At 54.6% G+C, this 57,671-nt stretch carries 54 protein-coding genes (1 of these 54 running past the window's edge); 16 read left to right on the top strand and 38 right to left on the bottom strand.

The genetic code is table 11. The features are described from left to right. The 7 genes from BEI65_RS17610 to BEI65_RS17580 form a co-directional block, all read right to left on the bottom strand. Positions 1–354, bottom strand: the 5' end (the start) of a protein-coding gene (locus BEI65_RS17610; RefSeq protein ID WP_099064442.1) for an MFS transporter. The gene continues 939 nt to the left of window position 1, outside the view; 354 of the gene's 1,293 nt are visible here — the first part of the coding sequence; its start codon is at positions 352–354; its stop codon lies off the left edge, out of view. Positions 355–718: 364 nt separating this feature from the next. Continuing rightward, a complete protein-coding gene (gene dgoD, locus BEI65_RS17605; protein ID WP_012004518.1) occupies positions 719–1,867 on the bottom strand; it encodes a galactonate dehydratase in 1,149 nt (382 codons plus the stop codon). Beyond that, positions 1,864–2,481 carry a 2-dehydro-3-deoxy-6-phosphogalactonate aldolase gene (locus tag BEI65_RS17600; protein WP_099064441.1) on the bottom strand — a complete coding sequence of 206 codons (618 nt, stop codon included), beginning with the start codon at positions 2,479–2,481 and terminating at the stop codon, positions 1,864–1,866. Before BEI65_RS17600 ends, dgoD begins: the two co-directional genes overlap by 4 nt. Continuing rightward, positions 2,465–3,358: a 2-dehydro-3-deoxygalactonokinase gene (locus tag BEI65_RS17595; protein ID WP_099064440.1), complete on the bottom strand. Its 894-nt coding sequence runs from the start codon at positions 3,356–3,358 to the stop codon at positions 2,465–2,467. Before BEI65_RS17595 ends, BEI65_RS17600 begins: the two co-directional genes overlap by 17 nt. Positions 3,359–3,398: 40 nt before the next feature. After that, positions 3,399–4,097: a FadR/GntR family transcriptional regulator gene (locus BEI65_RS17590; protein ID WP_099064439.1), complete on the bottom strand. Its 699-nt coding sequence runs from the start codon at positions 4,095–4,097 to the stop codon at positions 3,399–3,401. A 243-nt stretch (positions 4,098–4,340) separates the two neighbouring features. Further along, positions 4,341–5,288, bottom strand: coding sequence for a 2-hydroxyacid dehydrogenase (locus BEI65_RS17585; RefSeq protein ID WP_099064438.1), 948 nt, complete (start codon positions 5,286–5,288; stop codon positions 4,341–4,343). Further along, on the bottom strand, positions 5,281–6,597 hold the full coding sequence (locus BEI65_RS17580) for an MFS transporter (protein WP_099064437.1): 1,317 nt from the start codon (positions 6,595–6,597) through the stop codon (positions 5,281–5,283). Before BEI65_RS17580 ends, BEI65_RS17585 begins: the two co-directional genes overlap by 8 nt. 273 nt (positions 6,598–6,870) lie before the next feature. On the opposite strand from BEI65_RS17580, the gene BEI65_RS17575 reads away from it, so the two are divergent. The 3 genes from BEI65_RS17575 to BEI65_RS17565 are packed head-to-tail and all read left to right on the top strand — an operon-like array spanning position 6,871 to position 9,369. Further along, on the top strand, positions 6,871–7,476 hold the full coding sequence (locus BEI65_RS17575) for a transcriptional regulator (RefSeq protein ID WP_099064436.1): 606 nt from the start codon (positions 6,871–6,873) through the stop codon (positions 7,474–7,476). After that, positions 7,473–8,441 (top strand): threonine/serine dehydratase, encoded by a 969-nt coding sequence (locus BEI65_RS17570; protein WP_099064435.1) that lies wholly within the window; start codon positions 7,473–7,475, stop codon positions 8,439–8,441. Before BEI65_RS17575 ends, BEI65_RS17570 begins: the two co-directional genes overlap by 4 nt. Then, entirely contained in the window at positions 8,428–9,369 is a 942-nt protein-coding gene (locus tag BEI65_RS17565) for an ornithine cyclodeaminase family protein (RefSeq protein WP_099064434.1), read from the top strand. Before BEI65_RS17570 ends, BEI65_RS17565 begins: the two co-directional genes overlap by 14 nt. A 45-nt stretch (positions 9,370–9,414) precedes the next feature. Here BEI65_RS17565 and yidA read toward each other — a convergent pair whose 3' ends face one another. The 5 genes from yidA to dnaA form a co-directional block, all read right to left on the bottom strand. After that, on the bottom strand, positions 9,415–10,230 hold the full coding sequence (yidA, locus tag BEI65_RS17560; RefSeq protein ID WP_099064433.1) for a sugar-phosphatase: 816 nt from the start codon (positions 10,228–10,230) through the stop codon (positions 9,415–9,417). Between the two features lie 242 nt (positions 10,231–10,472). Further along, the gene (gene gyrB, locus BEI65_RS17555; protein ID WP_099064432.1) at positions 10,473–12,887 is read right to left on the bottom strand and encodes a DNA topoisomerase (ATP-hydrolyzing) subunit B; all 2,415 of its coding nucleotides are present in this window, start codon (positions 12,885–12,887) and stop codon (positions 10,473–10,475) included. A gap of 18 nt (positions 12,888–12,905) precedes the next feature. Continuing rightward, on the bottom strand, positions 12,906–13,991 hold the full coding sequence (recF, locus tag BEI65_RS17550) for a DNA replication/repair protein RecF (RefSeq protein WP_099064431.1): 1,086 nt from the start codon (positions 13,989–13,991) through the stop codon (positions 12,906–12,908). 45 nt (positions 13,992–14,036) lie between these two features. Then, positions 14,037–15,137: a DNA polymerase III subunit beta gene (gene dnaN / locus BEI65_RS17545; protein ID WP_099064430.1), complete on the bottom strand. Its 1,101-nt coding sequence runs from the start codon at positions 15,135–15,137 to the stop codon at positions 14,037–14,039. A gap of 4 nt (positions 15,138–15,141) precedes the next feature. Continuing rightward, on the bottom strand, positions 15,142–16,533 hold the full coding sequence (gene dnaA, locus BEI65_RS17540; RefSeq protein ID WP_012004506.1) for a chromosomal replication initiator protein DnaA: 1,392 nt from the start codon (positions 16,531–16,533) through the stop codon (positions 15,142–15,144). A 682-nt stretch (positions 16,534–17,215) separates the two neighbouring features. On the opposite strand from dnaA, the gene rpmH reads away from it, so the two are divergent. From rpmH to BEI65_RS17490, 10 genes are all read left to right on the top strand, one after another. Beyond that, positions 17,216–17,356: a 50S ribosomal protein L34 gene (gene rpmH, locus BEI65_RS17535; protein ID WP_003849659.1), complete on the top strand. Its 141-nt coding sequence runs from the start codon at positions 17,216–17,218 to the stop codon at positions 17,354–17,356. Between the two features lie 18 nt (positions 17,357–17,374). Continuing rightward, positions 17,375–17,734 carry a ribonuclease P protein component gene (gene rnpA / locus BEI65_RS17530; protein ID WP_025123954.1) on the top strand — a complete coding sequence of 120 codons (360 nt, stop codon included), beginning with the start codon at positions 17,375–17,377 and terminating at the stop codon, positions 17,732–17,734. After that, positions 17,698–17,955, top strand: coding sequence for a membrane protein insertion efficiency factor YidD (yidD, locus tag BEI65_RS17525; RefSeq protein ID WP_012004505.1), 258 nt, complete (start codon positions 17,698–17,700; stop codon positions 17,953–17,955). Before rnpA ends, yidD begins: the two co-directional genes overlap by 37 nt. 2 nt (positions 17,956–17,957) lie before the next feature. Further along, entirely contained in the window at positions 17,958–19,595 is a 1,638-nt protein-coding gene (gene yidC / locus BEI65_RS17520; protein ID WP_085120151.1) for a membrane protein insertase YidC, read from the top strand. 101 nt (positions 19,596–19,696) lie between these two features. Then, positions 19,697–21,061 carry a tRNA uridine-5-carboxymethylaminomethyl(34) synthesis GTPase MnmE gene (mnmE, locus tag BEI65_RS17515; protein ID WP_099064429.1) on the top strand — a complete coding sequence of 455 codons (1,365 nt, stop codon included), beginning with the start codon at positions 19,697–19,699 and terminating at the stop codon, positions 21,059–21,061. 156 nt (positions 21,062–21,217) lie between these two features. Next, on the top strand, positions 21,218–22,018 hold the full coding sequence (locus BEI65_RS17510) for an MBL fold metallo-hydrolase (protein ID WP_099064428.1): 801 nt from the start codon (positions 21,218–21,220) through the stop codon (positions 22,016–22,018). A gap of 122 nt (positions 22,019–22,140) precedes the next feature. Next, positions 22,141–23,454: a lysine N(6)-hydroxylase/L-ornithine N(5)-oxygenase family protein gene (locus BEI65_RS17505; protein ID WP_099064427.1), complete on the top strand. Its 1,314-nt coding sequence runs from the start codon at positions 22,141–22,143 to the stop codon at positions 23,452–23,454. 96 nt (positions 23,455–23,550) lie between these two features. After that, positions 23,551–24,276, top strand: coding sequence for a 4'-phosphopantetheinyl transferase superfamily protein (locus BEI65_RS17500; RefSeq protein ID WP_099064426.1), 726 nt, complete (start codon positions 23,551–23,553; stop codon positions 24,274–24,276). A gap of 174 nt (positions 24,277–24,450) precedes the next feature. Then, a complete protein-coding gene (locus BEI65_RS17495; protein ID WP_099064425.1) occupies positions 24,451–25,017 on the top strand; it encodes an NADPH-dependent FMN reductase in 567 nt (188 codons plus the stop codon). Between the two features lie 94 nt (positions 25,018–25,111). Then, positions 25,112–26,164, top strand: a complete 1,053-nt coding sequence (locus BEI65_RS17490; protein ID WP_099064424.1) for a hypothetical protein — start codon at positions 25,112–25,114, stop codon at positions 26,162–26,164. A gap of 240 nt (positions 26,165–26,404) precedes the next feature. Here BEI65_RS17490 and BEI65_RS17485 read toward each other — a convergent pair whose 3' ends face one another. Then, positions 26,405–27,742, bottom strand: coding sequence for an NCS2 family permease (locus BEI65_RS17485; protein WP_099064423.1), 1,338 nt, complete (start codon positions 27,740–27,742; stop codon positions 26,405–26,407). A 224-nt stretch (positions 27,743–27,966) separates the two neighbouring features. Here BEI65_RS17485 and yieH point away from each other — a divergent pair, with 224 nt between their 5' ends. Beyond that, positions 27,967–28,632, top strand: coding sequence for a 6-phosphogluconate phosphatase (gene yieH / locus BEI65_RS17480; protein ID WP_099064422.1), 666 nt, complete (start codon positions 27,967–27,969; stop codon positions 28,630–28,632). Here the strand turns inward: yieH and BEI65_RS17475 are convergent. The 23 genes from BEI65_RS17475 to asnC all read right to left on the bottom strand — a co-directional run bounded on the left by BEI65_RS17475 (position 28,625) and on the right by asnC (position 51,353). Further along, complete coding sequence (locus BEI65_RS17475) at positions 28,625–29,365, bottom strand: amino acid ABC transporter permease (protein ID WP_099064421.1); 741 nt, start codon at positions 29,363–29,365, stop codon at positions 28,625–28,627. The two genes, yieH and BEI65_RS17475, sit on opposite strands and share 8 nt — an antisense overlap. A gap of 1 nt (position 29,366) precedes the next feature. Beyond that, the gene (locus BEI65_RS17470; RefSeq protein ID WP_099064420.1) at positions 29,367–30,092 is read right to left on the bottom strand and encodes an amino acid ABC transporter permease; all 726 of its coding nucleotides are present in this window, start codon (positions 30,090–30,092) and stop codon (positions 29,367–29,369) included. A gap of 79 nt (positions 30,093–30,171) precedes the next feature. Continuing rightward, the gene (locus BEI65_RS17465; protein WP_099064419.1) at positions 30,172–31,011 is read right to left on the bottom strand and encodes an ABC transporter substrate-binding protein; all 840 of its coding nucleotides are present in this window, start codon (positions 31,009–31,011) and stop codon (positions 30,172–30,174) included. Positions 31,012–31,179: 168 nt separating this feature from the next. Next, positions 31,180–31,914: a phosphate signaling complex protein PhoU gene (gene phoU, locus BEI65_RS17460; protein ID WP_085120124.1), complete on the bottom strand. Its 735-nt coding sequence runs from the start codon at positions 31,912–31,914 to the stop codon at positions 31,180–31,182. Between the two features lie 11 nt (positions 31,915–31,925). Further along, the gene (gene pstB, locus BEI65_RS17455) at positions 31,926–32,696 is read right to left on the bottom strand and encodes a phosphate ABC transporter ATP-binding protein PstB (protein ID WP_369804765.1); all 771 of its coding nucleotides are present in this window, start codon (positions 32,694–32,696) and stop codon (positions 31,926–31,928) included. A gap of 54 nt (positions 32,697–32,750) precedes the next feature. Then, positions 32,751–33,641 (bottom strand): phosphate ABC transporter permease PstA, encoded by an 891-nt coding sequence (gene pstA, locus BEI65_RS17450; RefSeq protein ID WP_099064418.1) that lies wholly within the window; start codon positions 33,639–33,641, stop codon positions 32,751–32,753. Between the two features lies 1 nt (position 33,642). Beyond that, complete coding sequence (pstC, locus tag BEI65_RS17445; RefSeq protein WP_085120121.1) at positions 33,643–34,599, bottom strand: phosphate ABC transporter permease PstC; 957 nt, start codon at positions 34,597–34,599, stop codon at positions 33,643–33,645. A gap of 92 nt (positions 34,600–34,691) precedes the next feature. Beyond that, the gene (pstS, locus tag BEI65_RS17440) at positions 34,692–35,732 is read right to left on the bottom strand and encodes a phosphate ABC transporter substrate-binding protein PstS (RefSeq protein WP_099064417.1); all 1,041 of its coding nucleotides are present in this window, start codon (positions 35,730–35,732) and stop codon (positions 34,692–34,694) included. Positions 35,733–36,068: 336 nt separating this feature from the next. Further along, positions 36,069–37,898, bottom strand: a complete 1,830-nt coding sequence (glmS, locus tag BEI65_RS17435; RefSeq protein ID WP_099064416.1) for a glutamine--fructose-6-phosphate transaminase (isomerizing) — start codon at positions 37,896–37,898, stop codon at positions 36,069–36,071. 197 nt (positions 37,899–38,095) lie between these two features. Further along, a complete protein-coding gene (gene glmU / locus BEI65_RS17430; RefSeq protein WP_099064415.1) occupies positions 38,096–39,466 on the bottom strand; it encodes a bifunctional UDP-N-acetylglucosamine diphosphorylase/glucosamine-1-phosphate N-acetyltransferase GlmU in 1,371 nt (456 codons plus the stop codon). Positions 39,467–39,762: 296 nt separating this feature from the next. Continuing rightward, positions 39,763–40,182, bottom strand: coding sequence for a F0F1 ATP synthase subunit epsilon (locus BEI65_RS17425; RefSeq protein ID WP_004950490.1), 420 nt, complete (start codon positions 40,180–40,182; stop codon positions 39,763–39,765). Between the two features lie 20 nt (positions 40,183–40,202). After that, positions 40,203–41,585 (bottom strand): F0F1 ATP synthase subunit beta, encoded by a 1,383-nt coding sequence (gene atpD / locus BEI65_RS17420; RefSeq protein ID WP_012004485.1) that lies wholly within the window; start codon positions 41,583–41,585, stop codon positions 40,203–40,205. 32 nt (positions 41,586–41,617) lie between these two features. Next, on the bottom strand, positions 41,618–42,481 hold the full coding sequence (gene atpG, locus BEI65_RS17415) for a F0F1 ATP synthase subunit gamma (RefSeq protein WP_085120116.1): 864 nt from the start codon (positions 42,479–42,481) through the stop codon (positions 41,618–41,620). Positions 42,482–42,539: 58 nt separating this feature from the next. Further along, on the bottom strand, positions 42,540–44,081 hold the full coding sequence (gene atpA, locus BEI65_RS17410; protein WP_085120115.1) for a F0F1 ATP synthase subunit alpha: 1,542 nt from the start codon (positions 44,079–44,081) through the stop codon (positions 42,540–42,542). Positions 44,082–44,093: 12 nt separating this feature from the next. Beyond that, positions 44,094–44,627, bottom strand: coding sequence for a F0F1 ATP synthase subunit delta (gene atpH / locus BEI65_RS17405; RefSeq protein WP_085120114.1), 534 nt, complete (start codon positions 44,625–44,627; stop codon positions 44,094–44,096). A gap of 14 nt (positions 44,628–44,641) precedes the next feature. Further along, on the bottom strand, positions 44,642–45,112 hold the full coding sequence (atpF, locus tag BEI65_RS17400; RefSeq protein ID WP_004950476.1) for a F0F1 ATP synthase subunit B: 471 nt from the start codon (positions 45,110–45,112) through the stop codon (positions 44,642–44,644). A gap of 57 nt (positions 45,113–45,169) precedes the next feature. Beyond that, on the bottom strand, positions 45,170–45,409 hold the full coding sequence (gene atpE, locus BEI65_RS17395; protein ID WP_004093904.1) for a F0F1 ATP synthase subunit C: 240 nt from the start codon (positions 45,407–45,409) through the stop codon (positions 45,170–45,172). 49 nt (positions 45,410–45,458) lie between these two features. Continuing rightward, the gene (gene atpB, locus BEI65_RS17390; protein ID WP_099064414.1) at positions 45,459–46,280 is read right to left on the bottom strand and encodes a F0F1 ATP synthase subunit A; all 822 of its coding nucleotides are present in this window, start codon (positions 46,278–46,280) and stop codon (positions 45,459–45,461) included. A gap of 20 nt (positions 46,281–46,300) precedes the next feature. Next, positions 46,301–46,684, bottom strand: coding sequence for a F0F1 ATP synthase subunit I (gene atpI, locus BEI65_RS17385; protein ID WP_085120112.1), 384 nt, complete (start codon positions 46,682–46,684; stop codon positions 46,301–46,303). A 640-nt stretch (positions 46,685–47,324) separates the two neighbouring features. Beyond that, positions 47,325–47,945 carry a 16S rRNA (guanine(527)-N(7))-methyltransferase RsmG gene (gene rsmG / locus BEI65_RS17380; RefSeq protein WP_099064413.1) on the bottom strand — a complete coding sequence of 207 codons (621 nt, stop codon included), beginning with the start codon at positions 47,943–47,945 and terminating at the stop codon, positions 47,325–47,327. Positions 47,946–48,081: 136 nt separating this feature from the next. After that, complete coding sequence (mnmG, locus tag BEI65_RS17375; protein ID WP_099064412.1) at positions 48,082–49,971, bottom strand: tRNA uridine-5-carboxymethylaminomethyl(34) synthesis enzyme MnmG; 1,890 nt, start codon at positions 49,969–49,971, stop codon at positions 48,082–48,084. A 382-nt stretch (positions 49,972–50,353) separates the two neighbouring features. Further along, entirely contained in the window at positions 50,354–50,794 is a 441-nt protein-coding gene (gene mioC / locus BEI65_RS17370; RefSeq protein ID WP_099064411.1) for an FMN-binding protein MioC, read from the bottom strand. Positions 50,795–50,891: 97 nt separating this feature from the next. After that, complete coding sequence (asnC, locus tag BEI65_RS17365; protein ID WP_004950461.1) at positions 50,892–51,353, bottom strand: transcriptional regulator AsnC; 462 nt, start codon at positions 51,351–51,353, stop codon at positions 50,892–50,894. 155 nt (positions 51,354–51,508) lie between these two features. On the opposite strand from asnC, the gene asnA reads away from it, so the two are divergent. Further along, entirely contained in the window at positions 51,509–52,501 is a 993-nt protein-coding gene (gene asnA / locus BEI65_RS17360) for an aspartate--ammonia ligase (protein ID WP_099064410.1), read from the top strand. A 3-nt stretch (positions 52,502–52,504) separates the two neighbouring features. Here asnA and viaA read toward each other — a convergent pair whose 3' ends face one another. Together viaA and ravA are read right to left on the bottom strand one after the other, a co-directional pair. Next, positions 52,505–53,968 carry an ATPase RavA stimulator ViaA gene (gene viaA / locus BEI65_RS17355; RefSeq protein ID WP_085120108.1) on the bottom strand — a complete coding sequence of 488 codons (1,464 nt, stop codon included), beginning with the start codon at positions 53,966–53,968 and terminating at the stop codon, positions 52,505–52,507. 2 nt (positions 53,969–53,970) lie between these two features. Next, the gene (ravA, locus tag BEI65_RS17350) at positions 53,971–55,479 is read right to left on the bottom strand and encodes an ATPase RavA (RefSeq protein ID WP_099064409.1); all 1,509 of its coding nucleotides are present in this window, start codon (positions 55,477–55,479) and stop codon (positions 53,971–53,973) included. 283 nt (positions 55,480–55,762) lie between these two features. Here ravA and kup point away from each other — a divergent pair, with 283 nt between their 5' ends. Continuing rightward, positions 55,763–57,631 carry a low affinity potassium transporter Kup gene (kup, locus tag BEI65_RS17345; RefSeq protein WP_099064408.1) on the top strand — a complete coding sequence of 623 codons (1,869 nt, stop codon included), beginning with the start codon at positions 55,763–55,765 and terminating at the stop codon, positions 57,629–57,631. The last annotated feature ends 40 nt before the right edge of the window (positions 57,632–57,671 follow it).

Raw genomic sequence — 57,671 nt, 5'->3', positions numbered from 1 at the left:
TTCAAACAGCCCGGTCACTGCACGCAGGCCAATCAGCGATACCAGGCCACTGGCGAACCCCTGCAGCAAGGTGGCGATCGACCAGCCCATGATGGCAATAAAATAGGTCAGCTTTGAGCCGACGCGATCCAGGAACCAACCCCCCGGGATCTGACACAGGGTATAGGTCCAGGCAAAAGCCGAGAAGATATAACCCATCTGCGCCTTGCTGATACCAAACTCTTGTTGAATATGCGCCGAAGCCACCGCCAGATTGGCGCGGTCAACATAGCAAATCACCACGGTGACAAATATCATTAATAACGTTAGATAGCGGCGTTTACTTCTTGGTGTTGAGGTCAATGTTGTATCCATTATCTTTATTCCGTTATTTTTCGGATTTTAATAATAGCGGTGCGATATTGTAGGGTAGCGCCGCCGAGTCGAGTTACTGATAATGATTTAACTATTTTTCAAATGACGTGGAGCAACCATGCGGTCTGACAAAACACCAACCGCGACATCCGCCATGAGAAATCGGAGCGGTTAATATAATGGGGAATAATAAAGTTAATTTCCCGGTCGCTTATTTAATAACTAACTGGCAAGCACAGTCAGTTATTCATCTGGCCCACTTCCACTCTCTGTTTTCAGCCAGGTACCTCGCCTGACGGCGACGTCAAGCGAGACACAGTGAGGTGCCTGTTAAAGATGAATTTAATTATTATTTAATACGCGATTACCACTCAGCCACTGCACCGTCTGGGTAACGCCACACCGGATTACGCCAATCCGTCGCTTGTTTACTGCGCTCGATCACCAGCTCTTCGTTGATCTCTACCCCAAGCCCCGGTTTGGTCAGCGGGTAGAAATGGCCGTCGGTCATTTTGAAATCGTCTTTATTCACCACATAGTCCAGCAGTTCGGCCCCCTGATTGTAGTGAATGCCCATACTCTGCTCCTGGAACACCGCATTACGCGCCACAAAATCCACATGCAGACAGGCAGCCAGCGCAATCGGCCCCAGTGGGCAATGCGGTGCCAGTGCTACATCGTAAGTCTCCGCCATCGCGGCAATCTTAAAGCATTCGGTGATACCACCGGCGTGAGACAAGTCCGGCTGAATAATCGCCAGGCCACCGTCCGCCAGCACCCGTTTGAAATCAAAGCGTGAATACATGCGCTCACCGGCGGCAATCGGGATATGCGTTTGCGCTGCCAGACGTGGATAGTACTCTGCCTGCTCCGCCAGTACCGGCTCCTCAATAAACAACGGACGGTAGGGTTCCAGTTCTTTGATCAGGATTTTCGCCATCGGCGCATCGACGCGGCCATGGAAATCCAGACCAAACTCGATACGGTTGCCAAAGGCTTCGCGGATCTGCGCCACCACCGCCACCGCTGCATCCACCTTACGCGCACTGTCGATGATGCCCATCTCTTCACAGCCGTTGAGTTTAAAGGTGTCGAAGCCGATTTCCGTCAGCTTGTTGATGCCGGCGATCACGTCAGAAGGACGATCTCCGCCCACCCAGCTATAAGCCTTGATTTTGTCGCGTACCAGGCCGCCCAGCAGCTGATAAACCGGTACACCCAGCGCCTTGCCTTTGATATCCCACAAAGCCTGATCAATGCCGGCGATCGCGCTCATCAGGATTGGGCCTCCGCGATAGAAACCGCCACGGTAGAGCGTCTGCCAGATATCGTTAATGCGTGCGGGATCCTGGCCAACCACATATTCTGACAGCTCGTGCACCGCCGCCTCCACGCTGCGCGCCCGTCCTTCAATCACCGGCTCGCCCCAGCCGACGATACCTTCATCGGTTTCAATTTTCAGGAACATCCAGCGCGGCGGTAGCCGGTAGGTGGTCATTTTGGTTATTTTCATTGGGTGGCTTCCTTATAGGCTAAAACGAAAGCGGCAGCCTGCTGAGCGGTGCGCTCCACCGATTGGCCAGCGCGATAGAGATCGCCTCCCAACCCCGCCCCCACACAGCCTGCGGCCAGATACAAAGGCAAGTTTTCCGGCGTGATCCCGCCGACGGCAAAAACGGGGATCTGCGGCGGCAATACCGCTTTCAGCGCCTTGATGTAATCTGGGCCGAAAGAAACCGACGGGAAAATTTTCAGCGCCTGAGCACCGGCCTCCAGAGCGTTGAATGCTTCTGAAGCGGTAGCGCAACCGGCGCAAACCGTCATGCCCAGTTCCACTGCCCGACGGATCACCGCCGGCTGAGTATTGGGCGTTACTACCAGCTTTCCGCCCACCGCCGCCAGTTCATCCACCTGCATCGGTTGCAGCACGGTGCCTGCGCCAATCAGGGCCCGGTCGCCGAATTTTTTCACCGTATCGCCGATACTTTGTTGCCAGCCCGGCGAGTTCATCGGAATTTCGATCGCATCGAACCCCGCGTCCAGCAACGTTTGTACATGCTCACCCGCTTCCTGTGGCGTAATACCGCGCAGAATGGCAATCAGCGGCAGTTCAGTGTTCCAGCTCATGCACAATGCTCCTTATTCCCGATTGGAAAGCCCGATCGCCGTCCAGTAGCTGGTAGCGTATTCCGGCCAGATTCAATGCCTGGGCATAGCGCTCGCCCAACTGCGGATTCCCGATCACCGTTAACGAGGCACTCGACGGCAGCGGGTATTCACGCTGCATCTGCGCGACTTCGTTGCCAATCAGCAACCCGGAAAGCCAGTCACTGACCGAACTTTTCTCCAGTTTGCCGAGCACGTGAGCAGCGCGGGTTTCAAATAAACGGCGCACGATGTGGCTTTCATTCATGCCGGTTTCCAGCCCGCGCGAAAATGCCTGCGGTGACGGTTGCTGCTCGTTCAGCCCCACGCCGATCAACGAATGGCGGAGCAACAGATGATGCAGTTCGCCGGTCATCACCGTGCGGAAATCTGCCAGAATGTCACCCTCCATTCGCACCCATTTACTGTGAGTGCCGGGCATGACATAGAGCGCCGACGGCTGTTCCGCATAGGCACCTATCAACTGGGTTTCTTCACCGCGCATAACGTTGCAATTGTCTTCACGTTCGACACAGATACCCGGAATAATCCAGGCCCGGTAAGGTAAAGCCGGCTCTACCGCCGTTAACTGGTGGGCAACCTCGGTCAGGCGGGTTGGACAAGACAGATAGGGAACCTGCTGCCAGCCGGCATTGCTACCGATCATTCCCGCCATCACCACCGGCAACGGTGCCTCCCAGCGCGCCATCAGCTCGCTGAAAACCTGCTGCGGCGTGCGGTCGCCAAGGCGGGTAACACCGGCCTCTGACTGCAGGCTGTCGACACAGACGCCCTGTTCGTAACGCCAGGCGCGCAGGTTGGTGGAACCCCAGTCAATCGCGATAAAGCTGTCACTCATCAAATAGCCCTCTGAAGACCTCGCCCAGTACGGGGAGCAGTCAAGTAATGTCCTTTAAGCGTTTGGTCGAGCTGGCGATCATCGCCATTGCCGCCTGCTCTGCGGCATCCGCATCCTGATGACGGATAGCGTCATACAATTCCTGATGTTCACGCAGGGTACGCGGCATATTGTCCTCATCCGACATGTAGGTACGCTCAAACACCGCGCGTTGCAGAGAACTGATCGCCACGCTGAGCTGTTGCAGTACCGGGTTATGCACCGCCGCCAGCACCGCTTCGTGGTAGCGAATGTCGGCTTCATTGAAGCGTTCACGCTCCTGATGGTGGGCTATCATGTCGTTCAGCGCCGCCTCTATCACCGCCAGTTCGCTGGAAGTCGCCCGCTCTGCCGCCCAGCGGGCGATGGTAGGCTCCACCAGGTTGCGAACCTCACTCATCGATGCGATCAGACGTGGGTCGTAATCCTGTGCCAGCACCCAGTTAAGGACGTCGGTATCCAGGTAATTCCACTGGTTACGCAGCGTCACAAATGCGCCGCGATAGCGCTTCACTTCCACCAGTCGCTTGGCCATCAGCGCACGTAAGACTTCGCGGATGATATTGCGTGAAGTTTCAAATTCTTCGCACAGCTCAGCCTCTGACGGTAACGCCGCGCCCGGGACATACTTGCCGCCGACGATCTGCTGGCCCATCTCGATGATGATGCGGTCGGTTTTACCGATCTGCTGCTTGTTCATGGTTTCTCCGTGGCATTCGCCATCCTGTGATAACGGATTTACTTTACCCGCGTCTCCCACTGGCGTCCTGCGGTTGCAGCACAATCTTTATGACTTACCTAAGTAACCTTGCCCGCATTGTAGTACCAACAAATAATGTTGTACTACAATCAAGATCACAAAACAGACAATTCATGTGAAGGGGGCCAATAACCTACAGCGATCGTTGAGTGATCATCAGGCAGGAATAAAGAAAGGGTGATGCTAAGCATTGGGGCTTTCCACAACCGGCGTTGGCAAGGGGCGACCGGCAAAATGGGCCGCTATGTTGTCGAACACCAGATCGACCATCAGCCGTCGCGTGCAGTGGGTCGCACTGGCCATATGTGGCGTCAGTACCACATTGTCCCGCCCCATCAACGCGGCAGGCACCTGCGGCTCACATTCAAAGACATCCAGACCGGCACCGGCGATGGTTCCCCGATCAATCGCCGTCACCAATGCCGCTTCATCCACCACCGAACCACGCGCAATATTGATTAAAATGCCGTCGCAACCCAGCGCTGCCAGGACCCTGGCATCCACCAGCGCACGCGTCTGGGCCCCGCCGTTAGTGCAAACCAACAGAAAATCGCAATGATCTGCCAATGCCAGCGGAGTCGCAAAAAAACGCCCGGTGAAGTCGGCAGCTTGTTGGCGGGAATGATAACTGACGGCCATATTGAAGGCCGCCGCCCGCTGAGCGATAGCCCGCCCGATCCGCCCCAGACCAAGAATGCCCAGGCGTGCGCCGCTGACCTTGCGCGTCCATGGATAGCTGCCTTGCAGCCAACCTCCACGCTCGATAAAACGTTGTGCGCCGCCAATCTGTCTGGCCGTCGCCAGCAGCAGTCCAATCGCCAGATCGGCAACGTCATCGGTCAGCACCCCGGGCGTATGGGTTACCCGAACCCCCTTCGCCCTTGCAGCCAGCACATCCACCCGCTCATAACCCACACCAAATACCGCGATCAGTTTTAACTGCGGCAAGGCGGTAATTTGCGCCGCACTGACCGCCGTTTCTCCATCAACCAGCAGTACGGTGAATTCGTCAGCCAGTGATGCCAATGCCAAGGGCGCCAGCTCGCGCATATCCACCAACGGAAAATGTTGACGCAGCCGCACCACCAGACTTTGCGGCAAGGGTGAGGCCTGCAAAATGTTCTCAGCCATTATTGTTCTCCCGCAAAGCCGCCACGCCAGCGCCAGCCAACACAGGCTTGCCGAGCCGCAGGCCTATAATGCCCCCCGCCACTAACGCCGCAGCAATGGCCATCAACGCGATATCATAGCTGCCGGTAACATCTTTAATTCGTCCCATGACCGGCGGAAACACCAGGCCGGCAATATTGGCAACGGCGTTAATCAAGGCAATTGACGCCGCCCCCGCCACACCGGCGATCGATTCGGTAGTTACCGCCCAGAAAATAGGGGTGATCGCCCAGTTCAACGCGACAGTAAGCACCAACATGCCGTAGGCCAACACCAGATTTTGGCAATAAATCGCTGCCAGCAGCAGCAGACCGGCGGCAATCAGCGGCCCGCCCAAATGCAGCGAACGCTCACCGGTCAAATCTGAGTGTCGACCATTGAAATACATGAAAATGCAGGCAAAGAAAAACGGGATGGCGGAAAGGACACTGACGACAAAGGAACTTTGCTGCGTGACGACCCCTTTGACGATCAAAGGCAAAAATAGCGTGATACCTATGGTGCCGAACGCCTGTAACAACCACATAAAGCTCAGCGCCCAAACCCGCCGGTTGGTCAGTGCCTGGCTCCAGCGATGTGATTGTCCCCCCGCAGTCTCCGCCATTTCGCCGGCCATTTTTTTGACCAGCCATTGGCGTTGCGAAGGTGCCAGCCATTTTGCTTGTTGCGGCGCATCATCGAGATAAAAATAGGTCAGGATACCCAATAACACCGCCGGGATACCTTCCAGCAAAAACAGCCAGCGCCATCCGGCTATTTCAAATAAGCCGTGCATATTCAGGATACTGCCGGAAAGCGGCAGGCCAATAACCGAAGCCAAGGCTGCGCCGATGTAAAACATCGACATGGCACGCGCACGGTCGCTGCGCGGATACCAGCAGGAAAGATAATAAATAATTCCTGGGGTAAACCCGGCCTCTGCCACGCCAAGTAAAAAACGCATCACATAGAGCTGCGTCGGCGTTTGTACCAGGCTCATACCGGCAGCGATAATGCCCCAGGTGACCATGATGCGCGCAATCCATATCTTGGCACCGATACGGCTCAATAATATGTTGCTGGGGACTTCAAAAATAATGTAGGAAATATAGAAAATCCCGGCGGCAATACCATACATCTCGGCGCTGAGCGCCAAATCGGCATTCATCTGCAACGCAGCAATGGAAATATTAGATCTGTCTATATATGCAATAAGATAAAGCAGCATAATAAATGGAATAATACGTCGGTTCATCTTTTTGATTGTCGTGGAATAAGTACTGGCATCCATAATCTATCCCCCAGAGCAATACGTTCTTTTTGCGCGATCTGTTTCTGATAAACCACGCATCCAATGGTGTTTCCATCTCGTCAGCCGAACAAACCTGCCAATGAAGATTAAAACCCGGTTGATTACTTAATAGGCTGCCGCGCATTGTAAGCACGAAAAACCATCTTGTAATACAAGATTGATCACAAAAAAACACCGAATCGGGAAGCTTAGTGATTTACAAACTAGAAAATAAATTCTAAATTGGATTTTTAAATCTAAAAAAAGATCACCATGCTGAACCGCTACCACGCCATCGCCGATGCCATTACGTTGTTGTTTGCCCCTTACGCCGAAGTGGCACTTCACGATCTTGCCAGCCAGAAGCTGGTTTACATCAGCAATAACCGATCGCAGCGTGAGCTGGGCGAAGACTCCAACCTGAGCGAACTACAGGACGATCGTGGTTTGCAGGTGATCGGCCCCTATCTGAAGCGCAATTGGGATGGCAGCCAACTGCGCTCTATCAGCGCAGTATTGCGCGATGATAATGGCGACCCTATTGGTCTGATGTGCATCAATCTTGATATCACCGTGCTGGAAAGCGCCAAAGCCGCGCTGGAAGTCTTTCTTGGCGGCAATGCCCTGCAACCGCAGCCGGACGTGCTGTTCCAGGACGACTGGCAGGAGCGCATCAACACCTTTATTCACCAATGGTTGCAACAACGCCAGCAAACGCTCAGCTCGCTTAACGGCGCTGGCCGGCGGGCCATGGTGGAGGCGCTGTATCACCAAGGGGCCTTCAAAGGAAAAAATGCCGCCGGCTACGTCGCCAAAATCCTCGGCATCGGCCGCGCTACCGTCTACAACTATCTGAAAAATATCAAGGAGTCTGTATGAGTCAGCTATTTGACGCGATTGTTACCGCCCATCAGCAATTGCGCCCGCAGGTTCGCGTGACCCCGCTGGAACGCAGCGTGCTGCTGTCACAGCAGTTGGGCTGCGAGCTGTATCTGAAATGCGACCATCTGCAACATACCGGCTCTTTCAAGTTTCGCGGCGCCAGCAACAAACTGCGGCTGCTGAGTGAGTCACAGCGCAGTCGCGGAGTGATCGCTGCCTCGACCGGCAATCACGGCCAGGCCGTCGCGCTGGCAGGAAAATTGATGGGCGTCAGCGTGACGGTGTATGCCCCGGAGACAGCAGCAGCGATCAAACTCGAGACCATCCGTGCGCTGGGTGGCAAGGTCGAGCTGGTACCGGGCGACGCGCTGAATGCCGAACAGGCGGGAGAAAAGGCCGCCGCTGAACAGGGCAAGGTCTATATTTCCCCCTATAACGACCCACAGGTGATTGCCGGCCAGGGTACCTGCGGCATGGAGTTGGTGGAGCAACAAGCGGATTTGGATGCGGTATTCGTCGCCGTGGGCGGCGGGGGTTATATCTCAGGAATTGGCACCGTTTTGCAGCAATTGTCGCCGAAAACCCAGCTTATTGCCTGCTGGCCGGAAAATGCCACCAGCATGTATAGCGCGCTACAGGCCGGTCATATTTACCCGGTAGAAGAGCAGGACACCCTGTCCGATGGTACCGCGGGCGGTGTCGAACCAGGTGCCATCACCTTCCCGCTGTGCCAGCAGGTAATCGATCGCAAAATATTGGTCAGTGAAGCGGAAATCAAACAGGCCATGCGTCAGATAGCCGCCAGCGATCGCTGGATCATCGAAGGCGCCGCCGGGGTGGCCTTGGCCGCCGCCATCAAACTGGCAGCGGAATTCCAGGGAAAAAAAGTGGCGGTGGTGCTGTGCGGGAAAAACATCGTGCTGGAGAAATACCTCAAGGCCATTGCCGATGAAAATCATTAACAAACGGCAGATCCTTGACGTTTTCAATGCAGATGCCGTCACTTTGTTGCTCAAACAGGGTTTTATTGCCTATTCACAGCAACAAGTGCAACAGCCGCCGGTACAGCATTTTCTGTTTGAACAGGCGGCTGGTGACAGCTGCATTAAATCGGCCTGGCTGGAAGGCGACGAGCAATTTGTCGTCAAGGTCTCTTCCGGCTTTTACCGTAATCCGGCGCAAGGGCTGGCCAGTAATCAGGGGCTGATGATGGCCTTCTCGGCGCAAACCGGTGAGCCGCAGGCACTGTTGCTGGACGAAGGTTGGCTAACCGCATTACGCACCGCGCTGGCCGGGCGAATTGCCGCCGAACTCTGCGCTCCGGCGGAGATCCCGGCGATTGGCATCGTCGGTTGCGGCATGCAGGCCCGGTTGCAGTTGCAACAGTTAAAACCCCAGACCGCCTGCCGCGAGGTTTGGGTATGGGGTCGCAACGAAGTCGCTTTGCAAGCCTACCGGTGCGATGCCGAAGCCGAAGGTTTCCGGGTGCAGATCACCCAGGATGCGGCGGAACTGGCAGCGCACTGCCGCTTGATTGTCACCACCACTCCGAGTCGCGAACCCATTCTGCAGGCGGCGGATATCCAGCCCGGTACCCACATCACCGCGGTCGGCGCGGACAGTCACGGCAAGCAAGAGCTGGCAGCCGATCTGGTGGCCAGGGCGGATGTGCTGTTGGTGGATTCTTTGGCACAATGTACCGAGTTTGGTGAGATCGCTACTGCTTACCGGCAGGGTTTGCTTAAATCGACGCCGATCGTCGAACTGGGTACCGCATTGGCTCAGGGGATAAAAGTGCGCAGCGACCCTCAGCAAATCACCCTGGCCGATCTGACCGGGCTGGCGATTCAGGACGTGCAGATTGTGAAGGGCATTTTAGCGCGGTTATAAGCGGCTTAAAGGGGCGCGGCTGCGCCCCTTGGAGGCAAAATACTATCAGGCATTCAGCACAAATTTCTCGATGGCGCGGGCTACACCGTCTTCAGTGTTGGTAGTGGTAACGTACTGTGCTACCGCTTTCAGTTCCGGGATAGCATTGCCCATTGCCACGCCCAACCCGGCATACTCAATCATCGCCGTGTCGTTGGCTTGATCGCCCAACGTCATCACATTTTCACGCGCAATACCGAGATGATCGGCCAGCATTTTCACCCCAGCCCCCTTATCCACTTTCTGATGCAAGATTTCCAGGTAATAAGGCGCGCTTTTCAGGATGGTGTAACGTTCCCGCGTTTCTGCCGGGATGCGAGCGATAGCGCGATCCAACAGCTCCGGTTCGTCGATCATCATCACTTTCGGGAAACGAATCGAAGGATCCATCTCTTCCACGCTGCGGTATTTCAGCGGAATACCGGTCATCTCAGACTCATGTACGGTGTATTTGCCGATATCCTTGTTCGGGGTATACAAAGTGTCAAAATCAAACGCCTGGAAATGGACGCCAAACTCGCGAGCCATCTTCTCGAAGTGCAGGTAATCCTCAAAACCCAGCGTTTCCTGCAGGATGCAGGCGCCGTCTGCCGCCTGTAAAACCAGTGCGCCGTTATAGGTAATACAGAAATCACCGGGGCCCTGAATATCCAACTGACGCAGATAATCCTGCACGCCGACGTAAGGCCGCCCGGTGGCCAGCACCACATGCACCCCTTTGCGGCGTGCCTCGGCGATCGCCTGCTTTACCGCCGGCGTAATCTGGTGCTGCGGGTTGAGCAGCGTGCCGTCCATATCAATCGCAATCAATTCAATAGCCATTAGAGCCTCTCCCAGTGGTTTTCCCCATGCTAACGCGTTTCAGCCCGTAATGTCAGCGCCAAAAACGGCGTAAAAAAATCCGCGCGGGTTGCCCGGCGCGGATTTTCAATGCCCCCATCATACTTCAGGCTGCCTCTTTGTTGGCTGCCTTGACTCACCCCAGTCACTTAGTTATCTAAGCTCCTGGGGATTCGCTCAGTTGCCGCCTTGATGCAACCTGAATTATTTTGGGGAGAAAGGGGTTAGATATCGATGTTTGCCGCTTTCAGGGCATTTTCTTCGATAAAGGCACGACGAGGTTCAACCGCATCACCCATCAGGGTGGTGAACAGTTGGTCAGCAGCAATGGCGTCCTTCACCGTCACGCGCAGCATGCGGCGGCTTTCCGGATCCATGGTGGTTTCCCACAGCTGCTCTGGGTTCATTTCGCCCAGACCTTTATAACGCTGTACTGCCAGACCACGGCGTGACTCTTTCACCAGCCACTCCAACGCCTGCTCGAAGCTTTCAATCGGCTGACGACGCTCACCACGTTCGATGTAGGCATCTTCTTCGATCAGGCCGCGCAGTTTCTCACCCAGCACGCAGATTTTGCGGTATTCACCGCCGTGGATGAATTCGAAGTCCAGCGCGTAGTCGGTGTCCACACCGTGGGTACGAATGCGCAGGATCGGCTCAAACATCTGGCGCTCACGGTTCTCAAAGATCACCGAGTCATAGCTGCTGCCGTGCTGTTCTTTATCGTTCAGCAATTTCACCAGCGAATCAATCCAGGTCTTAACCTTGGCTTGATCGCTCAAATCGCCTTCCAACAACGTCGGCTGGTAGATCAGGTTGTTCAGCAGTGCACGCGGGTAGCGGCGCTCCATGCGACCGATCAGCTTCTGCACGCTGTAGTGCTCGGCAACCAGTTTCTCCAATGGCTCACCGGCAAGCGCAGGGGCGCTGGCGTTGGTGTGCAGGGTGGCACCGTCCATCGCGATGGCGATTTGGTACTGATCCATCGCCTCGTCATCTTTGATGTACTGCTCTTGCTTGCCTTTTTTCACCTTGTACAGCGGCGGCTGGGCAATGAACACGTGACCGCGCTCAATGATTTCCGGCATCTGACGGTAGAAGAAGGTCAACAGCAGCGTACGGATGTGCGAGCCATCGACGTCGGCATCGGTCATGATAATGATGCTGTGATAGCGCAGCTTGTCCGGGTTGTACTCATCGCGGCCAATGCCGCAACCCAGTGCAGTGATCAGTGTCGCGACTTCCTGTGAAGACAGCATCTTGTCGAAGCGCGCCTTCTCAACGTTGAGGATTTTACCTTTCAACGGCAGGATCGCCTGGTTCTTACGGTTACGCCCCTGCTTGGCAGAGCCGCCCGCTGAGTCCCCTTCCACTAGGTACAGTTCAGACAGTGCCGGGTCACGTTCCTGGCAATCCGCCAGTTTGCCCGGCAGGCCGGCCAGATCCAATGCGCCTTTACGACGGGTCATTTCACGCGCTTTACGCGCTGCTTCACGAGCACGTGCCGCATCGATGATTTTGCCGACGACGATTTTCGCATCGCTCGGGTTTTCCATCAGATAATCGACCAGCTTCTCGTTCATCAGCGTTTCAACCGCCGTTTTCACCTCAGAAGAAACCAGCTTGTCTTTGGTCTGAGAAGAGAACTTCGGATCCGGCACTTTCACCGAAACCACAGCAATCAGGCCTTCACGCGCATCGTCACCGGTGGCGCTGATTTTGGCTTTTTTGCTGTAGCCTTCTTTATCCATGTAGCTGTTCAGGGTACGGGTCATCGCGGTACGGAAACCGACCAGGTGGGTACCCCCATCACGCTGTGGGATGTTGTTGGTGAAGCAGTAGATATTTTCCTGGAAACCGTCGTTCCACTGCAACGCCACTTCCACACCGATGTCGTCTTTCATGGTCGAGAAATAAAACACGTTTGGATGGATCGGGGTTTTGTTTTTGTTCAGGTACTCAACAAACGCCTTGATACCGCCTTCATAGTGGAAGTGGTCTTCTTTGTCCGTGCGTTTGTCTTTCAGGCGGATAGACACGCCAGAGTTCAGGAATGAGAGTTCGCGCAGGCGCTTGGCCAGAATATCGTACTCAAATTCGACATTATTGGTGAAGGTTTCATAGCTCGGCCAGAAACGCACCGTGGTGCCGGTCTGATCGGTTTCACCGACCACTTTCAGCGGCGCCTGTGGTTCACCCATGGCGTAGGTTTGCTCGTGCACCTTGCCTTCGCGACGGATCACCAGTTCCAGTTTTTCAGACAGGGCGTTAACAACCGAAACACCCACGCCGTGCAGACCGCCAGAAACCTTGTAGGAGTTGTCATCAAATTTGCCGCCGGCATGCAGCACGGTCATGATCACCTGTGCCGCAGAAACCCCTTCCTCTTCGTGAATACCGGTCGGGATACCACGGCCGTCATCCTGTACCGAAACGGAGTTATCGGCATGGATGGTCACCTGGATGTCACTACAGTGGCCAGCGAGTGCTTCGTCGATAGCGTTGTCCACAACCTCGAATACCATGTGGTGCAGACCGGTGCCATCATCGGTGTCGCCGATATACATGCCCGGGCGCTTACGCACCGCGTCCAGCCCTTTTAATACCTTGATACTTGAGGAGTCATAAGAATTCGACATCAACGTTTCTCGCTCATTTTAGTCCTGTGGTTGAACCTCTATTTTACCTTGTTCCACGCGGAACATCTTGCCCTTTTCACCGGCCATATCGGTCACTTGTTCAGCGCTCACGGCACTGACAAAGACCTGGGCCTGGGTGGCTTTCAGGCGATCGGCCAGTAACCGGCGACGGCCGGTGTCCAGCTCGGAGGCAAAATCATCAATCAGATACAGGCAACGCCGCCCGCTCTGCCGGGTGAGAAACTCACCCTGCGCTAAGCGCAACGCGCACATCAGCAGTTTAAGCTGACCGCGCGATAACAAATCCTCTACCGGCGTGCCGTCGGCACGGATGCGAAAGTCCGCCTTATGCGGCCCCACCGCGGTATAGGTTAACGCCCTGTCACGCTCAAACTGGCGCTCCAGCAGCTCTCCGTAGTCGCTCTCTTTGTCCCAGCCACGCTGGAAAGAGAAACTCAGGGCAAATTCGGGCAAAAACTGCGCGCATGTCGCGGTAATATCCGCGGCAATCGCGTCGCTGTAAGCTGCCCGCCACTCGCTGATACGCTCGGCCAAGGGGATCAGTTCCTGATCCCAGGCGCGGATCTGCGCATAGCGACTGACCTGGCGCAGCGCGGCATTGCGCTGCTTCAGTAACCGTTTCAGGTTGCTCCAGGCGGTGAAAAAACCGGGTTCGTTATGAAAACAGCCCCAGTCCAGGAAGGCGCGCCGGAATTTCGGCCCACCGTTTAGCAGGGTAAAACCTTCGGGGGTAATCAGTTGCATCGGCAATAGCTGCGCCAGTTCAGCCACTTTGTGGCCGTCGCTGCCATCGATGCGTACCTTGCTGTCCCCTTGACGGCTCTTGCTTAATCCTACGGATATTTCACGTTCTGCACCGTCAATACGGCCGTGCAAAATAAACTCCGGCTGGTCGTGGCGGATCACCCGACCGGCCTGCAGGCTGCGAAAAGCCCGCCCGTGCCCGAGGGTGTAAACCGCCTCAAGCACGCTGGTCTTTCCGCTGCCATTGGGCCCCACCAGGAAGTTGAATCCCGGCGCCAGCGCCAAATCTGCATCTTCTATATTGCGAAAATCTTTAATCAGTAAACGCGTCAGAGCCATGCAATCTCTTTACCGATGACGGTGCTGTAATTCAAGGTAATGAGACTACAACCGCATCGGCATGACGACATAAGCCGCTGCCTGGCTGGCACCGTCTTCGATCTGCACGCTGGAAACCGAGTCGGTCAGCAGCAGGCGCACATCTTCACACTTGAGCGCGTTCAATACATCCAGCACGTAACTGACGTTGAAACCAATTTCCATCTCGGTGCCGTCGTAGCTGACATCGAGGATCTCTTCCGCTTCTTCCTGTTCAGGGTTGTTGGCGGTGATCTTGAGCTGGTTTTGGCTGACATACAGCCGCACGCCACGGAACTTTTCGTTCGACAAAATGGCCGCGCGAGCAAATGCCTGCTTGAGCAGATCGCAACCGGCTTCCAGCGTTTTGTCCGGATTCTTCGGCAATACGCGACGATAATCAGGGAAACGACCGTCAACCAGCTTGGAAGTGAAGATAAAGTCGCCGACGTGGGCGCGGATGTTGTTACTGCCGATCTGCAGTTGCAGCAGCGTATCGCCGCCGTCCAGCAGACGCACCAGTTCCATCACCCCTTTACGCGGCACGATCACCGAATGCGACGGCAATTGCTGACCGATCGGCATCGAACACACTGCCAGACGGTGACCATCGGTCGCCACGGTACGCAGCTCTTCACCTTCGGTTTCAAACAGCATGCCGTTTAAGTAGTAACGCACATCCTGGTGAGCCATCGAGAACTGCGTGGCTTCGATCAGGCGCTTCAACGTCGCCTGCGGCAAAGAAAATTCAACTTCACTCTGCCAGTCGTCCAGGTTCGGGAAATCTACCGCGGGCAACGTAGAGAGAGAGAAGCGACTGCGGCCGGAACGCACCAGCATACGCTCGCCTTCCAACGTTACAGTGATCTCGGCCCCTTCAGGCAAGCCACGGCAGATATCAAAGAGTTTACGCGCGGGGACGGTAGTCGCGCCCGCTTCATGGGGTTGGGACAGGGCAACGCGCGCCACCATCTCCATCTCCAGATCGGTACCGGTCAACAGCAGGGAGCCTTCCGTCACCTGCAGCAGCAGGTTACCCAGAATTGGCAGTGTTGGGCGGCCGCCCAGCGGGCTGCTCACCTGTTGCAGCGGTTTTAGCAGATGCTCACGTTCAACGATAAATTTCATAGCGCTAGGAAGATAATGTTCTGATTAAATTGGAGAAATCTTCTTTGATGTCGTGACTTTCTTCACGTAACTGCTCAATCTTCCGGCAGGCGTGCAACACCGTGGTATGGTCGCGGCCACCAAACGCATCGCCGATTTCTGGCAGGCTGTGGTTGGTGAGTTCTTTTGCCAGCGCCATCGCCATTTGGCGCGGACGAGCAACGGAACGCGAACGCCGCTTGGACAACAAATCAGCGATTTTAATTTTATAGTATTCCGCCACCGTCTTTTGAATATTATCGATGGTGACCAGCTTTTCCTGCAGCGCCAGTAGATCACGCAGCGCTTCACGCACGAAATCAATGGTAATGGCACGGCCGGTAAAGTTTGCGTTGGCGATCACGCGGTTCAGCGCCCCTTCGAGCTCACGCACGTTGGAACGCAGGCGCTTGGCGATAAAGAACGCCACTTCGCCCGGCAGACGGATATTGTTCTCATCGGCCTTTTTCATCAGGATCGCTACGCGCGTTTCCAGCTCCGGCGGTTCGATCGCTACCGTCAGCCCCCAACCGAAGCGGGATTTCAGACGATCTTCCACCCCGTTTATCTCTTTCGGATAACGGTCGGAGGTCAGGATAATCTGCTGATTGCCTTCCAACAGGGCGTTAAAGGTATGGAAGAACTCTTCCTGCGAACGCTCTTTATTGGCAAAAAATTGTATGTCATCGATCAGCAGCGCATCGACCGAACGGTAGTAACGCTTAAATTCTTCAATGGCATTGTTCTGCAGGGCTTTGACCATGTCCTGCACAAAGCGTTCCGAGTGCATATAGACCACTTTGGCGTTGGCCTTGCGTGCCATGATGCCGTTGCCCACCGCATGTAACAGGTGAGTTTTACCCAAACCGGTACCGCCATAAAGGAACAACGGGTTATAGGCTCCGCCCGGGTTATCCGCCACCTGGCGGGCCGCCGCGCGCGCCAATTGGTTGGATTTACCCTCTACAAAGTTATCAAAGGTATGCTTTGGGTTAACGTTGGAGCGGTAAGAAAGTTCAGGCTGCGGTGCCGCGTTGTCCCAGCTTGGGCGCGAAGGTGCCGCGACGCGTACTATTGGCGCGCTGGGTGCACTTACGCTGGCAGTAACGGTCTGGCTGATGATTTGGGAGAGCGGTTTGCTACCCACTTCAAAACGCAGTAATGGGGCATCCGTACCGCAGAAATCATTCAACAGGCCATTGATATTGTTTAAGTATTTATCGCGAACCCAATCCAGCACAAAACGATTGGGCGCATAAAGCGCCAGGGTATTGTCACTCAGTTCCGCCTGCAATGGGCGTATCCACATACTAAATTCTGTGGCAGGTAACTCATCCTGCAATCGGGCAAGACACTGCTGCCAAAGCGAAAGTGACACGGCGGACTCCACTCGAACAAGATCAATAAAAGAAAAGAATCAGGCTAATTTTTTATAACTCATGATTTTTGACACATACCCGGCATCGGCTGTTTGCCTGTGGGGGATGCGAACCGCCTTTCACGGTTTATGTCCCTCACGATCCCCGCTTGAGAGATCGCGATCGGAATGACGGATCATAGCGCAATCCGCGCAAGAGATCCTCCCCTTCATCACAGATTAGATCCATTTTATCCACAGGCCCCGGCCTGCGGCGATCTTTTCGCCAGTCTCGTTAAATTGCAGGCAAAATCCCGCGTGGGGAAAGGGATTTTTTACATTGTCAACCGGTTATACCCTGTTATCCACGCAAGATCCTTGCTTTTCCCCCTAAGGATCGCATCGGGATCCTTGCGATTTACCTCCGAGTCCGTATAATCTTCGCCCTACGTGTGTACCTGGTTCCTAAATGGTGTGTCATTAACCAGACAGGATTCTGCGGTGACCACGGGCCAATACCGGATTTTACTCCGAATTGGCAGACAACCAGGTAGGCTAGCGCAATGTGAATTGACTCAGGACTGTACAATTATTACAATCCCGCCTCTTTATATATTGCGATTGAGGCGTCGGTCGTCTTCACGCCGAATAGCCAAACGCGTTTACTGATCAGTAATTATTTTAAGTTTAGGTAGAAATCGCCATGAAACGCACTTTCCAACCGTCCGTATTGAAGCGTAACCGTAGCCACGGTTTCCGTGCTCGTATGGCAACCAAGAATGGTCGTCAAGTTCTGGCCCGCCGTCGTGCGAAAGGCCGTTCTCGTCTGACTGTTTCTAAGTAATAAAAGCTAACCCGCTGAGTGGTTAAGCTCGCTTTTCCCAGGGAGTTACGTTTGTTAACTCCCACTCACTTCACTTTCGTCTTCCAGCAGCCACAACGGGCTGGCACGCCGCAAATCACCATCCTCGGCCGCCTGAACCAGCTGGGGCATCCCCGCATCGGTCTTACCGTCGCCAAAAAACACGTCAAACGCGCGCATGAACGCAACCGGATCAAACGCCTAACCCGCGAAAGCTTCCGTTTACTTCAGCACGAGTTACCGGCGATGGATTTTGTCGTGGTGGCCAAAAAAGGGATAGCGGATTTGGATAACCGCGCGCTGACGGAAGCTTTGGAAAAATTATGGCGTCGCCACTGTCGCCAGGCTCCCGCATCCTGATCGGGCTGGTGCGGGCTTACCAGCTCGTCATCAGTCCGCTGCTTGGGCCTCGTTGTCGCTTCCAGCCGACATGCTCTCATTACGCAATTGAGGCATTAAGCAGGTTTGGCATGATAAAAGGCAGTTGGTTAGCATTGAAACGCGTATTAAAATGCCACCCCTTGAACCCAGGTGGCGATGATCCCGTGCCGCCGAAACCCGACGATAACAGAGAACACTAACGATGGATTCGCAACGCAATCTTCTCCTCATCGCTCTGCTGTTCGTGTCTTTCATGATCTGGCAAGCCTGGCAAACGGACAATGCTCCGCAACCAGTCGCGCAGACCACGCAACAGACTTCGAACACTGCTACCGGTGATGCCGCAAGCTCAGCAGTTCCAGCCAGTGGCCAGGGTAAACTGATTACCGTTAACACTGACGTGCTGTCGCTGACCATCAACACCCGTGGTGGTGATATCGAGCAGGCTAAACTGTTGGCCTACCCGGACACTCTGGGTTCATCGACGCCATTCCAATTGCTGGAAACCACACCGTCATTTGTTTATCAGGCGCAAAGCGGCCTGACCGGCAGAAACGGTCCGGATAACCCGGCAAACGGCGAACGTCCTCTGTTCCAGGCGGCGCAGGACAGCTACACCCTGCCGGAAGGCCAGGAAGAGCTGCGCATTCCGCTGACCTTTACCGGTAAAGACGGTGCCATCTACACCAAGACTTTCGTGCTCAAGCGTAACCATTACGCGGTTGGCGTTGACTACAACGTCGACAACAAAAGCACCACTCCGCTGGAACTGACCCTGTTCGGCCAACTGAAGCAGACCACCGAGCTGCCTAAGCACCGTGACACCGGCAGCAACAACTTCGCCCTGCACACCTTCCGTGGCGCGGCGTACTCTTCCAGCGATGACAAATATCAGAAGTATGCGTTCGATAAGGACGAGAACCTGAGTGTGACCACGCAGGGCGGTTGGGTTGCGATGCTGCAACAATACTTCGCCACCGCCTGGGTACCGGCAACTCAGGGTAGCAATACCTTCTATACCGCCAAGCCTGGCGACAACCTGTCCACCATCGGCTTCAAATCTACTCCGGTAGTAGTGCAGCCTGGTGCGCAGCAACAACTGAACGCGACCCTGTGGGTTGGCCCGGAGCTGCAGGATCAGATGGCCCAACTGGCGCCGCATCTGGACCTGACCGTGGATTACGGTTGGTTGTGGTTCATCTCCCAGCCGCTGTTCAAACTGCTGAAGTTCATCCACGGCTTTATCGGTAACTGGGGCTTCTCAATTATCATCATCACCTTCATCGTGCGTGGCATCATGTACCCGCTGACCAAAGCGCAGTACACCTCGATGGCGAAAATGCGCATGCTGCAGCCTAAACTGCAGGCGATGCGTGAGCGTATCGGTGATGACAAACAGCGCATGAGCCAAGAGATGATGGCGCTGTACAAGTCTGAGAAAGTGAATCCGTTGGGGGGTTGTCTGCCGCTGGTTATCCAGATGCCAATCTTCCTGGCGCTGTACTACATGTTGATGGGCTCGGTTGAGCTGCGCCATGCGCCGTTCGCCCTGTGGATCCATGACCTGTCGGCGCAAGACCCGTACTACATCTTGCCAATCCTGATGGGCGTGACGATGTTCTTCATCCAGAAGATGTCGCCGACCACCGTGACTGACCCGATGCAGCAGAAAATCATGACCTTTATGCCGGTGATCTTCACAGTGTTCTTCCTGTGGTTCCCGTCCGGTCTGGTGCTGTACTACATCGTCAGTAACCTGGTGACCATCATCCAGCAGCAGTTGATTTATCGCGGCCTGGAAAAACGTGGCTTACACAGCCGCGACAAGAAAAAGACCTAAGCGTATTGTAGGGGTTCGGCGCGCTGAACCCTTGCAGCGATAGATAAGAGGCGGTCATTAAGACCGCCTTTTTGCATATTGAATTGTCAGAGAGAGTCACTATGAGCACCACCGATACCATCGTAGCCCAAGCCACTCCGCCGGGACGCGGCGGCGTCGGCATTCTGCGTATTTCCGGCCGTGGCGCCAAAGACGTGGCCCAGGCCCTGCTCGGTAAGCTACCGAAGCCGCGTTACGCCGATTATCTGCCATTCCGTGATGCCGAGGGTGCGACCCTCGATCAGGGCATTGCGCTGTGGTTCCCGGGGCCCAATTCGTTTACCGGCGAAGACGTGCTGGAACTGCAAGGCCACGGCGGCCCGGTGATCCTCGATCTGCTGCTCAAACGCGTACTGGCGCTTCCCGGCATGCGTATCGCGCGGCCCGGCGAGTTTTCCGAACGTGCATTCCTCAATGACAAGCTGGACCTTGCACAGGCCGAGGCGATTGCCGACCTGATCGACGCCAGTTCCGAGCAGGCAGCCCGCTCAGCCATGAACTCGCTGCAGGGGGCTTTTTCCACCCGCATCCACCAGCTTGTGGAAGCACTTACTCACCTGCGGATCTACGTGGAAGCGGCCATCGACTTCCCCGATGAAGAAATCGACTTCCTGTCTGACGGTAAAATCGAAGCGCAGCTCAATGGCGTCATGGCCGATCTGGACAACGTACGCGCAGAAGCACGCCAGGGCAGCCTGTTGCGTGAAGGAATGAAGGTGGTGATCGCCGGGCGGCCAAACGCCGGTAAATCCAGCCTGCTGAACGCGTTAGCTGGCCGAGAGGCAGCCATCGTTACCGATATCGCCGGTACCACCCGCGACGTTTTGCGCGAACATATTCACATCGACGGCATGCCATTGCACATCATCGACACCGCCGGCCTGCGTGAAGCTATCGACGAAGTTGAGCGCATTGGTATCGAACGTGCATGGAACGAGATCGAACAGGCGGATCGCGTGCTGTTTATGGTCGATGGCACCACCACCGCGGCCACCGAACCGGCTGAGATTTGGCCAGAGTTTATGACGCGTCTGCCGCACCGCCTGCCGATCACCGTGGTACGTAATAAAGCCGACATCACTGGTGAAACGCTGGGTATGACCGAAGTAAATGGTCACTCACTTATTCGCCTGTCGGCGCGTACCGGTGAGGGCATCGATCTGCTGCGCGACCACCTGAAGCAGAGCATGGGCTTCACCAGTAATATGGAGGGCGGCTTCCTGGCCCGCCGTCGCCACCTGCAAGCGCTGGAACAAGCGGCCCAGCATCTGGTCGAGGGCAAAGAACAGTTAGTGAGCGCTTACGCGGGGGAGCTGTTGGCCGAGGAATTACGCCTGGCCCAGCAAGCGCTGAGTGAAATCACCGGCGAATTCACCTCCGATGACCTGCTGGGACGCATCTTCTCCAGCTTCTGCATCGGCAAGTAAGCCATCAAATACCACCGATAGCCGGTTTTCTCCGCCAGAGCGGGTAAATTTTTTACCTGCTCTCGGTGATTGATGCCTGAGCGGCCGGTCACAGCACCCTTCAGGGCCAGCGCGATATACTGAGTGACAAAAGATCCCTTCTCAGGAAAGAGCAGCATGGCATTAACCCTCAGGGTGTTACTGGAAAATCGGCGTGCCGCAGGCGTGGACCCATCGCTGCGGGTGAAAGCCGGCCTAAGCCTGTTGATTCAGGATGAAACGGACTCGGTTTTGTTCGATACCGGCCCTGATGACAGTTTCCTGCATAACGCAGAGCTGATGGGCGTCGACCTGTCCGGGCTAACCGCGACGCTGCTGTCACATGGCCATTATGACCACTGCGGTGGCGTCCCCTGGCTAGCCGATAACAGCCGTATCATCTGCCATCCGCACATCGCCAATGAACGCTATTCGGCAGTGAAACTGCTGGGTAAAACCCGGAAAATCAAAAAATTATCGCTGGATATCGATTACTCACGGCATCAAATGGAGTACAGCAGTGAACCACTGCATATCAGCGAACGTTTTATCTGGTCCGGAGAAATCGCGGTTGCCGAGCCAAAGGCCTATGGCGTAATCAGTGGCAAAACGGAGGCGGTGGATTACGTTAGCGACGAGGGTGTGCTGATTTATAAGTCCGATCGTGGGCTGGTTATTATTACCGGCTGTGGGCATCGTGGGATCATTAACATCGTGCGTCATTGCCAAAAGATCACCGGGATCAATAAGATCCATGCGTTGATCGGCGGTTTCCACCTGCGCTGCGCCTCACCGCGCCTGTTATGGCAGGTCAGGCATTTTCTGAGTCAGCAAAAACCGGATAAGATCATGGGATGTCATTGTACCGGCACATGGGGACGGCTGTGGCTGCCGGAGATGATATCGCCGGCGACGGGAGACACTTTCGTTCTGGAATAAAACGCTAACAAGCACATTAGTTTTTACCGCCATCCCCCTGAACAGGGTCCGCTATCTCCCCTGGCTTGCCAAAAATCGCCTAAGCTTATCTCAGCGATTTCTGTCGGGAGAGATAAGAAAAAATGAATGAACCACTGGATTTACTGGGTATCGGCCTTGGCCCTTTCAACCTCAGCCTGGCCGCCCTGGCCTATGAAAGTGGTGCCCTCAATTATACCTTCCTCGATCGAAACGCCAGCTTCCGTTGGCATCCCGGCATGCTATTGCCTTCTGCCTATATGCAGACCTATGTGCTGCAGGATCTGGTCACAGCGGTGACACCCCGCAGCCAATTCTCCTTTATCAATTACCTGGTCGAGCAGAAAAAAATTTATCGTTTTTTGATCACCGAACAGCAAATTATCAGCCGTGAAGAGTTCTCGGACTACCTGAGTTGGGCCTGCGATAGATTAGATGGGCTACAGTTTTCGCAGTCGGTTGAAAGTATTGATTTTGACGATGACCAGCAGTTGTTCGAGGTACGCACCCTCAACCAGACCCTGTGGGCGAAGAATATTTGCCTGGGTACCGGCCATGACCCCTGGTTACCGGCGGAGTTTTACCCGGCGCTGGGAGAGAATTGTCTGCATGCCGCCGAAATAGCCATTCGCAATCCAGATCTGACGGGTAAACGGGTGGCCGTAATTGGGGGGGGTCAAAGCGGTGCAGATATTTTCCTGAACGCGCTGCGCGGTCACTGGGGAGAACCGGCGCAACTGGATTGGATTTCCCGCCGCCCGAACTTCCAACCGCTGGACGAGTCCGCTTTCACCAATGAGTATTTCACCCCGGAATACGTCGATTATTTTTATACGCTGCCGCAGGATATTCGCGAACGCGAAATCAGGACACAGAAACTGCCTGCCGACGGTATCAGCAATCATACGCTGCGCACGCTGTACCGAGAGTTATACATGCGTTTCGATGTCATGCATCAGCCACGCAATGTCCGTCTTTTGCCGCACCGCACGCTGCTGGCAATCGAACCGACGGATAAGGGCTACCAGCTGCGTACCCGCCACGGTTTGGAAAATCGCCAGGAAGGATTTCATGCCGACATCGTTATTTTAGCGACAGGTTACCGCCCTTCGCTCCCATCCTGTCTAAAACCCCTGTTGCCGCGCATTCCCTTTGACGATCAGCAGCATTTGCCGCTGCTGCCGGATTTTAACCTTGAGTGGCAAGGACCTGAACAGAATCGTATTTATGCGGTGAATGCCGGTATACATAGTCACGGCAGCGCCGAGGGTGGGCTCAGCCTGATGGCCTGGCGCTCTGCCCGCATTCTCAATCATCTCCTCGGTAAACCCCATTTTGATTTGACGCCTAACGCATCAATGATCCAATGGTGGAGTGACGCGGCACCGGACAATAATATTGAACAGGAAGATAAATAGGATAAAACGCATACTGTTTTTTAATGATAAATCCGCGACTTATGCTTAATCTAACCCCCCTGCGTTTTCTGCTGCCCCTCTGTCATGGAGTGAATAATGGCGTGTCATTTTGCCCGATGGATCCCCACATCCACCGCACTGGATACCCGGAGACTCTCCGCAGACGTGGTTGCTGCGACCGCTTCTTTTTCCGTTAAACGCCGCCAGCGCTTCCTGCAGGGGCGCATCCTGCTCGCAGAGATGATGTTCTATCTTTATGGGCTGCCGGTATTACCCTCTATCGCCACCACCCCAACCGGCCGCCCCTGTTTCGTCGACAATCACCTGCCCGATTTCAGCCTGGCCTATGCCAGCGATACGGTGGGGGTCTTGCTCAGCCAGGAAGGCAAGGTAGGGCTGGATATTGAAGTCATGCGCGCCCGCGGCGGGCAACATAAAGAGCGGCAGCACCAATACCAAACGCCGGCCGAAAGCGCCTGGATCAGTGCGCAATACGATCGACTGGAGGCAGAAACCCAGCTGTGGAGTATCCGCCAGAGCGTGCTGAAACTTTCCGGCCTGGGTAACAGCGGGCAGTCGACGCTGCTGCTGCATCCTTTTTCCGGCCATCTGCGCTCCAGTATCACCCCGCAGGTCCATGTGATGAGCGATGCCGATGAATACCTGAGTTGGGCTTGTGCGCGTGAACCCAGCCTTGAGCGCTTAATCTGTTGGCAATACGAAGCGGACAAAGGCCTGCAGAAGCACGGCGAAATCTCCCCGCGAACCCCAGCCATCTCCACCCGCTTTGTGAAATTAACCAGTCTGGCGCTCCACCGCTGACATCGGCGATTAATGACGGATCCGTAAGATAAAACTTTCTTTAACGGATAAATTTCTGCATAAAACTGCAAAGTCAGCTAAATATTCAGCAATCATCTATTCTCACTGCCCTTCTTGCCCTACTATCTTCGGGTGTTCTAAGCTGAATCTGTTCATTCGAAAGGGAGAATCACCATGTCAGACCAAGCATTAAAAATCGTCACCCTGCTCGGCAGTTTACGTAAAGGCTCTTACAACGCGATGGTCGCCCGTGCCTTACCCGGCCTTGCCCCACAAGGTGTTACCATCGAAGCACTCCCCTCTATCCGTGATATCCCGCTGTACGATGCCGATATGCAGCAGGGAGAAGGTTTCCCCGCCGCGGTGGAAGCCATTGCCGAACAAATCCGCCAGGCTGACGGCGTGATCATCGTAACCCCGGAATATAACTATTCGGTGCCGGGCGGATTGAAGAACGCCATCGACTGGCTTTCCCGTCTGCCAAATCAACCCTTGGCCGGTAAGCCAGTGGCTATTCAGACCAGCTCAATGGGGCCAATTGGTGGCGCACGCTGCCAGTATCACCTGCGCCAGATCCTGGTGTTCCTCGACGCAATGGTGATGAACAAACCAGAATTTATGGGTGGCGTGATCCAGAACAAAGTGGACGCGCAGACGGAAGAATTGAATGACCAGGGTACGCTGGACTTCCTGACGGGGCAGCTGTCCGCCTTCAGCGATTACATCCGTCGTCTGAAATAAATGTCTTTTTTGACGCCTTCAGCAAAAATTGACTGATGGCGTCATTATCATGAGAAAAAAATCACCAACCCATTAAAAATAAAGTCATTAAATTATGTATTTCTTTATTTTAGCCATATTACTGGCTTTCATCACCAGACCACTACTAGCCACAGAAATGCATTATCCCGCCGGAGAAGAGCCGATCGAGCTGCCGGTACATAGCCCGCTTAGCACCCAGTTACCCCGCACCGCACAGAGCCAGGAAGATAAAAAGATCGCCGCCATGTCGTTGTATCTGACGCTGATGCGTGAAGATGGCCGTAATGTATGGGCACCTTACCAGTTGGCGGCCTCCTCAGCAGAAAAGGGCCAGACCGAATTGGCAGAGCGTTATCTGCAACTGAGCGCCGATCGCGGGTTGTGGTATTACTACAATCTGTTGGAGGACGACGCCTTCAACAACATCCAACACAGCAGCACCTATCAGTCGATTCTGGCGATAACCAAAGCGCGCTATCTGCAACATGCGCATTGGTTCGAAGGCAAAGCCAGCTACGCCATACCGGACGGTCCCCCCCCACCCGGAGGCTGGCCAACGGTGGTGTATCTGCACGCCTATGGCAAAAGCGCCGGTATCACGCCTGAAGAGCGCCTGTTTTTCAGTGAGATCGGCGTCACCTATGTTGAGATCAACGGCACCCAGATGCTGTCAGAAAACTGTTTCCGTTGGTCAAATTACAGTGATGAAAGCACTCAGAGCGCAATTCAGCGGGCTTTGCAGCCGTTAACCAAAGAATTAAAGCTCAACCCTCAACAGGTCTACCTTACCGCTCGCGGGCAGGGAGCACTGCATGCTGCCAATCTGCTGGCCAAGTACCCGCAACTTTATGCCGGAGCGATGCTGATCGCCCCTAATGGCGAGATCAAACAGGCACAGCAGTCGCTGGCAGCCCATAAGCGGCTGGTGGTGGCGTACTACGATCGGCAAAATTTCAGCGATCAGGCGTTGGCAATGCACTTCGCCAATCTGTTCAGTGAGAATAATCAGGTAGAGGCTTTGCATTTTGCCCAGGGTGAGAACCCCGATGGCGGCTGGCAGGCGCGTTTCAAACGGCCTTTGCAGTGGATGTTGCATCAGGTACCCGACGCAACACCGGGCGCCTGATGTGACTACGCGCATTGACTTGCAGGCTATGAGAAAGTTGATTATTAGGGAGAGCGTACCGAAGGGGTCGTAGCAGCTTCAGCTGCCGACCAATTTGCCGGGAGCAAATTGGAACGACTTTCAGTCGGCCCGGAGGGTGGGACACACGGATGTGTCCCATAATGGCCCCTCGGTGCGCTAGGCCCGAGTATCTCAGGCTAAAAGCAAACCCAGGGCCGACGTTTGTCGGCCCTGTTCGCATTAATGACCGTCTACAAAAACAATCTTCAGCACAAACAGTAGCGCGACAACCACCACGCATGGGCTGATTTCACGCCAGCGGCCGGTACCCAACTTCATGACGCAGTAAGAAATAAAGCCGAGTGCGATACCTTCGGTAATCGAGAAGCTGAACGGCATCATCACCGCAGTCACAAACGCCGGTACCGCTTCGGTCAGGTCATCCCACTTAACCCGCGCCAGGCTGGATGTCATCAGCACGCCCACGTAGATCAACGCACCGGCAGCGGCGTAAGCCGGCACCATGCCCGCCAGCGGCGACAGGAAAATCACCAGCAGGAACAGGATCCCGGTCACCACCGCGGTCAGACCGGTACGGCCGCCGACGGAAACCCCGGCAGAGCTTTCAATGTAGGCCGTCACGGAGGAGGTACCGACAAAGGAGCCGGCCACCGAACTGATGCTGTCCACGTACAACGCCTGCTTCATGCGTGGGAACTTGCCCGTTGCATCGGTCAGACCGGCCTTGTCGGTCACGCCAATCAGGGTGCCGGAGGAGTCGAACAGGTTCACCAGCATAAAGGAGAAAATCACCCCCGCCAGGCCAATGTTCAACGCCCCCGCCAGATCAACCTGGCCCACTACCGAGGTAATGTTGGGTGGCATCGAGAACACGCCGCCGTATTTCACATCGCCCAATGCCCAGCCGATCAGGGTGGTCACCACGATGGAAACCAGCACCGCCGCATGGAAGTTACGGGAGGACAGCACGGCAATGATAAAGAAGCCCAGCGCGCCCAGCAGCACATTGTGCGAGGTCAGGCTACCGATGGTCACCAGCGTATCCGGGTTAGCCACCACAATGCCGGCATTTTTCAGCCCCATCATGCCGATAAACAGGCCGATACCGCTGGTGATCCCCACCCGCAAACTCATGGGGATATTGGCAATCATCCAGTAGCGGACGCGGAAAATGGTCAACAGCAATAAACCGACCGCGCCCCAGAAGATGGCCCCCATGCCGATCTGCCATGAAATCCCCATCGCGCCCACCACCACAAAGGCGAAGAACGCATTGAGGCCCATTGCCGGCGCCAGTGCCACCGGCAGGTTCGCCAGCAGGCCCATCAAAATACTGCCAAAAGCGGCAATCAGACAGGTGGTTACAAACACCGCCTGCGTATCCATACCCGCCGCGCCCAAAATTTGCGGGTTAACGAACACGATATACACCATGGTCAAAAAGGTAGTAATACCGGCAATCGTTTCCGTACGCGCCGTAGTGCCATGTTGCTTGAGTTTAAACACACGCCCAAGCAAGCCTTGCTCAACGTCAAGGCCAGTGACTTGTTTGCTCATTATCAGAATTCCGAAGAAGGGAATGGAGAGTCGCTGGCTATCCTATAACAAAAAGTCAGGGTTTTGACGCCGCTCACAGCTTTTTTTCGCCGTCTTTACGGCTAAAACCCCCAACAGATTGTATTTACTGAGATTGATCGGTAAACCGTGATTCTGGGGTCGCAATCCTGCCTGATGCGGTTAAAGTGGCATTATCACCGCATAACCTAAGGACACGGCCCCTGATGAAGCAGATTGACTGTATTTTGTTTGATTGCGACGGCACGCTGGTGGACAGCGAAGTGCTGTGCAGCAAAGCCTACGTGCACATGTTTGCCCACTATGGCATTCACCTTTCGCTGGACGAGGTGTTCAGAAAGTACAAGGGGGTGAAGCTGTACGAGATTATCGAACAGGTTAATGCGGAGCACGGAGTCGCCTTGCCGAAGGAAGAACTGGAGCCGTTATACCGCCAGGAAGTGGCCCGTCTGTTCGACAGCGAATTGCAGCAGATTACCGGTGCGCGTGAACTGCTGGCACAGGTGTCAGTCCCTATGTGTACCGTGTCTAACGGCCCGGTCAGCAAAATGCAGCACTCGCTCGGCCTGACCGACATGCTGCACTATTTTGATGACCGGTTGTTCAGCGGCTATGACATCCAGCGCTGGAAACCGGATCCGGCTATCGTGTTTCACGCCGCCGAAAAAATGCAGGTACCGGTGGAGCGTTGCATCCTGGTGGACGACTCCGCCGCCGGGGCGCAGGCCGGGATCGCTGCGGGTATCCCGGTATTTTACTTCTGTGCCGATCCGCACAATAAACCGATCGACCATCCCCTGGTCACCGCATTCGACAGCCTGGCGCAATTACCTGCGTTGTGGCGTGAACGTGGCTGGCAGTTGACTAACTAGCCGGCAACGGCGGTTTGTTACGCCACCAGCGCCATGAGCGTTTCAACGCCCGGGTCTGCGGGCTAAAGCGGCGATTGACCGCATTGGCCAGCAGATCCAGCGCCAGACAAAAAACGAAGTACACCAGGGCGATAAACAGGAACACCTCCATCGGGTACACCATGCTGCGGTTGTTGACCTGGGTTGCCAGAAAGGTCAGCTCACCGACACCGACGATATAGGCCAGCGAAGTGTCCTTGATCAACGAAATCCACTGGTTGATAAACGAAGGCACCATCATGCGCAGCGCCTGGGGCAATACGATCATCCGCAGCGTCTGCCAGCGGGTTAACCCCAGTGATAAACCCGCTTGCCACTGGCCCGGGCCGATGGCGGCAATTCCCGCCTTCACCGCATGAGCCAGATAGGCCGAGGCGATCAACGCCAATGCGCAAACTACGGTAGTAATTTCCGGAATATCCACGCCAAAAACCATCGGCAGCAGAAAATAGGTCCAGAAAATCAGCATGATCACCGGGATGGCGCGGAAGAAGCCCAGCAGCATGGCCAGTAATCCGGCAGCGACGCCGCTCGACATCGCCAGTGCCACGCCTAACAGCGTGCCGAGAATGGCCGAAGCCACACCGGCCATCAGGCTGATCGCCAACGTCAGCGCGGCGCCCCCCAGCGGTCCGTCCGGCCAGGTGCCCCACAACAGATAGCCCAGGTTGTCGTAAATGACGCTGAAATCCATCTTAATGCCCTCTCAGCGGTTTACGCTGCTGTCGCCACATGCCCCAGCCTTCCAGCAACGCAATAATGGCAATGTACAGCAACGTCGCCACACCAAACGCCTGGAAGGTGCGCAGCGTCTCGGTTTCTACCTGACGCGAAGCATAGGACAGTTCGGCAACGCCGATCGCCATGGTCAGCGAGGAGTTTTTTATCACGTTCATATACTGACCCAGCAGCGGTGGCATGGCGATTTTCAGCGCCTGCGGCAGCACCACATAACGCATGGCCTGCCAGCCGGTTAATCCCAGCGCGTTGGCCGCATATTTTTGCCCGCCGGCGACGCCACGGATACCAGAGCGGATCTCTTCGGCGATAAATGCACTGGAGTACAACGTCAGGCCAAAGAAGCCGGCGAGAAACTCGAACGACGGCCACTCTAGCGGGCCGATTTGATGTGAAGTGTTCAGCCACTGCATGGCGGCAGAAGGCAGGATCTGCCCGGCAGCGAAATACCAGAAGAACAGCTGCACCAGCAATGGCGTATTACGAAACAACGAACTGTACCCCACCGCCAGCCAGCGCAGTCCCCACAGGCGGCTGTCACGCATTGCCGTCAGTAAAAACCCCAACAGCGTGGCGGCCAGGCTCGCGCAGGCGGAAAGCCACAGCGTCAGCAGGAAACCCTGCCATAGCCAGCTCAGATACTGCGGCGCCAGCAGCCAGTCTGAGAGTTGTTGCAGATGCATGCTAAATCCTTGTATTGCAGAATGCGCCAGGGGCGCAGCAAGCTGCGCCCCTCCGTTCACACCTCACAGCCCTCGCGGATCAGGCTTTCGGCTGTTGATCCAGGGGTGCGATGGTGAAATTGCCGCGTGGCTGCGCGGTTTTGGTTTCCGGGCCAAACCAGCGATCGTAGATCTTCACCGCTTCGCCGTCTTTTTCCAGTTTAATCAGCGTGTCATTCACGCTGGCGGTCAGGCGATCTTCGCCTTTGGGAATACCGACCCCCTGGTACTCTTTGGTAATGCTGAACGGCGAGATCTCGAAATCAGCCTTCTGCGCCGCCGGCAGGTTGCCTAGCAGGCCCACCAGTTTGGCATCATCCTGGGTGATCGCCTGAACGTTGCCGTTACGCAGCGCCACGAACGCCAGCGGTGTGTCGTCGTAAGAGATCACTTTGGCCGTCGGATAATGTTCACGCAGGGTAATTTCCTGCACCGTGCCCTTGTCCGCGCCAATGCGCAGTTTTTTGATATCTTCCGGGGTTTTCAGCACGCCTTTATGGGCGATAAATTTCTGGCCGGTGGCGAAGTACGGCACGCTGAAGTTCACTTCCTTGGCGCGCTCGTCAGTAATGGTGAAGTTGGCGGCGATCAAATCGACCTTTTTCGACACCAACAAAGGAATACGGTTGGCAGGATTGGTGGCTCGCAGCTCCACCTTCACACCCAGCGCTTTGCCGATCGCATCGGCCACATCAACGTCATAACCCACCAACTTTTTGCTTTGCGGATCGATATAACCGAACGGAGGATTACTGTCGAACACCGCGATACGCACTACGCCGGCTTTCTTGATGTCGTCGAGTTTGTCCGCATGCGCGGCACCGGTGGCGAGGCTGGTCAGGCTGGCTAACAAAGTTAAGGCCAAAACGCGATGTTTCATGAGTTGCTCCTAAGGGGTTGATGTCCTGCTGGCTGCTACGCTAGCAAGACCCGCTTAGGTCAGGAAATAATATAAAAAGCTATATTTATAACCTTTTTATCTTTAGGGGTTTTAAACAGCATAAAGGCGCAGTTTTCTGCGCCTTTGGAGGGTAACTCGTGGGGAGAATTACTCTTTTTTCTCGTCTTTACCGTCGGACGACAACAGCTTTTCCAGCGCATCGCCGCCAATATGACGGAAGTCCTGACCTTTGACGAAGTAGAAGATAAATTCGCAAATGTTCTGGCAACGATCTCCGATACGCTCGATCGAACGGGCGCAGAACAACGCAGTCAGCACGCTGGGAATGGTGCGCGTGTCTTCCATCATGTAAGTCATCAGCTGACGCACAATGCCTTCATATTCCTGGTCGACCTTTCTGTCTTCGCGGTAAATTCGGATCGCTTCATCCAGATCCATACGCGCGAAAGCGTCCAGCACGTCATGCAGCATCTGCACGGTATGGCGGCCCAGCGACTCCAGGCTCACCAACAGTGGCTGGTGCTGATGCGAGAACTTCTCCAGCGCGGTACGGCAAATCTTATCTGCCACGTCGCCGATACGTTCCAGTTCGGAGATGGTTTTGATGATCGCCATCACCAGGCGCAGGTCACTGGCGGTCGGCTGGCGTTTGGCGATGATCCGCACGCAGGCTTCGTCGATCGCCACTTCCATCATATTGACCTTGGCATCGCCTTCGATCACCCGCTTGGCCAACTCACCGTCCTGGTTATGCATCGCGGTAATGGCGTCGGTCAGTTGCTGTTCCACCAGCCCGCCCATGGTCAACACCTGGGTGCGGATGTGCTCAAGTTCTGCGTTGAACTGGCCGGAAATGTGTTTATTTAAATTCAGGTTATCCATGATGCATCCTATCAACCATAACGGCCAGTGATGTAGTCTTCGGTCTGTTTTTTCTGTGGCGCGGTGAACAGGGTATCAGTATCACTGAACTCGATCAGTTCGCCCAGATACATAAATGCCGTGGAGTCCGAGCAACGCGCCGCCTGCTGCATGTTGTGAGTTACGATCACCACGGTGTAGTCAGACTTCAGCTCGCTGATCAGCTCTTCAATTTTACCGGTGGAAATCGGATCCAGCGCCGAGCAGGGTTCATCCAACAATAATACGTCCGGACGAATGGCAATGCCGCGGGCGATACACAGGCGCTGCTGCTGGCCGCCGGACAGGCTGTAACCGCTCTGGTGCAGCTTGTCCTTGGTTTCGTTCCACAGCGCTGCCTTGGTCAGAGCCCACTGCACGCGCTCATCCATGTCGGCACGCGACAGCTTTTCAAACAGACGCACACCGAAAGCGATGTTGTCGTATATCGACATCGGGAACGGTGTCGGCTTCTGGAACACCATGCCAACCTTGGCACGCAGCAGGGCGATATCCGAGTTGTCGGTCAGAATGTTCTGCCCATCCAGCAGGATGCCGCCTTCGGCACGCTGCTCGGGGTATAGCTGATACATCTTGTTGAAGGTGCGCAGCAGGGTTGATTTGCCGCAGCCGGATGGACCTATAAACGCGGTGACCTTGTTCTTGGCGATATCCAGCGTGATGTTTTTCAGCGCATGGAATTTGCCATAGTAGAAGTTCAGATCGCGTACCTGAATTTTGCTGCTGGAAGCGTCAGTAACCATACTCATCAAGACTTCTCTCTTTTCATCAGCGCCGCCAGGGCCGCGCTCAAAATTTTATGAATGCTTTTGCTTGGCGAAAACCACACGCGCCAAGATATTCAGGACCAATACGCACAGGGTAATCAACAACACCCCTGCCCAGGCCAGTTCTTGCCATTCGGCGAACGGGCTCATGGCGAATTTGAAAATGGTCACCGGCAGGTTGGCGATCGGCTGCATCAGATCGGTGCTCCAGAACTGATTCGACAGCGAGGTAAACAGCAACGGTGCGGTTTCCCCGGCGATACGTGCAATCGCCAGCAGTACGCCGGTGATAATGCCGGAAACAGAGGCCTTCAACGTGATGGCGGAAATCATGCGCCATTTCGGTGTACCCAGCGCGTAAGCCGCCTCACGCAGCGTATCCGGCACCAGTTTCAGCATGTTTTCGGTGGTACGGATCACGATCGGCACCTGCAACAACGCCAGTGCAATGATCCCAGCCCAGCCGGAGAAGTGCTGCATCTTCGCCACCACAATGGTGTACACGAACAGGCCGACGACGATCGACGGTGCCGATAACAGAATGTCGTTAATAAAACGGATAATTTCCGCCAGCCAGGATTTACGGCCGTATTCCGCCAGGTAAATGCCGGCCATGATGCCCAGCGGCGTGCCGAATATCGTCGCCCACATGATCAATAACCCGCTACCGGCGATGGCGTTAGCCAGGCCGCCGCCGGCAGTATTCGGTGGCGGTGTCATTTCGGTGAACAACGCCAGCGACATGCCGTCGATGCCTTTGGTCACCGTGGAGAACAGGATCCACACCAGCCAGAACAAGCCAAATACCATGGTCGCCATCGACATGAACAGCGCCAGTCGGTTTTTCTGACGGCGCCAGGCCTGCATTTTGCGACGGCTTTCCAACAGCGCCAGGTTGTTTTGCATTTCCATAGTCGCCACGTTAGCGTCCCTCCTTCTTGGCCAGACGCATGACCATCAACTTCGACAGCGCCAGGACGATAAAGGTGATAACAAACAGAATCAGACCCAGCTCCATCAACGCTGCGGTGTGCACCCCAGATTCCGCTTCGGCGAATTCGTTGGCCAGCGCAGAGGTGATACTGTTACCCGGCATATACAGCGAGACGCTGTCGAGCTGGTAGGTGTTACCGATGATGAAGGTCACCGCCATGGTTTCCCCCAGCGCACGGCCCAACCCCAACATCACACCGCCAATCACGCCATTCTTGGTAAACGGCAGCACGATACGCCAGATCACTTCCCAGGTGGTGCAGCCGATGCCGTAGGCCGACTCTTTCATCATCACCGGGGTCTGCTCGAACACGTCGCGCATTACGGCAGCGATGTAAGGAATAATCATAATCGCCAGGATCACCCCGGCAGCCAGAATACCAATACCGAATGCCGGGCCAGAGAACAGCTCACCGACAATCGGAATGCCGGACAGCACGTCGCCAACCGGAGTCTGGAAATATTCGGCAAACAGCGGGGCGAACACGAACAGACCCCACATGCCGTAAACGATACTTGGGATTGCCGCCAGCAGCTCAATGGCGATGCCCAGTGGGCGTCGCAGCCAGTTTGGCGCCAGCTCGGTCAGGAACAGCGCAATACCAAAGCTGACGGGCACGGCGATAATCAGTGCAATCAACGAGGTGACCACGGTGCCGTAGATGGGCACCAGCGCACCGAACTGCTCGGCAGGCGCGTCCCACTCTTTGGTCCACAGGAAGGAGAAACCGAATTTCTGGATGCTCGGCCAGGAGGCGAAGATCAGTGAAACAATAATGCCGCCCAGCAACAATAGGGTAATCAGCGCTGCCAGTTTAACCAGCGCGCTGAAGATGACGTCACCATTTTTACTCGGTGCTTTAATGGTCGGCTTGTACTCAGCCATAGATCACTCTCTGTTTTAACCCTGGCAGGCCCAACATAGGTCAGACCCTGAAAAACTGAGTGGGGCGCGTTGGATCCCGCGCCCCTGCGTTGTTAGTACAGCGCTTTACCGGAACTGTCTTTTACGTTGGTTTTCCATGCTGCACGCACCTGCTCGACAACTTCGTTCGGCAGAGTGGCGTAATCCAGGTCATTAGCCTGCTTGGCGCCCGTTTTGTACGCCCAGTCAAAGAACTTCAGGACTTCGGTGCCCTGAGCCGGGTTTTTCTGCTCTTTGTGCACCAGGATGAAGGTGGTAGAGGTGATTGGCCAGGCGTTGTCGCCTTTCTGGTCAGTCAGGTCCTGTGCGAAGGTTTTGCTCCAGTCCACGCCTTTAGCCGCTGCGCTGAAGCTCTCTTCTGTCGGGCTAACCGCTTTGCCATCGGCAGAAATCAGCTTGGTATAAGCCAGGTTGTTCTGCTTGGCGTAAGCGTATTCCACGTAGCCGATAGAGCCTGGCAGACGCTGTACGAAGGCCGCGATACCGTCGTTACCCTTGCCGCCCAGACCGGTTGGCCAGTTAACGGTAGAGCCTGCGCCGATTTTCTCTTTCCACTGCGCGTTGGCTTTGGACAGGTAGCTGGTGAACACGAACGAGGTGCCTGAACCATCAGCACGACGCACAACGGCAATGTTCTGATCCGGCAATTTAACGCCAGGGTTCAGCTTGGTGATCGCCGGGTCGTTCCATTTCTTCACGTTACCCAGATAGATATCGCCCAGAGTTTTACCGTCCAGGGTCAGCTCACCGGATTTGATGCCCGGGATGTTAACTGCCAGCACCACACCACCGATCACGGTAGGGAACTGGAACAGGCCATCAGCCGCCAGTTTTTCGTCAGTCAAAGGTGCATCAGAAGCCCCAAAGTCAACGGTATTGGCGATGATTTGCTTCACGCCACCCGAAGAGCCGATGCCCTGATAGTTAACTTTGTTGCCGGTTTCTTTCTGATAAGAATCTGCCCACTTGGCATAAACCGGAGCGGGGAATGTCGCACCTGCACCGGTCAGGCTAGCAGCAGCGAACGCGGACACGGCGGTCAGGGAGAAAGTCGCTGCCACAATACTGGCGACGGTGGTACGCATCAGTTTCATAATCCCTCCTAATGGGATATTCAAAAATCGACTTCAAGTCGTTTTCATCAGAGTAAGTATTGCTGCAGGAGGGAAAATAGGACAGTTTGGTGACAGTAAAATGTACGAAATATGACAGTTATATTACAACGCGAGCACCGTGATGATTATGTATTTAAAATCAGCCAATTAAAGATAAAAACACTCAGTAATTAATCAATAAAAAAACCCTTTCCATCTCACCTATCCGCTTGAATATGACAACTTTTATCCCTGCTGTCGCACCATTGTCATATTTGCTGCAGCCATGAAAAAAGCCGGCACAGCGGCCGGCTTTTAGAGGTTAACAGCAGCGAGTTACTCTACCGTGACAGACTTCGCCAGGTTGCGCGGCTGGTCAACGTCGGTGCCTTTGATCAGCGCCACGTGGTAGGACAGCAACTGCAACGGCACGGTGTAGAAGATCGGTGCCACGATTTCTTCAACGTGCGGCAACGGGATGATAGTCATGCCTTCGCTGCTGACGAAACCGGCATCCTGATCGGCGAACACATACAGCTGGCCGCCGCGCGCGCGCACTTCTTCAATGTTGGACTTCAGCTTTTCCAACAGTTCGTTGTTCGGCGCCACCACGATCACCGGCATATCGGCATCGATCAACGCCAGCGGGCCATGTTTCAACTCACCGGCCGCATAGGCCTCTGCGTGAATATAGGAGATCTCTTTGAGCTTCAGTGCGCCTTCCATCGCGATCGGGTACTGATCGCCACGGCCGAGGAACAACGCGTGATGCTTGTCGGAGAAGCCTTCCGCCAGCGCTTCAATGCTTTTGTCCAGCGACAGCATCTGTTCGATACGCGCCGGCAACGCCTGCAGGCCGTGTACGATTTCATGCTCAACGCTTTCCGCCATACCTTTCAGTCGGCCCAAACGCGCCACCAGCATCAACAGCACCGCAAGCTGGGTGGTAAAAGCTTTGGTGGAAGCCACACCGATTTCGGTGCCGGCCTTGGTCATCAGCGCCAGATCGGATTCACGCACCAGTGAAGAACCGGCCACGTTACATACAGCCAACGAACCGAGATAACCCAGTTCTTTCGACAGGCGCAGTGCCGCCAGCGTATCGGCGGTCTCACCGGACTGCGACAAGGTAATGATCAGGCTGCCCGGACGTACGGCAGATTTGCGATAGCGGAATTCTGACGCAATCTCCACGTCGCAAGGCACGCCGGCCAGCGATTCGAACCAATAGCGGGCAACCATGCCGGAGTGGTAAGAGGTCCCACAGGCAATGATTTGCACGTGCTGCACCTTCGCCAACAGTTCGTCGGCACGCGGGCCCAGCTCGCTCAGGTTGATTTGGCCGTGGCTGAAACGCCCTTCCAGGGTGTTCTTCAACGCCAGTGGCTGTTCGTAGATCTCTTTTTGCATGTAGTGACGGTAAGCACCTTTGTCACCAGCGTCGTACTGCACCTGGGATTCGATTTCAGGACGCTCAACGGCGTTGCCCTGCTTATCGAAAATGTTGACGGTGCGGCGAGTCATCTCCACCACGTCACCTTCTTCCAGGAAGATAAAGCGACGGGTTACCGGCAACAGCGCCAGTTGATCGGAAGCCAGGAAGTTTTCACCCACGCCACGGCCGATAACCAGCGGGCTGCCGGAACGCGCAGCCACCAGCACGCTGGGATCACGGCTGTCCATCACCACGGTGCCGTATGCGCCACGCAACTGAGGGATCACGCGTTGAACCACTTCCAGCAAGGTACCGCCCTGGCGCTGTTCCCAATGCACCAGGTGAGCAATCACCTCGGTGTCGGTTTCAGAGCTGAAGTGATAACCGCGTTCGATCAGCAGTTCACGCAACGGTTCGTGGTTTTCGATGATGCCGTTATGCACCACTGTAATGTAATCAGAAACATGCGGGTGCGCGTTAGCTTCGGTAGGTTCACCGTGCGTTGCCCAGCGGGTGTGAGCAATACCGGTGCCCCCATGCAATTCATGTTGTTCAGCGGCTTCGGCCAGTTTGTTAACTTTGCCCACGCGGCGTAAACGGCTGACGTTACCTTCGGCATCCACCACCGCCAAACCGGCTGAGTCGTAGCCACGGTATTCAAGACGGCGTAACCCTTCCAACAGAATCTCTGCAATATCACGTTGCGCTACTGCGCCTACAATTCCACACATCAGTTGTATTCCTAATTAAACGCCTTTCGGGGCGCTTTCGATGTCTTGACCTGATTTTGCCGGTTTTTACCGTGCTTCCCCGAGCCTGTAGAGAATGGGGATTATCCTCTTACCGCCTAGCAGCAGCTCAAAATCTATTGAGGACTTTTATGTTTTGTATTGGGCTCGTAAGCGGAGCCCAACGCAAAACACACGAGTTACTTCTTCTTGACCGGGCGCTGCCAACCCTGGATGTGCACCTGCTTGACGCGGCTCAGCACCAGTTCGTCTTCGCCGATATCACGGGTCACAGTAGTACCAGCGGCGATGGTGGAACCTTTGCCAACGGACACTGGTGCCACCAGCTGGGTGTCGGAACCGACAAACACGCCGTCGCCGATAATGGTTTTATGCTTGTTGGCGCCATCATAGTTACAGGTGATGGTACCGGCACCGATATTCACATCGTCGCCAATCTCGGCATCGCCCAGGTAGCTCAGATGACCCGCTTTGGACCCTTTGCCCAAACGCGCCTTTTTCATTTCGACGAAGTTGCCCACATGGGCACCCACTGCCAGTTCAGCACCCGGACGCAAGCGGGCAAAAGGACCCACTGTGCATTCCGCTGCCAGCACGGCATCTTCCAGCACGCTGTACGGACTGATTTCGCAGTCATCACCGATCACACAGTTTTTCAGCACGCAGCCGGCACCGATTTTCACTCGATCCCCCAGCTTAACCGTGCCTTCAATAATCACGTTGGCATCAATAGAGATGTCGCGACCGTGGACAAGTTCCCCGCGCAGGTCAAAACGCGCCGGATCCAGCAGCATAACGCCAGCCAACAGCAATTTTTCAGACTGTTCTGCCTGGTAGATGCGCTCAAGCCGCGACAGTTGCAGGCGGTTATTCACACCTTCCACTTCGCTCAGGCGTGACGGATGCACAGCTTCAATTTTCTTGCCGTCGGCGTGGGCCAGCGCAATGATATCGGTGATGTAGAATTCACCCTGTGCGTTGTCGTTATTCAGCATCCCCAGCCAGCGCTTGAGATCACGCCCATTGGCCACCAGGATACCGGTGTTGATTTCATTAATCTGGCGCTGGGTTTCGCTGGCATCCTTGTGCTCAACAATGCCCACCACCTGGTCGTTCTCACGCACGATACGCCCGTAACCGCTCGGATCAGCCAGCTTCACCGTCAGCAGGCCAATGCCGCCCTGTGGCTTCGCGGCCATCAGACGCTGCAAAGTATCGACAGAAATCAGCGGGACGTCGCCGTACAGCATCAGCACGTCTTCATCATCGGCAAAATGCGGTGCCGCCTGCTGCATGGCATGGCCGGTACCCAATTGCTCGGCCTGCAACACCCAGTTGAGTGCGCCGTCGGTCAGGGTGTTTTTCAGCAGATCGCCGCCATGGCCATACACCAGATGGACGTTTTTCGCGCCCAGTTTCATCGCGGCATCAATGACGTGCTGCACCATCGGCTTGCCAGCCAACGGATGTAATACCTTGGGAAGATCGGAATACATGCGTGTTCCCTTGCCCGCGGCGAGGATCACCACACTCATTGCGCTGTTCGACATAAGCAACCTGATAACTCCATTTTGATAGACGAAAGTAGAACCCTTTAGTGACGATATTACTACATATTTCTCTGCACGAACCCAGTGTAGGCCATGGGGCACTAGGCACACAGCAATTAACACTCACATAACCCGGCAGTGGGCAGAACTGTCGGCGATCGGAGACATTTTCAGCCCCAACGGGGGGTTATACATCACCATACCCGCCGGGCTGAAACGCTTATTTTAAAGCAAAAAAAAAGCGACCCAATAGGCCGCTTTCTTAATTTTGGTTGCGTTATGAACGCGCCAAAATATTACATCGATCTTCTGGTGAGTTCGATAACGCGCAGTTTTGCGATCGCTTTCGCCAGTTCTGCAGATGCCTGAGCATAGTCGACATCGCCATGAGAGCTGCTGATATGCTCTTCAGCTTTACGCTTAGCTTCCAGCGCTCTCGCTTCGTCGAGGTCCGTTCCACGGATAGCAGTGTCAGCCAGCACGGTGACCACGCTCGGTTGTACCTCAAGGATACCGCCGGACAGGTAGATGAACTCTTCTTCACCGTGTTGTTTAACAATACGCACCATGCCAGGCTTGATGGCAGTCAGCAGCGGCGCATGGCCAGGGAAAATCCCCAGTTCGCCTTCGCTACCTGTCACCTGGATCTTTTGCACCAGGCCGGAAAACATGTGTTTTTCCGCGCTGACTACATCCAGATGGTAAGTCATAGCCATATCACCCTCCTCTCAAGACGTTACAGTTTCTTGGCTTTTTCCACTGCTTCTTCAATGGTGCCAACCATGTAGAACGCTTGTTCAGGCAGGTGGTCATAGTCGCCGTCCATAATGCCTTTGAAACCACGAATGGTGTCTTTCAGCGATACGAACTTGCCCGGAGAACCGGTGAAGACTTCTGCCACGAAGAACGGCTGAGACAGGAAGCGTTGGATTTTACGCGCACGGGATACGACCAGTTTGTCTTCTTCAGACAGCTCGTCCATACCCAGGATTGCGATAATATCTTTCAGTTCCTGATAGCGTTGCAGAATAGACTGCACGCCACGCGCTACATCGTAGTGCTCCTGGCCAACTACCAGCGGATCCAGCTGACGGCTGGTGGAATCCAGCGGGTCAACGGCCGGGTAGATACCCAGAGAAGCGATATTACGGCTCAGTACCACAGTTGCATCCAAGTGAGCAAAGGTGGTGGCTGGTGACGGGTCAGTCAAGTCATCCGCAGGGACGTAAACGGCCTGTACGGAGGTGATTGAACCAGTCTTGGTAGAGGTGATACGTTCTTGCAGAACACCCATCTCTTCCGCCAGCGTTGGCTGATAACCTACCGCCGATGGCATACGGCCCAGAAGTGCGGACACTTCGGTACCGGCCAGGGTGTAACGGTAGATGTTATCAACGAACAGCAGAACGTCACGGCCTTCGTCACGGAATTTCTCCGCCATGGTCAGACCGGTCAGAGCAACGCGCAGACGGTTACCCGGTGGCTCGTTCATCTGGCCGTAAACCAGGGATACTTTGTCCAGTACGTTGGAGTCGTTCATTTCGTGGTAGAAGTCGTTACCCTCACGAGTACGCTCACCCACGCCCGCAAACACAGAATAACCGGAGTGCTCGATCGCGATGTTACGGATCAGCTCCATCATGTTTACAGTTTTGCCTACGCCCGCACCACCGAACAGACCGACTTTACCCCCCTTGGCGAACGGGCAGATCAGGTCCATTACCTTGATACCGGTTTCCAGCAGATCCTGGGAGTTGGCCAAATCTTCGTAGCTTGGCGCCGGACGGTGAATCGCCCAACGTTCTTCTTCGCCGATATCGCCCTTCATGTCGATTGGTTCACCCAATACGTTCATGATACGGCCCAGGGTAGCTTTACCTACCGGTACTTCAATCGGGTGGTCCAGGTCAGTCACTTTCAGACCGCGACGCAGACCATCAGAGGTCCCCATTGCGATACAGCGAACCACGCCACCGCCCAACTGTTGCTGAACTTCCAGCACCAGCTTATTGGCACCGTTTTCTACCTCAAGAGCGTTGTACACTTTTGGTACGGCATCCTGAGGGAACTCGACGTCCACTACGGCGCCGATTACCTGGATAATCTTTCCAGTAGCCATCTTGAATCCTCTACGTAATTCGTAAACCTAGCTTAAACCGCGGAGGCTCCCGAAACGATCTCGGTGAGTTCCTGAGTGATGCTGGCCTGACGAGCCTTGTTGTATACCAACTGCAGCTCTTTGATCAGGCTACCGCCGTTATCGGTTGCGGCTTTCATCGCTACCATTCGTGCGGCCTGCTCGCTGGCCAGGTTTTCCACGACGCCCTGATAAACCTGAGATTCCACATAGCGGCGCAGCAAGGTATCAAGCAGCACTTTTGGATCGGGTTCATACAGGTAATCCCAAGATTTTTTCTTCAGCTCACCGTCATCGGCAGGCGGCAACGGCAGCAGCTGAACGATCTGTGGTTCTTGGGACATCGTATTGATAAATTTGTTACTGACAATGTACAGCTTGTCCAAACGACCTTCGTCGTAGGCTTGCAGCATCACTTTCACCGGGCCGATCAGCTCCGACAGGGAAGGGTTATCCCCCATGCCGGTAACCTGGGCAACCACGTTGCCGCCCACGGAACCAAAGAAAGAAGCCGCTTTAGAGCCAATCAGTGCCAAATCAGTTTCGACACCTTTTTCGGACCAGCCTTTCATCTCTGACAACAGCCGCTTGAACAGGTTAATGTTCAAGCCACCACAGAGACCACGGTCAGTAGACACCACCAGATACCCGACGCGCTTAACATCACGCTCATCCAGGTACGGGTGCTTATATTCCAGATTACCTAACGCAAGGTGACCAATCACTTTGCGCATGGTCTCTGCATAAGGACGGCTGGCCGCCATGCGTTCCTGCGATTTACGCATCTTGGAGGCGGCGACCATTTCCATCGCTTTAGTGATCTTTTGCGTGTTTTGCACGCTCGCGATCTTACTACGTATCTCTTTTGCGCCGGCCATGTCTGCTTCTCCTCATTGCCAGACGGCCTGCTGTCTTACAACTGCAGGCCGCTGAGCGTTACCAGGACTGGGTTTTCTTGAAGGTCTCGAGGATGCCTTTCAGCTTGCCCTCGATCTCATCGTTGAAATTGCCAGTTTGGTTGATGTGGTTCAGCAACTCGGCATGCTCGCGGTCTGCGTAAGCAACCAGCGCGGCTTCGAAGCTCACGACTTTCGCGACTTCAACGTCGTTCAGGAAGCCACGTTCTGCGGCAAACAGCACCAGAGACTGTTGTGCGACGGACATCGGCGCATACTGTTTCTGTTTCAGCAGCTCGGTCACTTTCTGACCGTGGCTCAGCTGTTTGCGGGTCGCATCATCCAGATCGGAAGCGAACTGAGAGAACGCAGCCAGTTCACGGTACTGTGCCAGCGCGGTACGAATACCACCGGACAGTTTTTTCATGATCTTGGTTTGCGCTGCACCGCCCACACGGGATACGGAGATACCCGGGTTAACTGCCGGACGAATACCGGAGTTAAACAGGTTGGATTCCAGGAAGATCTGACCATCGGTAATCGAGATTACGTTGGTCGGAACGAACGCGGAAACGTCACCTGCCTGGGTTTCAATGATCGGCAGAGCCGTCAGTGAACCGGTTTGGCCTTTGACTTCACCTTTGGTGAAGGCTTCAACGTAGTCGGCGTTAACACGCGCAGCACGCTCCAGCAAACGGGAGTGGAGGTAGAATACGTCGCCTGGGTAAGCTTCACGACCTGGTGGACGACGAAGCAGCAGGGAGATCTGACGGTATGCAACGGCCTGTTTGGACAGGTCATCATAAACAATCAGCGCATCTTCACCGCGGTCACGGAAGTATTCACCCATCGCACAACCGGCATATGGCGCCAGGTATTGCAGTGCAGCGGACTCGGACGCGGTAGCAACCACAACGATGGTGTTTGCCAGTGCGCCGTGCTCTTCCAGTTTGCGCACCACGTTAGCGATGGTGGACGCTTTCTGGCCGATAGCCACGTAAACACATTTGATGCCGGAATCGCGTTGGTTGATGATCGCATCGATCGCCAGTGCAGTTTTACCTGTCTGACGGTCACCGATCACCAGCTCACGCTGGCCACGGCCGATTGGGATCATGGCGTCAACAGATTTGTAGCCAGTTTGAACCGGCTGATCTACGGACTGACGCTCGATAACACCAGGGGCAATAGCTTCAACCGGGGAGAAACCGTCGTTATCAACCGGGCCTTTACCGTCGATAGGTGCGCCCAGGGTGTTAACTACACGGCCCAGCAGGCCACGGCCAACCGGAACTTCCAGAATACGGCCGGTACATTTTACCTTCATGCCTTCGGCCAGATCCGCGTACGGACCCATAACCACGGCACCTACGGAGTCGCGCTCCAGGTTCAATGCGATTGCGTAACGGTTGCCTGGCAGCGCGATCATTTCGCCCTGCATAACTTCGGCCAGACCGTGTACGCGGATGATCCCGTCACTGACGGAAACAATAGTACCTTCATTGTGAGCTTCGCTCACCACATTGAACTGAGCAATGCGCTGCTTGATCAGTTCGCTGATTTCGGTGGAATTCAGTTGCATGCTCCAGTCCCCTTAAGACTGCAAGACGTCTGCCAGGCGTTCTAGACGACCGCGAACGCTGCCATCAATCACCATATCGCCAGCACGGATAATTACGCCGGCCAGTACAGACTTGTCAATTTTGCAATTCAGCTTAACTTTGCGTGACAGACGTTTTTCCATCGCAGCGACAATATTAGCCTGCTGCTTGTCGCTCAGTGCGCTCGAAGAGAGCACGTCGACTTCGACGGTGGATTCCAGCAAGGCGCGCAGTTCGATGAACTGCTGCAGCACCGCAGGAAGAACCAGTAAACGTCCATTTTCGGCCATTACACGGATAAAGTTCTGGCCATGTTCGTCGAGTTGTTCGCCACATACCGCGATGAACGTTCTGGACAGCGTCTCCGGCGCGACAGCGCCAGCCAGCAGTTCAGAAATCTGTTCATTGCGAGTGACATCAGCAGCAAACGCCAGCATATCCTGCCAGCGATCCAAGCTTTGATGCTCAACGGCAAAGTCAAAAGCTGCTTTGGCGTAGGGGCGAGCTACAGTTACAAATTCAGACATCAGCCCCTCCCTCCTTACAGTTCAGCGACCAGTTTATCTACGATGTCGCTGTTAGCAGCTTCATCCACGGAACGTTCGATGATCTTCTCGGCGCCGGCAATTGCCAGCATCGCGACTTGCTTACGCAACTCTTCACGAGCGCGCTTACGTTCGGCTTCGATCTCAGCCTGAGCCTGCGCCACGATTTTGTTACGTTCCTGCTCGGCTTCCGCTTTCGCTTCATCCATGATCTGAGCTTTGCGTTTGTTTGCTTGCTCGATGATCACCTGAGCTTCTGCTTTAGCAGTTTTCAGCTGGTCGGTCGCATTGGCTTGCGCTAAGTCCAAATCTTTTTTGGCACGTTCTGCAGAAGCGAGACCGTCAGCAATTTCTCCCTGACGCTTCTCGATGGCTGCCATGATCGGCGGCCATACGTACTTCATGCAGAACCAGACAAACAGAACGAACGCGATGGCCTGGCCGAGGATTGTTGCGTTAAGATTCACAGCACAATGCCTCTTTAAAAGTTAATAGTGTGGTTTCAGTGTAGAGAAATTCTCTACTTACGCGACAGCAAACATCACGTACAGACCCAGACCAACAGCGATCATCGGGATGGCGTCAACCAGACCCATAACGATAAAGAACTGTGTACGCAGCAAAGGAATCAGGTCAGGCTGACGTGCAGCGCCTTCCAAGAATTTACCACCCAGGATGCCGATACCGATCGCAGCACCGATTGCCGCTAAACCCATCATCACAGCGGCAGCCATGTACAGCAGATCCATACTCAGGTTTTCCATGACAGTCTCCAGTTTGTTTCAGTTTAAAAGTGTAAGTGTTTTAAGAAAATCAGTGCTCTTCAGATGCCATCGACAGATAGACAATCGTCAGAACCATGAAAATAAAGGCTTGAAGCGTAATGATCAGGATGTGGAAAATGGCCCAAGGCACATTAAGAAGCCACTGTGACCACCACGGCAACAAACCGGCAATCAGGATGAAGATCAACTCACCCGCATACATGTTGCCGAACAGTCGCAGGCCGAGTGAAACAGGCTTGGACAGCAGGCTGACACCTTCAAGAATCAGGTTGATTGGAATGAATAACGGATGGTTGAACGGCTGCATGGTTAACTCTTTAACGAACCCACCAATGCCTTTCATTTTGATGCTATAGAACAGAATCAGGACAAATACGCCTAACGCCATCGACAGCGTAATACTTACGTCTGCGGTAGGAACAACACGCAGCGCCGGCAAACCAAACACATGTTCGCCAATAAACGGCAGAAGATCGATTGGCAACAGATCCATCATGTTCATCAGGAATACCCAGACGAACACCGTCAGCGCCAGCGGAGCAATCACCTTGCTCTTACCGTGATACATATCACGAACGCTGCTGTCGACGAAGCCCATGATAAGTTCGACGGCAGTTTGAAGTTTCCCCGGTACACCACTGGTCGCTGTATTAGCCACTTTCTTGAAAATAAACAAGAAAACAGCCCCCAACAAGACAGAGAAGAACAATGAGTCAATGTTCAACGTCCAGAATGTCGGGTTACCAGAGTGTGGTTCAACTAACTGAAAAGTACGCAGATCCAACTGAAGGTTATTCAGATGGTGGCTGATATAGTCCTTTGCAGTCCCATTTTCTCCAGATGCAGACATGATGCCTCTTACCCTTTTAGTTAAGTTCGGTAACTGTTAATCACGGCCGGTGCCACTATCTGCACCACTAACACCGCTAAATAGGTCAGGCCAAGCGGTAAAAATGCCGCTTTGAACACCCCAAGCGCCACGATCAACAAAACTATGGTGATCAAGACCTTTAATCCCTCGCCGATGGCGAACGACCAGGCAACCCGACCGGGTGCCGGCGTCTGCGCCTGATGGCGCAAGGCAAACAGCATAAACATGGTACTCGGCAACCAGGCAGCGAGACCGCCCGCCAGCGCCGAACCGCTCCATTCCAGGCTTTTCAGACCGAAAGCAGCGCTGATCAGAACAAAAGTCATTAACTGCAGAAACAGCAATTTGCGAGCAACTTTTCCGCTGTAAAGGGACACAGACATGACGTTTGTTCTCTCCGTACCCCAGAGGGGGTATGCTGAGTGACGTATAAAACTGTCTTTACTGCTCTGAGTCAAGCAGCAAAAAACGAGCAAATTATACGGGGCATACCAACGAATTCAATCGATAAGTAGCGAAAAGGTGAACAATTATTTAAATTCTCCCATTTCAGGCTATTTTCACAAGAAAACGGTCGGAATAATAGGGCTCATTTAATTGTCTGATTATTCCAGTGTTACAGCAAGAAACGTGTAGTTGCTCACAATAATACCTATTACTGATTTATAGCCCAGGGTCGGTTAAAGCGTCTTTAGCAAATCGGGCGATCAAAAAGATATTATAAATCATAATATTACAAGTTAACTGTTCAAAAACAATCCGTATACCCACTAAAAACCTTTTATTGACAGCTTCGGGGATAGTATTCCAACAGCTAATTAACATTAGCAGCAAAGCAGGATCCTTCACTTATCGTTGCTAACGTAACTATTACGATCTGCAATTACCCTATTGTCGCCAATTAGCGGCTATTTTTGTGTTAATAAAAAGTAAATTAACTAAAAAAACCACCCGTTGATTAGCCTGCTTACTTTAACCATTGCCACTATATTTTAATTCGCGCTTACTTGATCAAAAACAAACTCAGTTTGCCTTAAGTACCACCAGGTGACGTTCACCTTCGAGTTCCGGTACCTGCAGACGAACCACCGATTCCAGTTCGATGCCTTCAGGCAACTGCGCCAGTTCTTCATCCGGACGCACCCCTTTCAGCGCGTAGAAACGCCCCTGCCCTTTTGCCGGCAAATGGTGACACCAGGTAAGCATATCCTGCAGCGAAGCAAAGGCACGGCTGATGACACCGTCAAACGGCGGTTCAGCGGGGAACGCCTCAACACGGCTCTGTACCGGCTCAACGTTAGTCAGGCCCAGTTCATGCTGTACCTGACGCAGGAAGCGCACGCGCTTGCCCAGGCTGTCGAGCAAGGTGAAATGGGAATCAGGGCGAACAATCGCCAGCGGAATGCCTGGTAAGCCAGGACCGGTGCCAACATCGATAAAACGGCTGCCCTGCAGATGCGGGTTTACCACGATGCTGTCGAGAATATGGCGCACCAGCATTTGTTGTGGATCACGCACCGAAGTGAGGTTATACGCCTTGTTCCACTTATCCAGCATGCCAACATAGCCCAGTAACTGCTGTTTTTGCTGATCGGGAAGCACAATGCCTGCCGCTTTGAGCAACGAATCTAATTTTTTCTGCACAACGGGTCCTCAGACTGGCGCACAACGGCAAGCCAGGTAGGGCTGGCCAAGGAGGTGGCCATGATAATTCAGGTCCGAAAAGATGTCAGCGGCCGTTTGCTCATCAAGTCAACAAACGGCCACCCAAAAACGGGATTTATGCGCTGCGGCGCAGCAGCCCCTGTTTTTTCAGCCAAATCAGCAAAATGGAGATCGCCGCCGGCGTGATGCCGGAGATGCGTGAAGCCTGGCCGATCGAGTTCGGTTTATGATCATTCAACTTGGCGATCACTTCATTCGACAGACCAGAAACCTGCTGGTAATCGAGATCCAGCGGCAGCACGGTGTTCTCATTGCGCTGCTGTTTTTCGATCTCTTCCTGCTGACGAACAATGTAACCTTCGTATTTCACCTGGATCTCAACCTGCTCGGCGGCCTGAGTATCGGCCAGTGGCGGAGCAAATGCCGCAACGGAGGTCAATTGGGTGTAATCCACTTCTGGACGGCGCAGCAGTTCTTCACCGTTGGCCTCGCGCGACAGCGGTGCTTTCAGCAGCGCGTTCACCTGCTCGACGTTCTCGGCGTGCGGGTGCATCCAGATATCACGCAGACGCTGGCGTTCCTGTTCGATGCGCTCCAGCTTTTCGCTAAAGCGTGCCCAACGGGCATCGTCCACCAGACCCAGCTCGCGGCCTTTTTCCGTCAGACGCAGATCGGCATTGTCTTCACGCAGCATCAGGCGGTATTCGGCGCGTGAAGTGAACATGCGGTACGGCTCTTTGGTACCCAGGGTGCTGAGGTCGTCCACCAGCACACCCAGATAAGCCTGATCGCGACGTGGCGACCAGCCTTCGTCTTCGTTGGCGTAACGTCCGGCATTCAGACCGGCCAACAGGCCTTGTGCAGCTGCCTCTTCGTAACCGGTGGTGCCGTTGATCTGGCCGGCGAAGAACAGGCCTTGGATAAATTTGCTTTCCAGCGTCGGCTTCAAATCACGGGGATCGAAGAAATCGTATTCGATGGCATAGCCAGGTCGAATGATTCGGGCATTCTGCATCCCTTCCATCGAACGCACGATCTGCATCTGTACGTCAAACGGCAGGCTGGTGGAGATGCCGTTTGGATAAATTTCATTGCTGGTCAGGCCTTCCGGCTCGAGGAAGATCTGGTGTGCGTTACGATCGGCAAAGCGCATCACCTTGTCTTCGATCGACGGGCAGTAGCGTGGCCCGATCCCTTCGATGATCCCGGCGTACATCGGGCTGCGATCGAGGTTATTACGGATCACGTCATGGGTTTTTTCGTTGGTGTAGGTGATGTAGCACGCCATTTGTTCCGGGTGTTGCCCGGCGTTGCCCATGAACGAAAATACCGGGATCGGTGTGTCACCGTGTTGCGGTGCCAGTACGCTGAAATCAATGGTGCGTGCATCGATACGCGGTGGCGTACCGGTTTTCAGACGGTTAACCCGCAAAGGCAATTCACGCAGTCGCTGTGAAAGCGAGATCGACGGAGGATCCCCGGCACGGCCACCGCTGTAATTTTCCAGACCGATGTGGATCTTGCCGTCCAGGAAGGTGCCTACGGTCAGCACGACCGCCTTGGCGCGGAATTTCAGCCCCATTTGGGTAACGGCACCGACAACGCGATCGTTTTCCACAATCAGATCTTCGACGGGCTGCTGGAAGATCATCAGGTTTGGCTGGTTCTCCAGGGCAGTACGTACCGCTTGGCGATACAGCACTCGGTCAGCCTGAGCTCGGGTGGCTCGTACCGCAGGGCCTTTGCTGGCGTTTAGTATCCTAAACTGGATGCCGGCATGATCGATCGCCGTAGCCATCAGCCCGCCAAGTGCATCAATTTCCTTAACCAGATGCCCTTTACCAATACCGCCAATCGCCGGGTTGCAAGACATTTGCCCCAGGGTATCGATATTGTGAGTCAGTAATAAAGTCTGACGTCCCATACGTGCCGCAGCCATAGCGGCTTCGGTACCGGCATGGCCACCACCGATGATGATGACGTCAAATTGCTCTGGATAAAACATGGAACTGCACCTCGTCGTATTGCGAACGATCGTTGTATTGCCCTAGGGTGGAGGATTCTACTCAAGTTTAGTCGATCGACCAAGTGGTCAGGATCCTTGAGTAATTAAAAGAAGATCTTTTTATTTAAAGATCTCTTTATTAGATCTCTTATTAGGATCGCGATCTTCTGTGGATAAGTGATTATTCGCGATTGAGATCAGCTAATTAAGGAGGATCGTTAGCTGTGAATGATCGGTGATCCTATGGCTTATAAGCTGGGATCTAAATGGCATGTTATGCACAGGACAAAAAGCGACCTAAGGTTGTTATTGGGATAACTACTGCTTTTACCCTGCTTTTAAGCATAGTTATCCACAATCGTTCGGGTGATCTTTGAACAAATTAGAGTAAATTAATCCAATTTTTCACCCATTCCTCTGCTGGATCCTCAGGAATTTCGTGTTCAGTCACGTCGATCTCGAGCCGATCGCCGATCCTTTTTGCTCCACGAGCAATCAGAAGATCGTCGATCCGTTGGATCGCACCACAGAAAGTATCGTATTCAGAGCTGCCTAAACCGACTGCACCAAACTGCACCTGAGATAAATCAGGAAGCTGTTCTTCTATTTGATCCAGTAGCGGTTGCAGGTTATCCGGTAAATCGCCGGCACCGTGGGTAGAAGACACCACCAGCCAGCGTCCGGACAGGGTCAATTCATCCAATTCAGGGCCATGCAGGGTCTCGGTCGTAAAGCCTGCCGCTTCCAGCTTTTCAGCCAGGTGCTCGGCTACGTACTCGGCACTGCCAAGCGTACTGCCACTGATCAGAGTAATGTCTGCCATGAAATGAATGATCCCAGCCTTCTCAAAGTGGCAGCATTGTACGCTGTGAATCGGCTGGGATCTACCTGTGGATAATATGGGTATAGTAATTAGTTGGCTAGGGAGTGATGGTACGCATGATGGGGTTCTGCAGCGAGATCAGGGTTTCAGTAGACTGGATCTCGTCAATCGTTTGGATCTTGTTGATAAGTACTTGTTGCAACGCATCTATCGAGCGGCACATCACCTTGATAAACACGCTGTAGTGGCCGGTGGTGTAATAGGCCTCGACCACTTCCTCCAGGCTTTCGAGCTTTTTCAGCGCGGAAGGATAGTCTTTAGCACTCTTTAATATAATGCCGATAAAACAGCAGACGTCGTAACCCAGGCGTTTGGGGTTCACGTCGACCCGCGCACCGGTGATGATACCGGCCTGCTTCATCTTCTCTACCCGCACATGAATGGTGCCGGGGCTGACGGCAAAGTTTTTCGCCAGTTCGGCATAAGGTGTGCGTGCATTCTCCATCAAGGCGTTAAGGATGCCGCGATCGAGATTATCGATCTGATAATTTTCAGCCATTTAATCCCCCACTAATTGCTGATTGTTGAATTATTACCGCATCAAAATGAACGATTAAAAGTGAAAAGGCAATATTGATTAGCGGATATTGAATTGTAGTGCCGTTCTGTTGCTTAATCGTTGGCAACAGAGACAGGTTTATAAGAGATACGGCAATGAAAAAACAGTTTATTCAAAAACAACAACAAATCAGCCTGGTTAAATCCTTCTTCTCCCGCCAGTTGGAACAACAGCTTGGCCTGATCGAAGTGCAGGCGCCGATCCTCAGTCGTCTGGGTGACGGTACCCAGGACAACCTGTCTGGCAGTGAGAAAGCGGTGCAGGTCAAGGTGAAAACCCTACCGGACGCCACCTTTGAAGTGGTGCACTCGCTGGCCAAATGGAAACGCAAAACATTGGGCAGCTATGACTTCGGCGCCGGTGAAGGCCTGTATACCCATATGAAAGCCCTGCGCCCGGACGAAGATCGTCTGAGCGCGATCCATTCGGTCTACGTTGATCAATGGGACTGGGAGCGGGTGATGGGCGATGGCGAACGCAGCCAGGATTACCTGGAAAGCACCGTGCGCAGCATTTATGCGGCAATTAAAGCAACCGAAGGTGAAGTGAGTCGCGAATACGGCTTAACGCCGTTCCTGCCGGAGCAAATCCATTTTGTTCACAGCGAAACCCTGCTGCAACGCTACCCGGAGCTGGATGCCAAAGGCCGTGAGCGGGCAATTACCAAAGAGCTGGGTGCGGTATTCCTGATGGGGATTGGTGGCAAGCTGTCGCATGGCAAATCACACGACGTACGTGCACCGGATTATGATGACTGGACCACCCCAGCAGCAGCAGGGCTGGCCGGCCTGAACGGCGATATCCTGGTATGGAACCCGGTGCTGCAGGATGCCTTCGAACTTTCTTCTATGGGGATCCGCGTTGACGCCAGTGCGCTGAAACGCCAGTTGGCGCAAACCGGGGATGAAGATCGTTTGACGCTGGAATGGCATCAGTCTCTGCTGCGTGGCGATATGCCACAAACTATCGGTGGCGGTATCGGTCAGTCGCGCCTGGTGATGCTGTTGCTGCAACTGTCGCACATTGGGCAGGTACAGTGTGGCGTGTGGTCTCCGCAGGTGCGTGAAGCGGTCGACGGCCTGCTGTAATGCTCAGCGCCGCCAGCGGCGCATTAAACGGCTTTTTAACCCGGTATCAAAGCGCCAGATATGATCGAAGATGCGCATGATGCCGGGCTTGCCGTAGTTGGACATCGCCACCGCGTGAAAGCGTTGCTGGTGGCTTTGCTGCTGTTGTTTGACCTTCTTTATTATCTCTTCCGGTAATCGCTGGGCAATAAAGTCAGAAATGATCACCGCGTCAGCGTCGAACCAGCCGCTTTCCGTCATTTTGCTGACGGTGGCGTTCAGGCAAGCCGCCAGATCGGTACCGCCACGGAAGTGCTGGCCGAGAAAACGCACCGCCTGCTCAATACCACTGGCAGCAGTGAGTTCGTAATGCACGATCTGGTTGGCGAACAGCATGATGTAGCAACGGCGGTTATCCGCCAGCGCAATGCGCAACAGTGCCAGACAGAACGCTTTGGCACACTGTTCGTTGAAACCGCCCATCGAACCTGAAGTATCCACACAGACGATAAACGGCCCGCGCGGTTGCTGATCCTGCTGCTGGTGGGTGACCTGGCGGATCAGAACCTGTTCCTGCCAGACATCGCCCTGCAGGCGATAGCTCAACAGCTGTTTTTCCAGCAGGCGGCGATAAAACTCAAACTCCAACTCTTCAATGCCCAGCGTGACCAACTCGGGTGGCAGCAGGCGCAGAATATCGTCACTCTGGTGAATACCGCTGACCTCTTCCGGCAGCGTGGCCGGTACCTGCACCATCACGCGGTACGGCTCGGGCAATGCGTCCTGCTGTTGTACCGCCTTGGCCTGATAGCTGCGCCCAAGCTGCTGCGCCAGTTTTTTCAGTTCAGGTTGCTGCTGCAAGAAGTTGCCGTATTCCACCAGCCTTTGATAGTCACCCCGTTGCAAGTGGCCTTTACTCATATCCCACAGTCGCCCGGCTGCGGTGTCGTTTTCCGACAGCAGCGGCTCCAGGGCACCACTCAGCGCCAGACGTTCCTGCAGCTCCGCCAATAGCTGTTCGCGTTCCTGTTCCAATAGCTGGTGATGCATCATGGTGGCCTGTAGCGTCAGGCTGATGCGCCAGCGCTGCAGGAACAGAGTTTGGAAGCTGTCGTCCAGCGGATGGTTGGGCAGATCGGCGGCATCCACCAGCGAGCGGGCCTGCTCATAAAAGGGGGAAACCAGTTGGCGCAGCAAATCCAGGGTGTCGTTAAGGTTATGGAAGAACTGGGTGTTGTTCTCCAGTTGGCACTGTTGATAGCGATAAAACTCCTGCGCCAGCGCGGGCGGTACCATGGCTTCGTGGAGACGTTCTTTCAGTTGCAGCTTCCAGCGCGGCAGGTCGCGATCCAGTGCCCGGCGGATTGCCGGAAACTTTTTGAAGAAAATCGACAGCTGCGGTGCCGCCAGCATGCCGATGATCATCTCCTCGATCAGCTCACCTTCGGTGATCGCCAGCAGCAGATCGAGCGTTTCCAGGCTGAGCATACTTACTGGCCGCGCATTTGCTGGTGCTGCTGTTTGATTTGTTCCGCCACCTGCAACAGGCTGGCCTCAATTTTTGCCAGCCTGGCGGCGGGGGTAAACAGGCAGGGCTGGTGCTGACTGAACAACCGGCGCTGTTCCGCCAGGCGCTGCGCCAACTGCTCCATTTCATCCAGCATCGCCTGCGGCGTGCCGCCGGTCTGTTTGCCGGGCAGGGCCAGCAGTGCAGGTTGACGGCTGACGTCCAGCACCGTCAGATGCAGTTGCTCGTCCACTTCCAGATCGATCTGCTGGGCAAAACCAATGCCGTTCAGCTTGGCACGCACGTCGCCGCCTTTTTGCAGCCAGTTTTCCAGCGCGCTGTTTTCAATACTCAGATGGTTGACCTGGATATCATGCAGTTGCAGCGGTTTTTGCAGCAACAGGGTCAGGGTACCGGTGCCGAGCGGCGTAGCCAGGGCAAACTGAGGTTTTCTGCTGAACATGCCGCCCTTTTTCACCAGGGCGATCGCCTGACTGTCGCTCTGCTGCTGTTGATGCTGCAGCCAACGGGTATGGATCTGTTGCAGTTGGATCAGCAGCGATTGCTGTTGATAAGCCGATTCGTTCAACAATTGTTCTACCTGCTGTTGCAATAGCTTCAGCGAGGTAAGGTCGTGCCACAGGCAGTCTTTCAGCAGCAATAAATCGATCGGCGCCACGGCGTCGCGACCGCTGAAGAAGGCGCAGGCCTGCAACAACCGCAGCGCCTTTTTCCAGCGACGGTCGGAGACGTAAGGGGCATTATCCAACGCATCCAGCCGCTGGCGCAGCTGGAATATCAGCTCAAAGCAAGTCTCGGGCAGCTTGATTTTGTCGATCTGCGGTTGCCATTGGTGATACTCCTCATCACTGATACTCAGTGCTTCAGGCACCGGGTTTTCATTCTCGTTCTGGCGACTGACCAGCAGTGAGCGGAAATTCTGTTTGTCCTGCACTTTGTCCAACCACAGGCGTATCAGCATGCGATCGTAAAGGGCTTCCAGGCTGCTGTCGGCATCCGGCAGTTCGTTGGAGGCGGTGACCAGCAGCCGCAGCGGGATCGGTTCTTCCGTATTACCGTTGCGGAAACGGCGTTCGTTGATCGCCGTCAGCAGGGTATTGAGGATCGCCGGGCCGGCCTTCCAGATCTCATCCAGAAATACGATTTCCGCCTCGGGCAGGTAGCCGGCGGTCAGACGTTGATAGCGGCCTTCGTCTTTTAACGCCTGGATCGACAAGGGGCCGAAGACTTCTTCCGGGGTTGAGAAACGCGTCATCAGGTATTCAAATGAACGCGCGCTGCGAAAGGCGAATTTTAACCGGCGCGCAATCAGGCTTTTGGCGATGCCGGGTGGGCCAAGCAGAAACACGCTTTCACCGCTGAGCGCCGCCAGCAAACACAGGCGAATGGCATCCTGTCGTTCATAAAGACCGCTCTCTAGCGCGTTGCTGAGGCGGGAAATCCGTTCTGCCAGAAGAGATGATGGCGCCATATTATTGTCGTGTTGTCCGAGTGTTAGCCAATCTTGGTGGATAATCCGATGATAAACCACCATTATTTTTAATGGTATAGCTTGTTGATTAGTAAAATCTTTCTATTATCAAAAGAGCGGCTGGTTCACATTTTGTTTATTTTTAGGGTCTGATATAAGGATAGGCAAGCAGTATAAATCGTGCATACTGTGCGCCTTTTAGTGGGCGTAACGGATCTTAGAGCCCGTATCTCTGGCTGATGCGGATGCATCGCTAACGGATGTTCTAATAAAGAAACGAATTATGAGCGCAGAGCATAAACAGTCCTTATCGGCGGTAACCCTGGCGGCAATTGGGGTGGTTTACGGTGATATCGGCACCAGCCCTCTCTATACTCTTCGAGAGTGTTTCTCCGGCCATTACGGCTTCGATGTTCGTCCAGATGTGGTTTTCGGCTTCCTGTCGCTGATTTTCTGGATGTTAATCATCATTGTTTCCCTCAAGTACCTCACCTACGTCATGCGGGCGGATAACGCCGGTGAAGGGGGCATCCTGACGCTGATGTCGTTGGCCGGGCGTCATACTTCGGCGCGTACCACCGCCGTGTTGGTGATATTGGGCTTGATTGGCGGCAGCTTTTTCTATGGCGAGGTGGTGATCACCCCGGCGATATCGGTGATGTCGGCGATAGAGGGGTTGGAAATCGCCGCGCCGTCGCTTGATGGCTATATTGTTCCCCTTTCCATCCTGGTGCTGACGGTGTTGTTTGCCATCCAGAAACACGGTACCGGCAGCGTGGGTAAGCTGTTCGCGCCGGTGATGCTGCTGTGGTTTATCGTTCTGGCGGTGCTGGGCGCACGCAGCATCATGGCGAATCCAGAAGTCTTGCAGGCGTTAAACCCGAAATGGGCGCTGAACTTCTTTATTGAATATAAGAAGGTGTCGTTCTTTGCGCTGGGCGCGGTAGTGCTGTCGATCACCGGCGTTGAGGCGTTGTACGCCGACATGGGGCACTTTGGTAAATTCCCTATCCGCCTGGCCTGGTTCACCGTGGTGCTGCCATCGCTGGTGCTGAACTACTTCGGTCAGGGCGCTTTGCTGCTGAAAAACCCGGAGGCCATCAAGAACCCGTTCTTCCTGCTGGCACCGGACTGGGCGTTGATCCCGCTATTGATTCTGGCGACGCTGGCTACGGTCATCGCCTCGCAGGCGGTGATCTCCGGCGTGTTCTCGTTGACTCGCCAGGCGGTGCGTCTGGGTTACCTGTCACCGATGCGTATCATCCATACTTCTGAGATGGAATCCGGTCAAATCTATATCCCGGTGATTAACTGGACGCTGTATATCGCGGTAGTGCTGGTGATTATCGGTTTCGAACACTCCAGCAATTTGGCGGCGGCTTACGGTATCGCCGTGACCGGCACCATGGTGCTGACCAGTATTCTGGTGACCTCAGTGGCGATCAAAAACTGGCACTGGAACCGTTTCTTCGCCGTCGGCATTCTGGTTATCCTGCTGATTATCGATGTGCCGATGTTCGCGGCCAACGCCCTGAAGCTGTTCTCCGGCGGTTGGTTGCCGTTGCTGTTAGCGCTGGTGATGTTCATCATCATGACCACCTGGAAGAGCGAACGTTTCCGCCTGCTGCGTCGCATGCACGAACACGGTAATTCCCTTGAAGCGATGATCGCCTCGCTGGAGAAATCGCCGCCGGTGCGGGTGCCTGGCACCGCGGTCTTTATGTCGCGCGCCATCAACGTGATCCCTTTTGCGCTGCTGCATAACCTGAAGCACAACAAGGTGCTGCATGAGCGGGTGGTGCTGTTGACGCTGCGTACCGAGGATGCCCCTTATGTCCATAACGTACGACGGGTGACCATCGAACAGCTTTCGCCGACCTTCTGGCGGGTAGTGGCCAGTTACGGCTGGCGTGAAACGCCGAACGTTGAGGAAGTGTTCCACCGCTGCGGCCTGGAAGGGCTGCCCTGTCGGATGACGGAAACCTCGTTCTTTATGTCGCATGAGTCGTTGATCCTGACCAAGCGGCCGTGGTACCTGTTCCTGCGCGGCAAGCTGTTTATTGCGCTGAGCCGCAACGCACTACGTGCGCCGGACCAGTTTGAGATACCCCCCAATCGGGTGATCGAACTGGGCACCCAGGTCGAGATTTAATTCCCCTCAAGGGCTCAGCATTGAACTGACCCCAAGAAGT

The sequence above is a fragment of the Serratia sp. BW106 genome (assembly GCF_002607755.1).
Classification (GTDB): domain Bacteria; phylum Pseudomonadota; class Gammaproteobacteria; order Enterobacterales; family Enterobacteriaceae; genus Serratia; species Serratia proteamaculans.
This window is presented reverse-complemented; position numbering and strand designations above follow the sequence as displayed.

What these genes read in the sequence shown, in the direction of transcription:
- BEI65_RS17475 (WP_099064421.1), bottom strand. Translation starts at nt 29,365, where the DNA reads ATGGATTTCAGCGTCATTTACGACAACCTGGGCTATCTGTTGTGGGGC.
- BEI65_RS17585 (WP_099064438.1), bottom strand. Translation starts at nt 5,288, where the DNA reads ATGGCTGAGAACATTTTGCAGGCCTCACCCTTGCCGCAAAGTCTGGTG.
- mnmG (WP_099064412.1), bottom strand. Translation starts at nt 49,971, where the DNA reads ATGTTTTATCCAGAGCAATTTGACGTCATCATCATCGGTGGTGGCCAT.
- pstB (WP_369804765.1), bottom strand. Translation starts at nt 32,696, where the DNA reads ATGGTTACTGACGCTTCCAGCAGCAAAATTCAGGTACGCGATCTGAAC.
- kup (WP_099064408.1), top strand. Translation starts at nt 55,763, where the DNA reads ATGAGCGCAGAGCATAAACAGTCCTTATCGGCGGTAACCCTGGCGGCA.
- atpE (WP_004093904.1), bottom strand. Translation starts at nt 45,409, where the DNA reads ATGGAAAACCTGAGTATGGATCTGCTGTACATGGCTGCCGCTGTGATG.
- yidC (WP_085120151.1), top strand. Translation starts at nt 17,958, where the DNA reads ATGGATTCGCAACGCAATCTTCTCCTCATCGCTCTGCTGTTCGTGTCT.
- glmS (WP_099064416.1), bottom strand. Translation starts at nt 37,898, where the DNA reads ATGTGTGGAATTGTAGGCGCAGTAGCGCAACGTGATATTGCAGAGATT.
- BEI65_RS17505 (WP_099064427.1), top strand. Translation starts at nt 22,141, where the DNA reads ATGAATGAACCACTGGATTTACTGGGTATCGGCCTTGGCCCTTTCAAC.
- atpB (WP_099064414.1), bottom strand. Translation starts at nt 46,280, where the DNA reads ATGTCTGCATCTGGAGAAAATGGGACTGCAAAGGACTATATCAGCCAC.
- yieH (WP_099064422.1), top strand. Translation starts at nt 27,967, where the DNA reads ATGAAGCAGATTGACTGTATTTTGTTTGATTGCGACGGCACGCTGGTG.
- atpD (WP_012004485.1), bottom strand. Translation starts at nt 41,585, where the DNA reads ATGGCTACTGGAAAGATTATCCAGGTAATCGGCGCCGTAGTGGACGTC.
- yidA (WP_099064433.1), bottom strand. Translation starts at nt 10,230, where the DNA reads ATGGCTATTGAATTGATTGCGATTGATATGGACGGCACGCTGCTCAAC.
- phoU (WP_085120124.1), bottom strand. Translation starts at nt 31,914, where the DNA reads ATGGATAACCTGAATTTAAATAAACACATTTCCGGCCAGTTCAACGCA.
- recF (WP_099064431.1), bottom strand. Translation starts at nt 13,991, where the DNA reads ATGGCTCTGACGCGTTTACTGATTAAAGATTTTCGCAATATAGAAGAT.
- BEI65_RS17575 (WP_099064436.1), top strand. Translation starts at nt 6,871, where the DNA reads ATGCTGAACCGCTACCACGCCATCGCCGATGCCATTACGTTGTTGTTT.
- BEI65_RS17580 (WP_099064437.1), bottom strand. Translation starts at nt 6,597, where the DNA reads ATGGATGCCAGTACTTATTCCACGACAATCAAAAAGATGAACCGACGT.
- BEI65_RS17565 (WP_099064434.1), top strand. Translation starts at nt 8,428, where the DNA reads ATGAAAATCATTAACAAACGGCAGATCCTTGACGTTTTCAATGCAGAT.
- BEI65_RS17465 (WP_099064419.1), bottom strand. Translation starts at nt 31,011, where the DNA reads ATGAAACATCGCGTTTTGGCCTTAACTTTGTTAGCCAGCCTGACCAGC.
- BEI65_RS17590 (WP_099064439.1), bottom strand. Translation starts at nt 4,097, where the DNA reads ATGAACAAGCAGCAGATCGGTAAAACCGACCGCATCATCATCGAGATG.
- glmU (WP_099064415.1), bottom strand. Translation starts at nt 39,466, where the DNA reads ATGTCGAACAGCGCAATGAGTGTGGTGATCCTCGCCGCGGGCAAGGGA.
- dnaN (WP_099064430.1), bottom strand. Translation starts at nt 15,137, where the DNA reads ATGAAATTTATCGTTGAACGTGAGCATCTGCTAAAACCGCTGCAACAG.
- BEI65_RS17490 (WP_099064424.1), top strand. Translation starts at nt 25,112, where the DNA reads ATGTATTTCTTTATTTTAGCCATATTACTGGCTTTCATCACCAGACCA.
- yidD (WP_012004505.1), top strand. Translation starts at nt 17,698, where the DNA reads ATGGCGTCGCCACTGTCGCCAGGCTCCCGCATCCTGATCGGGCTGGTG.
- atpG (WP_085120116.1), bottom strand. Translation starts at nt 42,481, where the DNA reads ATGGCCGGCGCAAAAGAGATACGTAGTAAGATCGCGAGCGTGCAAAAC.
- BEI65_RS17470 (WP_099064420.1), bottom strand. Translation starts at nt 30,092, where the DNA reads ATGCATCTGCAACAACTCTCAGACTGGCTGCTGGCGCCGCAGTATCTG.
- asnA (WP_099064410.1), top strand. Translation starts at nt 51,509, where the DNA reads ATGAAAAAACAGTTTATTCAAAAACAACAACAAATCAGCCTGGTTAAA.
- pstC (WP_085120121.1), bottom strand. Translation starts at nt 34,599, where the DNA reads ATGGCTGAGTACAAGCCGACCATTAAAGCACCGAGTAAAAATGGTGAC.
- atpH (WP_085120114.1), bottom strand. Translation starts at nt 44,627, where the DNA reads ATGTCTGAATTTGTAACTGTAGCTCGCCCCTACGCCAAAGCAGCTTTT.
- BEI65_RS17485 (WP_099064423.1), bottom strand. Translation starts at nt 27,742, where the DNA reads ATGAGCAAACAAGTCACTGGCCTTGACGTTGAGCAAGGCTTGCTTGGG.
- atpA (WP_085120115.1), bottom strand. Translation starts at nt 44,081, where the DNA reads ATGCAACTGAATTCCACCGAAATCAGCGAACTGATCAAGCAGCGCATT.
- BEI65_RS17500 (WP_099064426.1), top strand. Translation starts at nt 23,551, where the DNA reads ATGGCGTGTCATTTTGCCCGATGGATCCCCACATCCACCGCACTGGAT.
- ravA (WP_099064409.1), bottom strand. Translation starts at nt 55,479, where the DNA reads ATGGCGCCATCATCTCTTCTGGCAGAACGGATTTCCCGCCTCAGCAAC.
- mioC (WP_099064411.1), bottom strand. Translation starts at nt 50,794, where the DNA reads ATGGCAGACATTACTCTGATCAGTGGCAGTACGCTTGGCAGTGCCGAG.
- gyrB (WP_099064432.1), bottom strand. Translation starts at nt 12,887, where the DNA reads ATGTCGAATTCTTATGACTCCTCAAGTATCAAGGTATTAAAAGGGCTG.
- asnC (WP_004950461.1), bottom strand. Translation starts at nt 51,353, where the DNA reads ATGGCTGAAAATTATCAGATCGATAATCTCGATCGCGGCATCCTTAAC.
- viaA (WP_085120108.1), bottom strand. Translation starts at nt 53,968, where the DNA reads ATGCTCAGCCTGGAAACGCTCGATCTGCTGCTGGCGATCACCGAAGGT.
- rpmH (WP_003849659.1), top strand. Translation starts at nt 17,216, where the DNA reads ATGAAACGCACTTTCCAACCGTCCGTATTGAAGCGTAACCGTAGCCAC.
- dgoD (WP_012004518.1), bottom strand. Translation starts at nt 1,867, where the DNA reads ATGAAAATAACCAAAATGACCACCTACCGGCTACCGCCGCGCTGGATG.
- mnmE (WP_099064429.1), top strand. Translation starts at nt 19,697, where the DNA reads ATGAGCACCACCGATACCATCGTAGCCCAAGCCACTCCGCCGGGACGC.
- atpI (WP_085120112.1), bottom strand. Translation starts at nt 46,684, where the DNA reads ATGTCTGTGTCCCTTTACAGCGGAAAAGTTGCTCGCAAATTGCTGTTT.
- BEI65_RS17595 (WP_099064440.1), bottom strand. Translation starts at nt 3,358, where the DNA reads ATGAGTGACAGCTTTATCGCGATTGACTGGGGTTCCACCAACCTGCGC.
- BEI65_RS17510 (WP_099064428.1), top strand. Translation starts at nt 21,218, where the DNA reads ATGGCATTAACCCTCAGGGTGTTACTGGAAAATCGGCGTGCCGCAGGC.
- BEI65_RS17495 (WP_099064425.1), top strand. Translation starts at nt 24,451, where the DNA reads ATGTCAGACCAAGCATTAAAAATCGTCACCCTGCTCGGCAGTTTACGT.
- BEI65_RS17570 (WP_099064435.1), top strand. Translation starts at nt 7,473, where the DNA reads ATGAGTCAGCTATTTGACGCGATTGTTACCGCCCATCAGCAATTGCGC.
- BEI65_RS17600 (WP_099064441.1), bottom strand. Translation starts at nt 2,481, where the DNA reads ATGAGCTGGAACACTGAACTGCCGCTGATTGCCATTCTGCGCGGTATT.
- BEI65_RS17425 (WP_004950490.1), bottom strand. Translation starts at nt 40,182, where the DNA reads ATGGCTATGACTTACCATCTGGATGTAGTCAGCGCGGAAAAACACATG.
- pstS (WP_099064417.1), bottom strand. Translation starts at nt 35,732, where the DNA reads ATGAAACTGATGCGTACCACCGTCGCCAGTATTGTGGCAGCGACTTTC.